Raw genomic sequence first — 50,127 nt, 5'->3', positions numbered from 1 at the left:
CGACCGCCACGACCGCCGCCTCCGGCGCACCGACCCCTCCGCTCGACATCACCGCGGAACCCGTCGCCCCTCCGGTCCCGACGGTGGGTGCGAGCCCCGCGGACGTCGCGGACTGGCAGCACAGGCAGGCCGAGTGGAAGGCCGACCACGCCCGCTGGAAGGCGCGTCTGGCTGCGGACATGCGCGCGGTGAAAGCGCAGCGCTCGGCCGAGATGCGCTCCCAGGCGTCGGCCGCGAACGCCGCGGCGAACGCCCGTCGTGCGGCGTATCGCGCCGCCAACCCGCGGGTGGGCGCCGCCCTCGGCTGGCTGACGGTCGGACTCGCGATCATCGCCGGAGCCGTGGTCTCCGCGCTCTGGATCCCCCTGACCGGCCTGTCCGGTTACGTGCCGACCGCCGCGTTCGCGGCCGCCACCCTGGTGTTCGGCGTCGCCGCCCTCATCGCGGGTCTCGCCCGCCGCCGCAGCGGCTTCCTGATCACCTTCGGCCTCATCCTCGCCGCGCTCACCGCGCTCACGGCCGTGCTTCCGGGCGGGACGCGGGCGAGCTTCTCCGCCACCTCGATCGTCGCCGGCGCGGATCAGACGGTCACGCCGTCCGGCGACGCCGCCTACGTGCAGGGCTGGGGGCGCACGACGATCGACCTGACGGACGCCGTGATCGCGTCGGGAACGCCGGAGATCGATCTCGCCAAGGGCGCCGACCCGACCACCCTGATCGTGCCGGCCGACGCCACCGTCCGGCTGATGGCCGCCACCCCCGCGGGCGTGATCGTCACGGACCCCTCCGGCACCCGCCACGTCCACCAGTGCGAGCCGCGCCCGCTCGGCGGCTGCAGCACGAACATCCTGATCGGCCCGGCCGGTGCGCCGGAGACCGTCGTCCGCATTGCCCAGCTCGACGAGGTGCTCGTCCAGCGCGAGCAGAAGTGAGGAACGCCATGACCACCGACGCGACCCCGAACCCGTCCGAGAGCGCCGAGCCGGCTGCGACAGCGAACGCGGAGACCACCGCAAACACGGAGACCGCCGCAAACACGGAGACCACCGCGAACACGGAGACCACCGCAAACACGGAGACCACCGCGAACACGGAGACCACCGCGAACGCCGAGGAGGCGCACCGCCTCACGGAGGAGCTCCCCGCATCGGCCGCTCCCACGGAGGTGTTCCCCGAGACCGCCTCCCCCTCGGAGGCGCCCGCCGATGCGGCGCCCACGCGCTCGCTCCCCGCCGAGCCCTGGCTCACTCCCCCGCCTCCCGCCGCCTGGACGCCGGCCCCCGCCGCGTCGCGCGCGCCGATCCGCTGGGGCGGCGTCGTGTGGGGGCTGCTGCTGGTGCTCTTCGCCGGTGGGATGCTGTTCGTCCTCTCCGCTCCCGAGCGTCTGGCCGCCGTCGAGGTCTGGCTGGCCGCCCTCACGCCGGGCAGCGCGTGGGCCCTGTGGCTGGCGGCGGCCGGCGTGCTGATCGTGGTGTTCGCCCTGCTCGGCGCGATCCGGTCGGCGCAACGCCGCAGGCACACGGCCTGACCCGCAGACAGGCCAGACCGGGCGGACGGCCGAATCGGGCAGACGGCACGACCCCGCGCGGGGCATGATGGGGGCATGACCCCCGCCCGTTCGGCTGTCTCGGTCCGTGGCCTGCGCAAGACGTACGGCTCGTTCGAGGCGCTGCGCGGTGTGGACTTCGACATCGAGGAGGGCGAGACCTTCGCTCTCCTCGGCCCCAACGGCGCCGGCAAGAGCACCACCATCGAGATCCTCGAGGGCTATCGCGACCGCAGCGGCGGGACGGCGGAGGTGCTGGGCGTCGACCCCCAGCGCGGCGGCACCGCGTGGAAGGCCCGGCTCGGGATCGTGCTCCAATCAGGCATCGAGGCCGCCGATGTGACCGTCCGCGAGCAGCTGGTGCACTTCTCCCGGTTCTACCCGAAGCGGAGAGACGTGGACGAGCTCATCGCGGCCGTGGGGCTGACCGACAAGGCGAAGACCCGCATCCGCAATCTGTCGGGCGGGCAGCGCCGCCGCCTCGACGTCGCCCTCGGGGTCGTCGGTCGCCCGGAACTGCTCTTCCTGGACGAACCGACGACCGGTTTCGACCCGGAGGCACGGCATCAGTTCTGGGATCTCATCCGCGATCTCAAGCGTGAGGGCACGACGATCCTGCTCACGACCCACTACCTCGACGAGGCGGCCCAGCTCAGCGACCGTGTCGCCGTGATCGCCCGCGGGACGCTGATCGATCTGGGGGCCGTGGACGCGATCGGCGGGGCCGACGCGCGCATTCCGATCGTCCGCTGGCGCGACGCGGCCGGGGCGCCCCAGCAGGAGCGCACCGACCGGCCGGGCGCCGTGGTCGCGCGGCTCACCGCGCAGCTCGGCGGCGAACCGCGGGACCTCGAGGTGATCCGCCCGAGCCTGGAGGACATCTACCTCGAACTCGTGCGCGAGACGGGTGCACCCGCCGAGGAGGCGACCGCATGACGACCATCCCGCTGGGGCTCTCCCGGGCGCGGTACGAGACCCTGACCTATTTCCGGCAGGGCGACACGATCTTCTTCACCTTCCTCTTCCCGGTCGTCATGCTGGGGATCTTCTCGGTCGCCTTCCAAGGCCTCGGCAAGGTCGGTGCCGCGCCCGACGGCACGGGCGGCATCACCCAGGCCGCGTACTACCTGCCGGGGATGATCGCGGCCGGCATCCTCCTCAGCGGTGTGCAGAACCTCGCCGTCGACATCGCCGTCGAGAAGAGCAACGGCACGCTGAAGCGCCTGGGCGGAACGCCGCTCCCGGTCGTCTCGTACTTCATCGGCAAGATGGGCCAGGTCATCGTCACGAGTGCTCTGCAGATCGTGCTCCTGCTGCTGATGGCCCGGCTCGCCTTCGGCGTGGAACTGCCGACCGATCCCGAGCTCTGGCTGCGGTTCCTCTGGATCTACCTGCTCGGGATCGTGACCTCGGCGGTGCTCGGGATCGCGTTGTCCGCCGTGCCCCGCACCGGCAAGAGTGCGACGGCGGTGATCATCCCGATCGTCCTGGTGCTGCAGTTCATCTCGGGCGTCTACCTGGCGTTCAACCTGCTGCCGGTCTGGCTGCAGAACATCGCGAGCGTGTTCCCGCTCAAGTGGATCGCGCAGGGCATGCGCAGCGTCTTCCTGCCCGCGTCGTTCGAGTCGCAGGAGCCGAGCGGCAGCTGGCAGCTGGGCTGGATGGCCGTGGTGCTGCTGATCTGGCTGTTCGCCGGGCTCATCGCCTGCCGGCTGACCTTCCGCTGGATCCGCAAGGACGGCTGAGCACAGCCCCGACGTCTCCACAGCCCTGTACGCCTGCGACTTCTCCACGGATCCGCGGCGATCGGCGTCGGGCGTCGGCCCCCTCTGGAACGATGGCAGCATGAGCACCACCAGAGACCTCGCCGTCACGAGCCTGCGCGCCCTCGTCGGCCGGGAGGACGCCGACTTCCACCCGGGTCAGTTCGAGGCGATCGCCGCGCTCGTCGACGAGCAGCGCCGGGCTCTGGTGGTGCAGCGCACGGGCTGGGGCAAGTCGGCCGTGTACTTCGTGGCGACCATGCTGTTGCGGCAGCGCGGCGCCGGACCGACCATCCTGGTCTCGCCCCTGCTCGCCCTCATGCGCGACCAGGTGGCCGCCGCCGAGCGGGCGGGCGTGCGGGCGGTGACCATCAACTCGGCCAACCGGCACGAGTGGGACGACGTCTCCTCCCGCCTCCGCGACGACTCGGTGGATGTGCTGCTCGTCTCCCCGGAGCGGCTCAACAACCCCGATTTCCGCGACCAGCACCTGCCCGACCTCGTCGCCCGCAGTGGCCTGCTGGTGATCGACGAAGCGCACTGCATCTCCGATTGGGGGCATGACTTCCGCCCGGACTACCGGCGGCTGCGCGATCTCATCGCGGCACTCCCCGACGGCGTGCCGGTCCTGGCGACGACCGCGACCGCGAACGAGCGCGTCGTCGCCGACGTCGCGGAGCAGATGGGCGGGGCCGCGGGGCAGAGCGGTGCCGGAGGTCGCACCGACGTACTGACCATCCGGGGGCCTCTCGCCCGCCGTTCGCTCCGGCTGGGCGTGCTGGCCCTGGAGGATGCGACCGCCCGCCTCGCCTGGCTGGCGAGCAACCTCGATGCGCTTCCCGGCAGCGGCATCGTCTACACACTGACCGTCGCCGCGGCGGAGGACACCGCCCGGGTCCTGCGCCGGGCAGGATACGAGGCGTCCGCCTACACGGGTCAGACCGACACCGCCGAGCGGGAAGATCTGGAGGGCCGGCTCAAACGCAACGAGGTGAAGGTGCTCGTCGCCACGAGTGCGCTCGGAATGGGCTTCGACAAACCGGACCTAGGATTCGTCGTTCACCTCGGCGCGCCGTCGTCGCCGGTCGCGTACTACCAGCAGGTCGGCCGTGCCGGCCGTGCGACCGAGAACGCGGACGTCCTGCTCCTCCCCGGTCCGGAGGACCGGGCCATCTGGCAGTACTTCGCGACGGCCTCGATGCCGTCGGAGGAGAAGGCGGCGGCCGTCCTCGACGCGCTCTCGCACGAGACCCAGTCGACCCGCGTGCTCGAGAGCCGGGTCGATCTGAAGGCGTCGACGCTGGAGCTGCTGCTCAAGGTGCTCGACGTCGACGGCGCCGTCCGCCGCGTCTCCGGTGGCTGGGTGTCGACCGGGCAGCCCTGGGTGTACGACCGCGAGCGATACGAGCGGATCGCGGCGGCGCGGGAGGCGGAGCAGCAGTCCATGCTCGAGTACGAGCGCACCGACGTCTGCCGCATGCAGTTCCTCCAGGAGTCCCTCGACGACCCGGCCGCCGCACCCTGCGGCCGGTGCGACAACTGTGCGGGTGCGTGGTACCCGAGCGCGATCGCCGAGGAGGCGTCCGGTTCGGTGGCGGCGATGCTCGACCGGGTGGGCGTCGAGATCGAGCCGCGCAAGCTCTGGCCGACCGGGGCCGACCGGCTCGGCGTCGCCGTGCGCGGCAAGATCCCGCCCGCAGAGCAGCTGCAGCCCGGGCGCGCGCTGGCGCGGCTCACGGATCTCGGCTGGGGCGGACGGCTCCGCGAGGTCCTATCCGCTCAGGCGCCCGACGCGCCCTGCTCGCCCGCACTGATCGCGGCGTGCATCCGCGTGCTCTCCGACTGGGACTGGGCGGAGCGGCCGGCCGCGGTGGTCGCGATGCCGTCACGGCGACGTCCGCTGTTCGTCGAGTCGCTCGCGCGCGGCTTCGCCGATGCCGGTCGGCTCCCGTTCCTCGGCTCGCTCTCCCTGCGGGGCGGCGGACCGACGGGCGACCCGGGCGGCAACAGCGCGTTCCGTCTGGCGGCGGTCTGGGACCGGTTCGGCGTCGACGGGCTCGAGGTTCCGGCGGGCCGACCGGTGCTGCTCGTCGACGACCTGGTCGACAGTCGGTGGACGATCACGGTCGCCGGGAGGGCACTGCTCGCAGCGGGCGCCTCCGCCGTCCTGCCCTTCGCCGCCGCACTGCGAGGCTGAGCGCTCTGCTGCGAGATTGAGCGAGCTGCGAGGCTGGGCGCCCTACGAGGCTGAGCGCCGTGCTGCGCGGGTGGGCACCTCGGCGCCGGCAGAGAGGGCCGCAAGGGGCGACACCTAGAGGAAGTCGCCGCCGCCGAAGTCTCCCCCGCCGAAGTCGCCCCAGCCGCCGCCGTCACCGCCCCAACCGCTGTCGCCGCCCCAGCCGGCGTCGGCACTCGCGGCGTCGGCACTCGTGGCGTCGCCTCCCGAAGCATCGGCTGCCGCAGTGTCTGCTCCCGCGGTGTCTGCCCCGGTGTCGGCGCCCGAGCCGTCATTGGCGTCACCGCCGTCCCCGCCGGCCTGACTGTCCGCGGGGGACGGCAGGAACGCGCCGACGAGAGCCGATCCGATCACGAAGCCCGCCACGCTGCCGAGAAGCGAGCTCGCGAACATCCCGCCGAAGCCCATGCCTCCACCGGGACCTCCGCCCGTTCGACCGCCGAGCGAGCGCTCGAGGGTCCCGGGCTGACGCAGCTCGGATCGTGTCGCCGCCTGCGCCAGCGCGCGCGGATCGTCGCCACGCGGCTGCTCGCCGGCGGGAGCGTTCTCGCTCAGCTGCTGGAACAGCAGCCGGCGCTGCTCGGGCGTCAGCTTCGTGAACGCCTCCTCGTGCACCTGCTCGATCGTCTCGGGCGGTGCCGTGCGCAGGAGGTAGCGGTAGCGCTCGACGGCGATCTCGTCGTCGCTGCGCGCGGCCTGGCCCTGGCCCTGGCCCTGGGTCGTGGCGTACGCAGGTGCGGGCGCGGCGGAGGCCTGCGGCTCTTCGCGTCCCAGGAGGCGGTCGAGGAATCCCATGGTCGTTGCCCCTTCGGTCGACGGCGGTACGGGTGCGCCGTGCTGTCGAAAGCCTAGATTCCGCGCGTGTGAGAACTCTCAGAGACCGCCGAGCGGTCGCCTACAGGACCGTCCCGACGAGCACGGGCTCCGGGCGCAGCAGCACACCGAACTCGGATTGCACGCGGGCCTGGATGAACGAGGCGAGCTGGACGACGTCCTGCGCGGTCGCTCCGCCCCGGTTGACGATGGCGAGGGTGTGCTTCGTGGAGATCCCGGCGCCGGAGCCCGGCAGGGAGTACCCGCGCCGGATGCCCGCGTTCTCGATGAGCCAGGCCGCCGAGAGCTTCACGTCGTACGGCCCGTCGGCGAGCGGCGGGATGTCGGCCGTGTGCACGCCCGTTGGCGTGAGTCCGATCACGGCGGCCGGTTCCGGTGGAGTCACCGGCCAGCGCGGCGCGGTGCGGGGCAGGGAGCGCGCGAAGTCCTCCGAGACGATCGGGTTGGTGAAGAAGCTGCCCGCGCTGACCGAGTCGGGGTCGTCCGGGTCGAGGACCATTCCCTTGGAGGAGCGCAGCGCGATCACCGCGCGACGCAGTTCGGCGACCGGCACGCGGGAGCCGATCGTGACGCCGAGGGCGTCGGCGAGCTGCGCGTAGGCGACGGGTGCGCTGAGCGGCGCGCCGATCCCGCCGGGTACCGCGTTGTCGGCCAGCTCGAGGTCGACGGAGAGGACGATGCCCTGCAGGCCGCCCTTGAGCACCGACATCCGGTAGCCGAGGCCGAGCTGGGTCTTCGAGAGGGTCTGGATCTCGCCGCTCTGGTAGTCGAGGAACTCGACGCCGAGGAGGGCGGATTCGATCTCCTGCCCGTAGGCACCGATGTTCTGCACCGGGGCGGCGCCCGTCGAGCCCGGGATGCCCGACAGCGCTTCGATGCCCGCCCAGCCGTTGCGCACGGTGAGCGCCACCAGGTCGTCCCAGGGTTCGCCCGCCTGGACGCGCAGGCGCACACGGCCCTTGGGGGCGTCGAGCCGCTCGACGCCGCGCGTCACGATCCGGAGGACGGTGCCGTCGAATCCGTCGTCGCCCGCGATCGTGTTGGAGCCGCCGCCGAGCAGCAGCCAGTCGTCTCCGCTCGCCCAGACGTCGAGGGCCGCGGCGACCAGTGCGTCGCGGTCGGCCGGCGCGAGCAGGCGTGCCGGAGCGCCGCCGACTCGCATCGTGGTCAGGGCGGCGAGCGGGGTGGGCGACGATGCGTCGGTCATGCCAGGGTGACCCGCACCTGCGCCTTGCCGAGCACGGTCTCGCCGTTGAAGGTGGTGGTCAGGTCGACGCGGGCGACGCGGGCGTCCGCGTCGAGCTGGCCGACCTTCGCCGTGACGGAGACGGTCGCACCGCTGGCCGGGTCCACCAGGATCGGCCGGGTGAAGCGCACCTGGTAGTCGGCGACGCGCGCCGGGTCGCCGGCCCAGTCGACGACGGGCTGCACGGAGAGCCCCATGGTCAGCATCCCGTGCGCGATGACGCCGGGCAGCCCGACGGAGGTGGCGATGTCGTCCCGGTAGTGGATGGGATTGAAGTCTCCGGAGGCGCCGGCGTAGCGGACGAGCGCGTCGCGGCTCAGCTCGTAGTCGCGTTCGGCGATGACGTCGCCCACTGAGAGGGTGTCGAAGTCGGGTGCGGTCTGCTGGGTCATCATTCGTCCCCTCGAACGACCAGGGTGGAGGTGGAGGTCACGACGTGCTCGCCGGCCGCGTCGACGATCACGGTCTCGGCGGTCACCATCGAGTGGGCGCCGAGCGACTTGACCGCGGTGACGGTGAGCGTCCCGGTGAGTTCGTCGCCGGCGACGACGGGACGGGTGAAGGTGAAGCGCTGATCGCCGTGGACCACGCGGCTGAAGTCGATGTCGGCCTCCGGGTCGGCGAGCAGCTGGTCGAGCGAGAGCTGCTGCACGACGATCGAGAACGTCGGAGGGGCCACGAGGTCGTCATGGCCGGCCGCTCGGGCCGCCTCGACGTCGTACGAGGCGGGGTCGGTCGCGAACACGGCGCGGGCGAACTCGCGCACCTTCTCCCGGCCGACGAGGTAGGGGGCGGTCGGCGGGAACGCGCGGCCTTGCAGAGCTGGATTCACTGGCACCCGACGATTCTACGGGGCCACGAAAAAAGAACCCCGGCCGCCTGGCCGGGGTTCTCTTCACGTATGGTCAGCGCCTACTGGCAGCTGTCGCACTGCAGCAGGTCCATCGGGTCCACAGGAACCGCGTAGCCGCCGACGCTGTCGTTTTCGTAGTCCATGATGGCCTCCCCTGAAGTCTCGTTTTTCACCGCTTCTCGCGGTGTTCACCCACTATATAACCCTAATGACACGATTGTCATTCCACTAGATGTAGTGTTTTGCGACTTTTTTGCCTCGGCCCCCTTTATAGGGCCGACCACCGACATCGGGACGCGGGTGCGGCCTGGACCGGCCGTCGGGAAGATCCCCGGATTGTCGCGGATCGGGCGTGATCCCCGCACCCGGAGCGGCCGAATCGTAGGCCGTCGGCTCCTTCCATCGAGGCATCGGCTCGCGCGCCCTTCACCGGCGTGTCGTGCGAACACCGGCGTGTCGTGCGAACACCGGCGTGGCGCGCGAACGTTGCCGTGTCGCCCGGAGCGCGGCCACCTTCGGCCGGCTCGAGCACCCGTCACAGCCAGAACCGCCGTCGCTCGGCGTCGCTCCGGACGGCGTCGGCGGCGTCCAGGCGCTCGCGCAGCAGCCGGGCGTGGGCGGTGCGTCGCGACCGGCGCTCCGCTCGACGGAGTTCTCGTCGGAGTGGAGCGGCGGCGGCGCGGTGCAGGGCGGGCGGGAGGTTCACGTCGGACGGCATCAGGATCATGCCGCAACAGTGCGCGACGGCCGGCCGCCTCCGCGCGTCGATTGACGCACTCCGTCAATCGTCGTGGCGCCGCGGCCGCCGCGGGGTCAGACTCGGGGCATGAGCGTCACGATCGAACTCCCGCGGACGGCGGCGGAGCCGCTCTCGTTCGCGCCCTCCCCTCTCGCCGAGCTGAGCGCGGCCATGCATCTGCTGGTCGAGCCGACGCACCATCCGACGCAGAACGGCTGGGTCACCGCGACGACCGCGGCGACGGAGCCGCAGCTGCTCGACCGGCTGATCGACGCCGACTTCCTGTGGCGCACGTCGCGCGCCGACATGCTGCTGCCGGCGGATCCCGGGCCGACCCTCGCCGACGAGTTGGATGCGATGGACCGGCTGGACGATGAGACGTGGGTGTCGGCCGCGCTGCTCACGAGCAGCTGCGGGACGATTCCCCTGTTCCGTGAGCTGGGGTCTCCGCTGGTGGATCCAGCCGCGCGGAGGCTGGCGCGCGAGCGCGCGCAGGCGCGCGGACCCCGCCAGCTCGGGTTCGTCGACGTCGTGCTCGACGATCCCGGCCGCGCCCGCTCCCGCGTGCGCCGCCTGCTGGAGGACTGCGACGCCGCCTTCTTCTCCGACGTGTGGGCCGGGGTGAAGCCGCAGCTCGTCGACGACGCCCGCCGGATGTCCGACCTGCTCGCCACCGCGGGAGTCGCCCGGGTGCTCGAAGCCGTCTCCCCCGCGATCACGGTGGACGCCGAGCGGCACTGCCTCGTGGTGGACAAGCTGCAGGACAGCGCGACGACCGCCGACGATCGCGGCGTGGTCTTCCTGCCGAGCGTGTTCGGGCACCCGCACGTACTGGTCGTGCACGCCCCGGGCTGGCGTCCCGTCATCCAGTACCCGTCGACCGGCGGCCGCACGCCGCAGCTGGTCCCGGTGGAGGTGGTGCAGCAGCGGTTGCACGCGCTGGACCATCCCGTCCGACTGCGCCTCGCCCGCAGCCTCCTGCGCGGGCCGCACACCACCGCCGATCTCGCCGAGGCCTGGGGCCTGACCGCGCCCGAGGTCTCCCGCCATCTCGCGGCCCTCCGGGACGCGGGGATCGTCACGGCGACCCGGCGCGGACGCTACGTGGAGTACGAGCTCGAGGTGGCGACCACCACCCGGCTCGGCCGCGACCTGGTCGAGAGCCTGCTGCGCTGACCCCCCGAACGCACCCGCGGCCGACCGGCCGAGCCCGCAGCAATGCCGGCGGCCGGCCGCCGTGCTCAGCCGGCCGCGAGCTCCGACCGCGGGGCGTCGATGAGCGCCCGGATCGGCATGAGCGCGGAGCCGAGGGCGACGGTGTCGCCGCCGAAGGTGGCGGGGACGAGCTCGAACTGCGCGCCCAGCCGGTCGAGGCAGTTGCGTCGGACGGCCGCCGCGATCTGCTCGGAGTGCTGCTCCATCAGGCGCATCCCCACCCAGCCGCCCACGACGATGCGCTCCGGGTTGGTCAGGTTGACGACGCTTCCGAGCGCCGCGCCGAGCGCGTCGATCACCTCGTCGACCACGCTGGCGGCCTCCGCATCGGTCTGCGCCGCGGTGAGGAGGGCGCCGATCGCCTGCCATCCGCTGCCGTCGAACGACCCGCCCCGCTCCTGCCATGCGGCCAGGATCGCGTCCGCACCCAGGTAGGCCTCGACGCAGCCGCGCTGCCCGCACCGGCAGAGGGCGCCGCCGAAGCGGATCTTGGTGTGCCCCCACTCGCCGGCGCTGCTGAACGCACCGTGCTCGAGTTCCCCGTCGCTGATGACGCCGAGGCCGACGCCGCGGCCGAGCAGGGCTACGACGGCGTGGTCGATGCCCCGGGCGGCTCCGTACCAGAGCTCCGCCCGCGCCTGGGTCTTGGCGCCGTTCTCCGCGAAGACCGGCAGGTCCGGGTCCAGGTCGAGCGGGATCGGCCGGGGCGCCCACCCGAGGCTCTGCGCGTAGAGGACCTGCGAGCCGTCCGCCTCCGTCTCCACGACGCCGGGGAGGCCGAGGCCGATCCCCAGCACCCGGGGCCAGCGCTCACGGTTCCGGTCGCGCAGCTCGGCGACCGCCTCCTGGAGGTCGCGGTGGATGTCGTCGGGGGACTCCTCCTGCCGGCCGCCCCGGAACTCCCGGTCCACCATCGCGAGCGAGAGGTCGAAGAGTTCGACGGCGACGCCCCGCTCCCCCACGTCCACGCCGATGGCGTAGGCGCCGTCGGCCCGCGGGGCGATGAGCGAGATGGGCCGGCCGCCCCGGGAGGCGACGGAGCCGACCTCGGCGATCAGGCCGTCCTCGATGAGCTCGGCGGTGATGTTCGCCGCCGACGCGGAGGAGAACCCGCAACGCTGGGCGAGCTCCGCACGGGTGGTCTCCCCCGCCTGCAGCACGAACTGCAGCGCGGCGGCGCGGTTCTGCTGGCGCAGGGTCGTCACGGTCGCCGACTCCCGGGTTCCGGAGACGGCCGGCCGGGTTGGAGCAGTCATGGCTCGACGATATCCCGTCACACGCCGACCTCGAGTCTGCGGATCAGGACGTGCTCGTCGGCGGCGAGGGTGAGCCTGCCGTCGCCCCAGCTGGTCGTGAGCGCGTGCGGGCGGTCGGCGTCGATGCTCCAGGAGGCCGGGCGCGCCGAGAAGTCGAACTCCAGCCGGGATCCGGGGGCGAGGGCCACGGGAACGAACTCGTCGTGCGCGTAGGGGCGCCCGGCCGTGTGGTGCCAGATCCCCTCGGGAACGGCATCCGGTGTGAGCTCGACGATCGGCGTCTCGGCCGCGTCACGCACCCCCGTCCACGCCGGCAGGTGCAGCTCGGGCCGCGCGAAGAGGGCGTCGAGCACTCCGCCGCGTACGTCGCACCGGTCGGCGGGGATCGCCTCCAGGTAGGCGTCGAGGATCCGCTCGGCGTCCTCGGCGGTCGGTCGCGACAGGGGGTCGGCGATCACGTCCCAGCCGTCCGGGCGGCGCACGGAGAGCGGGGAGGTCAGCGTGTCGAGCTTCTTCCACGGCCAGAAGTTCCAGCCGATGCCGTGCCGCTCGTAGAGCCGGGTGGCCGCGTAGATCCAGCCCGGTGTGTTCTCGCCTCCCTCGCCCATGTAGACGGGGACGCCGAGGTCGTTCCGCACCTGGAGGAACTCGGCGATGCTGGTCTCGTCCGGCGGGCACCAGTAGCGGTGGAACTGGACGGCCTGGTTGTCGTCGTACCGCACGCTCACCGGCTCCGGGTTGGTCGCCCAGTGGCTGCCCTCGTACATCAGGAGGTGGCGGTCGTCGATCTCGCGCACCGCCGCCGTCAGCTCGCGATACACCTCCATCAGCTCGTCGTTGTAGCGGTGCTGCCACTCGTTCGGCAGCGGCTCGTTGAGCAGGTCGTAGCCGAGGACGGCCTCGCGGTCGCGGTAGCGCCGGGCGAGCTCCCGCCACAGCTCGACGGTCTGCGCCCGGTAGAGCGGAGACATGAACAGCTCGGGGATGCGGTTGGGCGAATCGTCGATGTTGGTGCCGGTCTGCCCGCCCGGGGCGCCGTGCAGGTCGAGCAGGATGCGCAGCCCGGAGCGCTCGCTCCAACGGACCGCGCGCTCGATGAGCTCGAAGCCCTCCTCGATCAGCCCGCCGTCCGGGTCCATCACCCCGCGCGCGTTGATCGGCAGCCGCACGTGGTCGAAGCCGTGGGCAGCGATCAGCTCGATGTCCCGCTCGGTGATGAACGTGTCCCGGAACCGCCGCCAGAAGTGCGCGGCGCGCTCGGGGCCGATCAGCTCGGCGAACCGGTGCTCGATCTGCCGCGGGGAGGCCATCTCGTCGCCGAAGGCCCACATGTACCCCTCGGCGAGCAGCCAGTTGCCGAGTCCGACACCGCGCAGGAGCAGGGGGCCGTCGTCGTCCACCAGGCGGGTGCCGTCGGCACGCACGAAACCGGCGGGCCGCGCTCGGGGGACGGTGTTCATCGGGTTGCTCATTTCTCGGTTCCTCACTTCAGACCGGACAGCGCGAAGCCTTGGACGACGTAGCGCTGGAATACGACGAAGACGATCAGGATGGGGACGACCATCAGGGTGGAGGCGGCCATCTGCAGCGACGGGTTGGTCGCGATCTGCTGGTTGAGCAGGGAGAGGCCGACGGACAGCGTGTAGAGGCTCTGGTCGTTGGCGATGATGAGCGGCCAGAGGAAGCTGTTCCATCCCGCGATGAACGTGAGCACCACCTGCACGGCGAGGATCGGTCCCGACATCGGCAGGATGATGCGGAAGAAGATCCGCCACTCGCCGGCGCCGTCCATCCGCGCCGCCTCGACGATCTCGGTGGGGATTGTCGCCATGAACTGCCGGAACAGGAACACCGCGAACCCGGAGACGAGCATGGGCAGAGCGATGCCGATGAGCGTGTTCGTCAGCTTCATCCCGTTCAGGATGAGGTAGCTGGGGATCATGGTGACCTGGCCCGGGATCATCATGGTGACGAGCACCAGGAAGAACAGGGCGTCCCGGCCGCGGAAGGTGAACTTCGCGAAGCCGTACCCGGCCGCGGCCATTAGCAGCAGGCCCAGCATGCAGATCACCACGATGATGAGGGTGTTCAGCAGGTAGCGGCCGAAGTCGAGCTCGGTGAACAGCTGGACGAAGTACTCGAGCGTCGGCTTCTGCGGCAGCAGCTGCGGCGGGTAGGCCACCGACTCGCTGCGCGGCTTGACGGACGCGAACACCATCCACAGGAAGGGGAACGCGGTGATCAGGGCGCCCGCGCCCAGCACGGCGCCGATGACGATCGTGCCGGCTCGGCCGCGCCTGTTCCTGCGGCCCCGTCTCTCCGGCGCCCCGAGGCCGCCGTCCTCGTCCGCGGCCGGCGCACGGCTCCCGCGTGCGAGCAGTTCAGTAGTCGACATCGGACCTCCTCAGCCGCAGCTGGACGACGGTGATGATCGCGATGATCGCGACCAGGACGACCGAGCCGGCGCTGGCGTAGCCGAACTGGCTCGACGAGAACCCCTTCTGATAGAGGAAGAGCGCGATCGAGGTGGAGGCCCCGAGCGGGCCGCCCTTGGTGAGCACGAAGGGTTCGTCGAAGAACTGCAGCCAGGCGATCACCGTCGTGATGGTGACGAAGAAGATCGCGAAGCGCAGCAGGGGGATGACGATCGACACGGTGCGCCGGAAGCCGGACGCCCCATCGATCGCGGCGGCCTCGAGGTACTCCTTGGGCACGCCTTGCAGAGCCGCCAGGAAGATGATCACGTTCAGGCCCAGGCCGCGCCATACGGCGACGAGCACCACCGAGAACTTCACGACGGTGGGGTCGGACAGCCACGGCACCGGCGGCAGCCCGACGGTCGAGAGCAGATAGTTGAAGAGGCCGAACTGCGTGTTGTACAGGTAGCCCCAGACCAGCGCGACCGCGACGATCGCCGTGATCGCCGGGACGAAGTAGAAGGAACGGAGCGCCCGGAAGAAGCGCCCCTGCGAGCGGTTGAGGGCGAGGGCGATCACCAGGGAGAGCACGATCACGCTCGGGACGCCGATCAGCGCGAACAGGGCGGTGTTTCCGAGCGCCTGCCAGAACGCCGGGTCGGCGAACAGCGCGGAGTAGTTGTCTCCGCCGACGAACTGGATGCGCGACCAGTCGCCGAGACCGGCCAGGTTCATGTCGGTGAAGCTGACCAGGAGGGCGACGGCGATCGGCAGGATGCCGAAGGCGATCAGCAGCAGCATCGCCGGAGCGACGAAGGTGTAGGGGACGAGTCGGGTCTTCATGGCCTCATGGCCGGCGATGCGCGGCGGCCGATGCCACCGCGCACCGCCGGAGCTCATTTCGCGGAGGTTCCGCTGGTGGAGGTGAACAGGGTCTTCAACGCGTCGTCCCGGTTCGCGCCGGTGAGCACGATCGAGTTGAGCGAGTCGAGCAGCGCCTTGCCGGTCTCCCCGTCCCAGTTGGGCACGAGGGGCAGGAGCCGGGAGGAGGCGAGCTGCTTGGTGTAGACCGCGACCATCGGGTCGGCCGTGAGCGTCGGGTCCTCGAGCGCCTTCTTCACGGTGGGGAGCTGGCCGTCGGACTCGTACCACTTCACCTGCACGTCGGGCTGCGAGAGGTAGTCGAGCAGCTCCAGCGCGCCGGCCTTGTTCTTCGTCGATCCCCAGACGCCGAGGTTCGAGCCGGCGAGGAGGGAGGTGTCCTTGTCGGCCGCGGGAACGGTGGTCACGTTCCATTTGCCGGCCAGGTCCGGGGCGGACTGGGTGATGGCGGCGGCGAGGTAGGGGCCGCTGACCAGCATCGGCGTGGAGCCGGTGATGAAGCCCTGGGTCTGGTCGAAGTCGCTGTTCGTGGGGACGCTCTTGTCGGCGTACAGCCCGGTGTAGAGGTCGACCGCCTTGTCGAAGGCCGGGGTGTCGAAGTCGATCTTCCCCTTCGAGTCCACGATCTCCCCGCCCTGATCCCACGTCATGACGACGGGGAGGGCGCTGTCCCACTGCGGGATGTAGTAGCCGTACGATCCGTCGCCGCGCGCCGCCAGGGTCTTGGCGTCGGCGCGGAGCTCGTCCCACGTGGCGGGAGGGGCGTCGATGCCCGAGGCCTGGAGGATGTCGGTGCGGTAGAAGAGCACCCGGGTGTCGGACACCCACGGCATCGAGACGACCTTGCCGCCGATGGCCGTGGCATCGCCCGCGACCCCGTCGACGAAGTTCGACGCGGCGAGGTGGGGGTGATCGGCGAGGGCGGCATCGTCGAGCGTGAGCAGGGCGCCGCTGTCGGCGTAGGTCCGCAGCTTCGAGAGCCCGATCTGCAGCACGTCGGGTCCGCCGCCGGAGGCGACGGCGGTGGTGAACTTCTGGTCGACGTTGTCCCAGGGGATGGCGACCGTCTTGACGTCGATGCCGGTCTTCTCCTCGAACGGCTTGACCAGGGCGTCGAAGTGGGCGGAGCTGTCGCCCATGACCCAGACCGTGAGGTTCTTGCCCGCGGTCTGTTCTCCGCCGGATCCGGAGGACGAGCATCCGGCGAGGGTGGCGGCGACCAGGGCGGCGGTGCCCAGGGCGAGCCAGCGCATTCTCTTCATCGAGATTTCCTTTCGGGTGTGCAGGTGGTGCTGGGGGTTGTGCGAGGGGTGGTGCGGGAACGTCTGCGTTCTTTGTCTATGTCTTAGATTAAGGTATGGATAAGCGGCGGGCAAGAGGATTCTCCCCCTGCCGGAGGGGGCGCCGGCGTGACACCCCTCCGGCATCCGTTCGTCCTAGTAGGACGAGTAGACCGTCACCTCATCGATGGTCCACCACTGCGGCGCGACACCGGTCTGGGTGATCCGCACGTAGCGCGCGGTCGTCGGGGAGATCGAGATCGGCCGCTTCCAGCCGTAGGCGATCCCGGTCGCCGCCGTGGTCCACGTCGAGCCGTCGAGCGACGTCTCTACCCTGAACCCGCGCGGGTAGTCCCACTTCGATCCGGTGGCGGTCTGCACCGTCACCATCGCGACAGTGCGGTTCGCCCCCATGTCGATGCGGTACCACTCGCCTCCGGCCATCGCCTGCCCGCTCTGCCACGACGTCCCGTTCGCGCCGTCGATCCCTGCCGCTGCGGACGATCCGGCGGCCGTGCTGGAGGCGGTCGCCGTCCAGCCGGTGTGGCTGATGGCGACGGGCGAGAAGGTGGAGAGGCCGCCCGCGTACTTCGCGATGGTCGCGACGAACCGGGTGTTCTGGGTGAAGTTCGCCGTGCCGAACTGCGCCAGCTTCGACTGGAACGTCGCGGCGTCGTCGCTGTTGATCACCGGCACCGGCTTGCGGTCGTCGTAGTACATGCCCCAGTAGGCGAAGCCGTCCTCGGCAGTTCCCTTGACCTTGTACGACCAGTTCGACCACGACACCTGCGACGCGTTGAGCCCGGCCATGAACCGTGCCCAGACATCGTCGTTGTAGTAGAGCGAGTACTCGCCATAGAGGATGGGCACGCCGGGGTTCGACAGCTTCGCCGGCAGAGCGCCGAGCTCGTTCGTCACCAGCTGGTTCTGCGCCGTCCAGTCCTTGGAGTTCGGCATGTCGTACGGGTGGTATTCGTAGACGACGTTGGTCCAGCCGTAGGTCGACGGCGGCGCGAGCTTGTCGAGACCGAAGAACGCCCCCAGGAAGATCGTGTGATCGCCGTCGATCGCACGGACGGCCGTGTAGAGCCGGTTGTAGTAGTCGCTCTTCTGGGCGACGTCGGCGGCGTCCTCGTCGTAGTCGATGAGCGGTTCGTTGATGAGGTCGTAGCCGGCCACGGCGGGGTTCCCGTTGTAGCGGGTGGCGATCTTCTTCCAGATGTCCTCGACCCAGTTCTGGTAGGTCGCACTCCCCCAGAAGCCGTTCGGGTTCGGTCCGATCCGGCCGCAGGAGCCCCACGGGCACCCGCCACCGGGGACGGTGTGCAGGTCGATGAGCACGTAGATCCCGCGCGCTGCCGCCTGGTTCACGACCCAGTCGATCTTGGTCCACGGGTTCGACTTCCAGCTGCCGTCGAGGTTGAGGAAGACGTTCCAGCCGATCGGCACCCGGATGAAGTTCATGCCGGAGGCCTGGATGGCGTCGAGGTCGCTGCCGGTGAACCAGGTGTCCTGGTGGGTGGCCACGACCGACGCCGTCGTCGTCGCGCCGAAGCGGGAGGTCATCGTGTTGGTCAGCGAGTAGTCGTCGTTGTACAGCCCCGCGGTGAGCTCGCCGATGGACCACCAGTTGCCGGCGGAACCGGTCTGGGTGAGCCGGACGTAGCGTGCCGCCTGGGCGGTGAAGCCGATCGTGCTGGCCTTCCGGGTGCCGACGCCGGTGGCGACCGTGCTCCAGGCGGTGCCGTCACGGGAGAGCTGGAGGCTGTAGCCGCGCGCCCAGTCATCCTCATCGGTGGTGTTCTTGGCCGTGTCGGTGGTCACGTTGTTCAGAGTGACCAGGGCTCCCATGTCGACCGTCACCGCCTGGCCGGGGGTCTGGGCGGCGCCGGTCGTCCACCTCGTGGCGGTGTTGCCGTCGAGCAGGTTCGCCGGCGTCGCGCCCACCGTCGAGGTCGCCGTCCAGCCGCCGCGGTCGAGGGAGGTCCCGCTCGAGATGGCGAGTTCGGCGACGGACCACCACTGCGCGGAGGTGCCGTTGGAGACGATCCGCAGGTACCGGCCGTTCTTGGTGCCCTGGAAGTCCGCTTGCACGACCCGGTTCGAGCCGTACCCGCTCGCCACCTGGGTCCAGTTCGTGTTGTCGTACGAGGTGAAGACGTCGTAGATCCGCGGGTAGTCGTTGGCCGTGGCGGCGCCCGCGTCGAACAGGACCTTGTCCATGTCGACGTTTCGCCCGAGATCCACGGTGAGGCTCTGGCCGGGCACCTGCGTCGCCCCGGTCTGCCACACCGTGGAGACATTGCCGTCGAGGACCATCTGGGCGGTGGTGCCCGGCGCACTGACGGAGGCGATGGCCGTGTGGGTGCCGTTGAAGAGCACCGGGTCGCTGTAGAGGTTGATCTCGCCGACCGACCAGGGTGCGGAGGCGGTGGCGGTCTGGGTGGCCCGGACATAACGCGCCACCTGGGGGCTGAACTTCACGGTCGTGAGGCCGTCCGAGCCCGCCTGCGTCGCGACGCTCGTCCAGGTCGTCCCGTTGGTCGAGGTCTCGATGTTGAGCATCCGGGGCCACTGCCCGGCGTTTGCGGTGTTGTCGACCGTCAGGCGGTTGAACAGGGTGTTGGCGCCGAGGTCGAGCCGGATCCATTCCCCACCGGCCTGGTTGGCGCCCGTGGTCCAGCGGCTGGTGCCCGAGCCGTCGAGCGCACTGCCCGCGGTCCCGGCGGACGCGGTAGCCGTCCAGCCCGTGCGATCGGCGGCGAACTCGCCGAGCGGGGACATCCAGTCCTCCTGCGTGAGCCATCCGCCGATGTTCGTTCCGCGGAGGTTGAGCGCGGCGCCGGTGCCGGAGGCCTTCTTCAGGACGTTGCCGCTGGCTTTGAGGAAGTCGGCCGCGGTGAGGGCCGCGGCGTTCGCCGCGGTGACGGGCAGGACGGCTGTCGCCGCCACGGCCGCGGCTGTCACCAGCGCGGCCAGAACGTGTCGTTTCACGATCCTCCTTGATCAGTGCGGAACGTCTGGCCGTTCCGTCGCACGTAGCATCGCGGGCGACCGCCTGCTTTGTCAAGAACTTAAATTAAGTCCAACGCTAAGTCGCTCCCACCGTCCGACGCCCCGCTCGCACCCAGACGGGGCCTGGTTCGCACGGGGATCGGACGGCCGGCCCGCCGTGCCGGCGGCGGGCCCGATACCGTTCGAGCGACGTCGCGCGCAGGGGACCACCACGTGACGCCACGAGGAGAGTGACGGCGCATGCGCCGTCCGACCCGCCAGGGCGCTCGGCACGGGCAGCCGGCGCCCTGGTACCTCCCGTGGAGGCGCGGCCATACGGAACCTCGGATTCCCGCCTACTGAGCAGCATTCGCCAGTACGGATGCGGGCGTCGGCGACACTCAGACTGGTATTCGATCCAACCCGATCAAGGATCTCTCACCCGAACCAGCTCCCGTCGCGGAAGCCGAGTGTCCTAGCACTCATCCCTCCGCACGTCACGCGAGGTCGGCGCTCGAGAGAAACTCCGACGCGACCGACGCGAGACGAAGCGAGGAATTCATGTACCAATCAGGACCCATAGGCGGGGGGCTCACCGTCGGCGGCATCCTCGCCGCGACGGGCAGCAACTCGGTGATGACGGTCATCGGAGTCACGCTCGTCTCCCTGTTCGCCCTCCTGGGCGGACTGCTGCTCCTCCGCTCGTCCGCGCGACGCCGTCGCGACAAGGACGCCGCCCTGGCCCTGGCCGAGGCGCAGGCCACCGCGAGCGGCAGCCGCGCCGGCTGAGCCACGCCTCACCCATCCGGCACCCGCTGCGTACCGACTCCCTCGCCGCACCCATTGCGCGTCCTCCCACCACGGATCCGGGCGGACGTCGCACCCAGTGATCCCTCGGCCGCGGTTAGTTTTCACCCCGTCGCCCGCATCGGACGCGCAGGCCGTGAACGGCCCGACGAACGTCCCGGTGCGTGGAGTTCCGCGGCCCGTCCGGCCACTCGGAACAACGGGTCGCGCCTGAAATCTCACCTTCTGTTCGTTTCACATGCACACATGAAACACCTAGCAGATCAGCCCTAGACATGCGTACATCTCGGGTTCTAGCTTGAGCGCATGACCAGTCACACTCCCTCAGCACCGCGCCTCGTCATCCGCAACGTGCGGGTGTTCGACGGCCTCGGCGGCGGTGTCGTCGACGGCGCCGACGTCGTGATCGACGGCGCCACGATCACCGGGGTCTCCACCTCGCCCGTCGCCACGGATACGGGCGTCCCCACCACCCAGATCGACGGCGCCGGACGCTTCCTCATGCCCGGGATGAGCGATGTCCACGTGCACCTGATGGGCAACGCGAACGGATACCTAGACTTCGTGACCGGCCCCACCGGGGTGCTGTACGGCAACACCATCGCCGAAGCGAAGCGGATGTTGCTGCGCGGCTTCACCTCCGTGCGGGACATGGGAGGCGACACCGCCCCCGTGAAGGAGCTGGTCGACCGCGGCGTCTTCGACGGGCCGCGCATCTTCCCGAGCCAGGCGATGATCTCGCAGACCTCCGGACACGGCGACTTCGCGTTCGTGTACGAGACGCCGGAAGTATTCGGGGGCAGCCCGAGCCGGACGGAGGACATCGGCTTCACCCGCACCGCCGACGGCGTCGAACGCGTACTGGCCGCGGTGCGCGAGCAGCTGCGCTCCGGCGCCACCCAGATCAAGCTCACGCTGGGCGGGGGCGCCGCCTCCATGTACGACCCGCTCTACACGCTGCAGTTCACCCCGGACGAGATCCGCGCGGCGGTCCAGGCAGCGGAGGACTACGGCACCTACGTGGCGACCCACGTCTACTCCGTCGCCGGCATCCGCCGGGCGATCGACGCCGGTGTGCGCTCGATCGAGCACGGCCACCTCGCGGACGAGGACACCGTGGCGCTGATCGGTGAGAAGGACGTGTGGCTCTCCATGCAGCCGTTCGCGGAGGACGACCACCACTATCCCGACCCCGTCCGCACCGCGAAGAACCGCGAGATCTGCGACGGCACCGCCGAGGTCTACGGCTGGGCCAAGAAGCACGGCGTGAAGGTGGCGTTCGGAACCGACCTGCTGCTGGAGCCCCAGGCCGCTGCACGCCAGAGCGTAATGGCCGCCCGCCTCGGCGAGTTCTACAGCAACGTCGAGGCGCTCACCATGCTGACCTCGGGCAATGCCGGCCTGCTCGAACTCGCCGGCCAGCGCAACCCGTACGGGACGGCCCGGCTGGGCGTCGTCGCAGCGGGCGCCTGGGCCGACGTACTGCTGTTCGACGGCGATCCGACGACCGATCTGTCGGTCATCGCCGACCCGGAGCAGAACCTCAAGCTCATCGTCACGGGCGGCCGGATCGTCAAGAACGACCTCTGAGCCGACCCGACCGGTTCCCTACCCGAGGAGTGAAGATGTCCCACCCACCACTCGACGGCCCCTCGCCGACCGCCACCGCTCAAACCGCCCACCACGACGCGGACAGCCCGCTCATCGAGGCCGACGCCATCGGCGTGGACGCGTCCTGGGGCCGCATCTACGGCCCGTCCGACGTCACCGTGCGCCGAGGCGGCGTGACGGTGATCCGGGGGGCCGGCGGACGCGGGCGCACCGCACTGCTCCTCACCCTGGCCGGACGCATGAAGCCGACCCGCGGGACCATCACCGCTTTCGGACGCACCGACGACCCGAGACACCTGTTCGAGAACGCGACGATCGCGAACATCGACGAAGTCGACGGCATCGGCCAGACGATCCGGGTGCACGATGTGCTCACCGAGCAACTGCGCTGGCGCGCCCCGTGGTACCGCTGGGTGCCGCAGTCCACCGAGGAGGACCTCGAACGCATCTGCCGTCCGGTCTTCGGGGACTTCTCGCTCCCGTCGCTCAACGCGATGGTCGAAGAACTTCCCGAGCTCACCGCCGCGCTGCTGCGCATCGCGCTCGCCAACATCGAACGGCCTCCCCTGCTGGTGGTCGGCGGCGTCGACGAGCTCGCGAGCATCCCGGCCGCCCACCACCTCCTCGAACGACTCGTCGTCCTGGGGCGGGATCAGACGGTGGTCACCGCGGACGTCAACGGAGTGCACCCGGACACGGGGGTCCGGGACGTCATCGACGTGGAGAACCTCACCGACCAGGAATTCGCCGTTCTCGAGCAGGAGGCAGTGGAACGATGATCGCAGCATTCTCACCGGGCAGCGATTTCAAGCGCTACTACCGCGGCCGGATGCCACGGCTGGCCCTGATCGTCATCATCCTGATGCCGCTGATGTACGGGGCCCTCTACCTCTGGGCGTTCTACAACCCGTTCGGACACGTCGACAAGATCCCCGTCGCCATCATCAATCTCGACGCCGGAGCCACCGTGAAGGGCGAGAAGCTCGAGGCAGGCGCGTCGGTCGTGTCCGGGCTGATCGCGTCCAAGCAGCTCGATCTGCACGAGACGAGCGAGAAGGACGGGGTCGCCGGGCTCGCCCACGGCAAGTACTACTTCACCATCACCCTGCCGAAGGATTTCAGCGAGTCCATCGCCTCGTCGGCGACGGACGACCCGCGCTCGGCGGGCCTGCTGTTCACCTACAACGACTCGAACAACTACCTGTCGACGGTCATCGGGCAGGACGCCGCGGAGCAGGTCATCAACCAGGTCGAGCAGCAGGTGAGCCAGCAGACGTTCGAGACGGTGCTGACCGGCGTGAAGGGGGCGATCCCCAAGATCAAGACCGCCGTGGCCAGCGTGGACGAGCTCAACTCCGGCATGCAGACCGCGAACAGCGGCGCGCAGGAGCTCGCGACCAACCTCGTGACCGCCAAGGAGGGGTCCTCGCAGCTCGCCGGAGCGATCGACGAACTCGACAATGCCGTCCAGAGCGCCGTCTCCAAGGCCAACTCGGTGGTGGCGACCTCCGGGCTGACCGGCGACGAGATCCGCCAGATCGTCGCCAGGCTCGACTCGAACACGAACGCCATCGCGAAGGCCATCGACAACGCCGCGGCCGGTCAGGCCGCCGCCGCGAGCCAGCTCCAGAGCATCATCGACGACGCGAACGGCAGCGACGATCCTGCGGTGCAGGCGATCGGCGCCCGGCTGACGTCGGTGCAGCAGAGTTTCGCGAAGGCGCAGCTGACGCAGGAGGTCAGCACGCTCTTCGACGCCATCCACACCGACGTCGATCGGCTGGCCGGCGAGTTCAACAACCCGCAGAGCCGCGTCAACGTCGTCCTGCGGGCGGTCGAGGGAGGGGCCGTGCAACGCGACCTGTCGAGCGTCTCCTCGGCGGCGACGCAGCTGCGCAGCGGCGCCGATCAGCTGAACAGCGGCATCGGGCAGCTCTCCGACGGAGCGAACCAGCTCGCGACGGGCACGACCCAGCTGGCCGCGGGCACCAGCGAGCTCTCCGGGGCTGCCGGCCTCGGGCTGAAACTGCTGCCGACGTGGAACGACTCTCAGCAGTCGAACTTCATCAAGGCGCTCGCGAACCCGGTCGAACTCCACGAGAAGACGAACAACGAGGCCAAGACCTTCGCCTACGGATTCGCACCGTTCTTCCTCGGGCTCGCCCTCTTCGTCGGCGGGATCATCGCATGGATGCTGTTCAGCCCGATCCTGGCCCGACCGCTCGCGCAGGGTCTGACGTCGTTCCGGGTGGTGCTCGCCTCCTATGCCCCCACGGTCTTCGTGGGGATCCTGCAGGCGACGATCCTGTTCCTGGTGGTGCGCTTCGCGATCGGGTTGGAACCGCACGACCCCTGGGGGACCTACGGGTTCATGCTCCTCATGGTCGCGATGTTCATGGCGATGATCCAGATGTTCAACGCCTTGCTCGGGCCCGCCGTCGGGCGCGTGCTCACGCTGGCGTTCCTGATGATCCAGCTGACCTCGGCCGGAGGGATCTATCCGGTCCCGACGACCTCCGTCCCCTTCCAGTACATCAACGTGGTCGACCCGATGACGTACACCAACAACGCGCTCCGGCAGCTGATCCTCGGCGGAGCCGACTACCGGCTCTGGGTCGCGATCGGCGTGACGGTCGGACTGACGGTGATCTTCGTCGCCGTCTCGACCTGGGCCGCTCGACGCAACCGCCAATACAACATGGACCGCCTCTACCCACCGGTCGAGGTCTGAGACCCGGCCCGACGCCCGTCGAAGAAATCACAAGGAGCGAAAGTGACCATCAACACCAGCAGTGCCCGCCAGTCCACCAACGTGGACTCCACCCTCAGCGTGAACCCCGTCTTCGTGCGTCCCGGCGAAGCGACCTCGTTCGAGAAATTCCGGATGCCGGACGGCCCCAGCCTCCCATCGACCGCCTATCAGATCGTCCACGATGAGGCCATCCTCGACGGGAACTCCCGCCTCAACCTCGCGACGTTCGTCTCCACCTGGATGGATGACGAGGCGAAGAAGCTGTACACCGAGGCCGCCGACAAGAACATGATCGACAAGGACGAGTACCCGGCCACCGCGGCGATCGAGGACCGCTGCTGGCGCATCCTCGCCGACCTGTGGCACGTCCCGGACACGACGGACACGATCGGCACCTCCACCATCGGGTCGTCGGAGGCCTGCATGCTCGGCGGCCTCGCCCTGAAGCGGCTCTGGCAGGAGAAGCGCGCAGCCGAGGGCAAGCCCGCCGACAAGCCCAACCTCATCATGTCGGCCGCCGTGCAGGTGGTCTGGGAGAAGTTCTGCAACTACTGGGACATCGAGGCGCGGTACGTTCCGGTGAGCCCGGACCACATCATCCTCGACGGCTACAAGCTGGAGGACTACGTCGACGAGAACACGATCGGCGTGGTGGCCATCCTCGGGCAGACGTTCACCGGGCTCTACGACGACGTCGTGGCGATCGCCGCGAAGCTCGACGAGATCCAGGAGAGCACGGGCCTCGACGTCAAGATCCACATCGACGGGGCCTCCGGGGCGATGGTGGCTCCGTTCTGCCAGCCGGAGCTGGAGTGGGACTTCCTGGTGCCGCGCGTGAACTCGATCAGCACCTCGGGCCACAAGTACGGCCTGGTCTACCCGGGTGTCGGCTGGGTGGTCTGGCGGAACACCGCGGTGCTGCCCGAGAGCATGATCTTCCACGTCAGCTACCTCGGCGGCGACATGCCGACTCTCGCGCTCAACTTCTCGCGACCCGGCGCGCAGGTGCTGCTGCAGTACTACCAATTCCTCCGCCTCGGTCGCGACGGGTACCGGCAGGTGCAGCAGAACTCCATCGACGTGGCCACCTACCTGTCGAGCGAGATCGCCGAGATCGGTCCGTTCGAGCTGGTGAGCCGCGGCGACACCATCCCCGTCTTCGCTTGGGTGCTCAAGGACGGGTACACCGACAAGTGGAGCCTCTACGACCTGGCCGACCGCCTCCGGATGAAGGGCTGGCTCGTGCCCGCATACCCGATGGCGGACGACATGGCCGACGTCGTCCTCCAGCGCATCGTCGTCAAGGTGGGACTCAGCCGCGACCTCGCGACGGCCCTGCTCTCCGACATCAAGGGTGAGGTCGCCTACCTCGACGCCCTCGAGGTACCCCTGCCCCGCATGGCCGAGGGAACGCACTTCCACCACTGATGCCGACCCGAGGAGGGCGGGACACCGCCCTCCTCGGAACACGGCCGACGACGGACCAGGAGGATACGGACGTGTCACAGCTGGAATTCGACGACCGCGAACGCAAACCGCTCGCGATCCTCGTCCCGACCCTCACCAAGCAGTGCTGGGGGTTCATGATCGGCTCCGCGCTCTTCGCGCTGGGTTCGGCGCCCGGCTTCGGACAGTGGGCCGGCGCGTCCACCTCGAACCTCTGCTACTTCTTCGGCGCGTGGTTCTTCACCTTCGCCGCCCTCCTCCAGCTGCTCATGAGCGGCAGGGCGACCGTCCCCGTCTCGTACGGATCGGGGACGATGGTGCGCGCCGCCTGGCTCGCCGCGGCGACCCAGTTCTTCGGCACCCTGCTGTTCAACGTGAGCACCTCGGCGGCCGTGGGAGCGAAGGCCCTCGCCACGGAGAAGCACTTCGTGTGGACGCCGGATGCCGCGGGCTCCGTCGCGTTCCTCATCAGCGGGGTCTTCGTGATCGTGGCGTTCACGCGGTCCGACCGCTTCTGGAACCCCCGCTCCGTGGGCTGGTGGTCGGGGCAGATCAACTTCCTCGGCTGCGTCGCGTTCGGCGTCTCCGCCGTCGGCGCATACATCCTGGCGAACGGCGACTCTGCGAACGACGCCCTCGCCAACGGCGGCACCTTCGTCGGAGCCCTCTGCTTCCTCGTCGCCTCGTTGATCGTCCTGCCGCAATGGTCACGCACTTCTGCCCCGCGGGGTTGAGGCATACGTTGCACACAAGAGTCCGAACGGAGCAGTCGTGATCTTCCACTTCACGGAGACGGCGCGAGCCATCGCCTCCCACGTCGCAGAGGGCCGCAGCGTCCGACTCGTCGGCGGCGCCGGTAGCGGACGCTCGGCGACGTTGCGTCACGCCGCCCGTCTCATCGAGGCCCGCGGCCTGGAGGTGCTCCGCACGCCGGACGTCGCACGATCGCCCCAGCTGCCCGGCTTCGCGGTCGCCAGCCTGCAGCTCGGGTCGAAGGAGGAGCGCCGCAACCCGCTCGATCTGGCCATATCCTCCCGGCGCGCACTGCTCGACAACCCGGACCTCATCCTGCTGATCGACAACGCGGATCTGCTCGACACGGTCTCCCTCGAGATCCTCGACTCGGTTTCACCACCGCTGGCGAGCGTGCGCGTGGTGCGCACGGGGGATCTGCGCAGCAAGCCGATCTGGCCGGAGGTGACGATCGCGATGCCCGAGCTGGGTTTCGAAGAGGTCGCCGAACTCCTCCGTGAACGGCTGGACGGAGGCGACCCCGCTGCCTCCCTCACGGCCCGGATCCTCTCGAAGTCGGGCGGCAACCCCGCCCTGGTGATCGCGATCGCCGAGTCCGCCCTGATGTCCGGGCTGCTCCGACGCCAGGACGGTCTGTGGCGCCTCGCTTCGCGCTCCCTCTGGAACGAGCAGCTGGTGCCGTTGGTCCGGTGGCGGATCCGCGATCTGAACCCGGAGGCGCTCCGGCTGCTCCACTCGGTCTCGGTCCACGGCCCGATCCAGTTCGCCGGCCACGAGTTCGACGGCCAGGACGAGCCCGCCGCGTCCCTCATCTCGAAGGGCGTCCTCCGGGTCGTCGACGTCACGGGCAGCGAGCGTCTGGTCCAGGTCTGGCCTCCGCTGATCGCCGACCTCTTCAAGTACGAGCAGACCATCACCGGCGACGGAGCCTCGGGGCAGGTCCGCTCCACCTCCTGGCCGCCGACCGCATCGGCCACGGCCCGCATCTTCCAGCTGGCGGCCGACGTGGACGCGACCGATCGCTTCCGGCAATGGCAGCAGACCCCGACGACGGCTGCAGCGAACCAGTACATCGCGCGCGCGACCAACAGCGCCTTCGACCAGGCGAACGCCGACGAAGTATTCGCCAAGACCTCCCACGCCGGTGCGACCCGCGACGAGCTGTTCCGCTTCGAGTTCCAGCGCGCGCAGTGGCTCGCCCTGGAGCTCGGTGATCTGGAGGCGGGCCTCGCCGTCCTGGACGACATCGCTCGCAGCAACCCCGCCGAACGGTCGCGCGCCCGAGCAGCATCCCGACTCCTGCAGGCGTTCTTGGACTCGATCCCCGCCGATGCCATCGACGAGCTCGAGGAGCTCAGGGCCAAGGACCACTCCGGGTTCTCGGAGATGGTCCTCGCCATCCTGCACTTCTTCCGCGGCGACATGGACCGCGCCCGAGCGGCCCTCCCTGACGAGATGTTCCACGCCGGCCGCCGGTCGGCGACGAACACGCTCGCCTCGCTGATCGACGTGTACACCGGGGATCTCCGCGGCGCCTACACGGAGGCTCTGGCGCAGCGCAACAACACCCTCCTCGACACCGACCGCACGGGCTTCGTCGCCGCCTCGTACGTCGCCATGCTCGCCAGCCTGTTCGCCGGGCGCTTCGCCCAGGCCGAGAGCGTGATCAGCTCGGCGCTGGGCCTCGCCCCGGTCACCATGTTCGCGCGTCCGATCTTCGGCGCCCTCCTGAACATCTCGGCGGGCGTCGCGCGCGTGATCCGGCGGGAGTCGTCGGTGGCGCAGTCGCTCGCGCTCGACGTGCCGAACTACACGCCCTACGAGGGCCCGCTGTACGGGATGGGCGCCGACCTCTCCCCGCACATCACGATGAACCCCAGCGATCGCGGATCGTTCGACCGCTTGATCGCCGCGGGCGTGCGCCTGCGCCGCTCGCGGGGGTACATCACCTCGGCCTGGACATCGGCTGTGGCGGCAGCGTGCGTCGACACCGGCGACGAGGTCGTCACGCAGATCGAAGAACTGTCGCACACCGCCCCGATCGCGTTGTTCGCCAACTCCGCCCGCGCGGCCAGCGCGGTGCGACACCGGCGCGTGGACGATCTCGAAGCGCTCGTGCGCGGCGGGACCATCGACCAGGACGCCCAGCTCATCGCACAGATCGTGCGGGCGGGCCAGCGCCGGGCGACCGCGGACTCCCATCCGCGGATCGCCGAGAGCCTCGAGCCGATCGCCCGGCGACTGGACGACCTCTCGGACAACCCGATCGGCTCGATGGCCGAACGGTTCGACGCCGGCGAACGGTTGAGCCCGCGCGAGCGCGAGATCGCCCTCCTCGCCGGTGGGATGACGAACGCACAGATCGCGGCGCGGCTGAACATCAGCGTGCGGACGGTCGAGCACCACATTTCCAACGGCCTGCACAAGGTCGGCCGTCAGTCCCGGGCGGAACTCGCGTCGGCCGCCTCCGAGGACGAGACCTGAGAGTTCACGATCCCCGGCGCGTGCGCGCGGGCGCCTCGTGCTGACGTGACAGGGCGAGCACACCGGAGAAGGCAACGGCACCGCTCACCGCGAAGGCGGCGTACGTCCAGACCGGCGCCCCCGCCGTCTCGTGCAGCACCGTGATGCCGAGGAGGATGCCGACCGCAGGGTCGATGACGGTCAGACCGGCCAGGACGACGGTCGGCGGATTCGTGGCGTGGGCCCGCTGCACGAAGTAGACGGACAGGCCTCCCGCCACGGCGATCCCCACGACGCAGAGCAGGGTCAGCGCATCTTCCGGACCGAGCCGGCCATGATCGGCGAAGATCGCCTGCACCCGCAGGATGACGGTCTTGCCGAGCGTCGCCACGAATCCCGAGAACACGCCGCCCAGCGCGACGAAGACGATCGGTGCAGGCCGCACGCGATGCAGCAGCAGCAGCGCGAGGGCGAGCAGCAGCACCGCCAGCAGGATGACGAGCACGGCCACCAGCTGGCCGCTGGTGATCGGATGCTGGTGGCTGACGCCCGACGCCACTCCGACGAAGGAGCCGACACCCACCACCGCGGTGAGGATGGCGACGACCTCTCGACGTTCGGGCGCCCGCCTCGTCACCAGCGCCGTGAGCAGGGAGCTGAAGACCAACGCGGCGATCCCGAGCGGCTGCACGACGATCAGGGGCGCGAATGCGAGGCTGCCGGTCTGGAGTGCGATGGCGAGCCCGGAGAGCGCGGTGCCGGCGAGCCACGGCCCGGAAGACAGCAACCGGGCGACGGAGTGGCCGAGTGATGCAGGGCCGGCGTGCCCGCGCCCCCGATTGACGCCCCGCGATTGGAGGTGCCCCCCGACGGCGAGCACGAGGGCGGAAAGCAGCGCGAGCACGATTCCGATCGTGGTCGACGCCCCCGATCCCACCATCGGCCTCCCCTCTCCTCGCCGATCGGTGCGTGCGGTGCGGCCGGAGTCGGTATGGGGAGGCCAGCTCCGGCCGCACGGGGCGGAGCTGCTCGTCGCCGAAGGTGGCTGCCCCGCGCCCCGAGGATTGCACCTGATTGCGTCGGCTCCGAAACCGCGGGCCCGAGTTAGGTGGTGGATCGCCGAGGTCACGGGATTGGGACGCCGTCGATGGGTGATCGGGTGAGAGCGCACGCGCATGAGCGGGGGAGCCGGGCGCGGACTCGCCGTATCGCGGTACCCATATCACCGCACTTCGCCACCCTCCCGACGGCTCGATGCCACTGCCCCGGCCCCACCAGGGCGGAGATTCTCTACGTAAGTACGACATGGGGAGGCGACATCATGACGACGATCGATGGGTACACCGGACTGTTGCCCAGCAAGAACAGCGAGATCCACCTGGTCCGTTGGGTACGGAAGCCGGATGGTTGGGCTGCGGAGACACTGTTCGTGACATACCTGGGCTTCACGGGCGACCACTGGTCGGTCCGGAGCGGGCGGACGGAGGCGCTGCTGCCATGCGACGAGTGGCAGATCTTCGCCCTCTGAGGAGGCCGCAGAAGGCGCTACTGCTGAGGCACGACCCTCAGGTTGCGCAACGGCTCCCACAACAGAAGCAGACACCCCCGAAAGGGCACCGTGTTGAGAGCTTCGACTACTCGAATTCCTCGCGAGGCACTACCGAGCGGGAAGTCTGCACCTACGGTGTTGGTGTAACGGCTCCCGGGCCCTCGATGACCCCGCCGATAGGTTGTCGCCAGCCGCTCGGCGCCGCGAGCGGAGAACGCGTTCCGATTGATGAGGGACTGAAGTGACCACCCGTGAACAGCTCCTGAGCCAAGCCGTCGAGATCATCGAGGCCGGATCCTCGATCGGCATCGTCGGCGAACGCGGGAGCGGCCGCACGACCTTCGTCCGTCGACTCGTGGACAACCTGGCCGCCCGCGGCTGGAAGGTCCTCGAGGTGAAGGGCGTCGCCTCGTTCAGTGAGTTCCCGCTGCTGGCCCTCTCGCTCGCCGGAGTCGATTCCGCCCGCGAGGCCCGGGTCTCCGCGATGCCGAACGTCGTCGACGACCTCGCCCACCTGCTCCCCCAGCCCACCTCCCTTCTCGTCGTCGACGATTGGGACGACCTCGACGAGGTGAGCTGGGGCGCGATCAGCTACCTCCAATCGGTCGCCCCCATCCCCCTGGTCATCACCCGGCTCGCCGACCGGGTCGCCCGGGACACCCCGACCGGCTTGAAGTCGTCGACCCTCGACCGCCTGTTCGAGATCCGGCTCCCCGCGATGCGATACGACGAGTTGGAGAACGTGCTGCAGCACACCCTCGGCCGCGTCCCCGACCCGGCCACCCTGTCCCGGCTCTACACCAAGTCGGGCGGCATCTCCGGCATCGCGATCTCGCTCGCCGAGGCGGCCAGACGCGAGGGCAAGCTGGAGCTGAAGGACGGCATGTGGACGGCGCACGGCGACCTGTGGTCACCCTCCCTCAACGCCCAGATGGAGTCGCTGCTCTCCGTGCTCGGCGCGGACCAGCGCGAGCTCCTGGAGGCGCTCGCCCTGGGCGCGATCAACGACCTGGAGTCCGTCGCCGAGGCCGTGGCCGCACTGGAATTGGAACAGCTGGAGCAGCTCGGCCTGATCGAGCTCTATCCATCCGGCGACCGCGTGCTCATCGGCGTCCGCCCACCCATCCTGGCGGAGTACTTCCGGCACACCCCCAGTGCGGCCCGCAATCGACGGCTCCTCGAGCACTATGGCGCGCTCCTCGATCCGCAGGACGCCTTCGGCTACGACGGGTCCGGCGGCGACGCGAACCTCACACCGCAGTTCGTCCGCCTGATCAACGAGCAGCTCCGGGCGCGGACGGCCGACGCCCGGAGCGTGTGGGAGCAATCCGGCACTCTCGCCGCCTTCGTCGCCTACATCGAATGCCTCATGACCTCGACCGCGGAGGCGGCGGAGATCGACGACGCCTTCGCGGCCGCCGAGAATCTCGTGGGCGACGAGGAGGTCGAGGTGACCCGGCACGTCCTGTACGCCGAGCACCTCGCCTACACGCGCGGCGAGCCTCAGGTCGCCGTCGAGCACCTCGAGGGCACGGCGCCCGGCTACCGGGCGTTCGGCCTGATCCTGGTGGCGCGTGCCGCCGAGATCGCGGCCGACCTCCTCACCGTTCCCGACCCCCTGGGCCTCCCCGATCCCAGCACGCCCGGCCTGCACCCCTCCGTGCAGTCGGCGCTCCACCGCGCGCGAGCTCACCTGCATCTGGTACGGGGGGACGTCGCGCAGGCCTTCTGGCACGTGCACGCGTTCGAGTACCGCTCCGACCCCCTCTCCGACGTGCGGGCCGCGACCATCGCCGGCATGTGCCTGATCATGAAGGGCGACACCGCAGCCGTTCACGTTCTCGCGGCCAAGGGGCTGGACGAGGCGCGTCGCGAACTCGATCCGATCGCCATGCGCGCGTACGGCGCGCTCAGCGCGTTCGCCTCGATGCTCGACGGCCGGTACGACCATGTGCAGCAGGTGCTCGAGTCCGTGCTCCCGCTCGGGGAGCCGTTCCAGTGGCCGCCGTCCGCCCAGCTCTCCGTGATGATCATGGCGAGCATCGCCGCCAGCCGGCAGGGCCGGCGCAAGGTCGCCCTGCTCCGCCTGGCGGACGCCGAGTCGCTTCCCATGCCGGACGGGACCATCCCCGGCAGCGCTCGCGGCTGGGCGCGCACCCAGGCCGCGGCAGCAGAGTCGCGACTCGACGATGCCGTCGCCATCTCGCTCGAGACCGGAGACGCGCTCTGGGAGCGCGGCGGGAGGCTCGCGGCGGCGACCGCCTATCTTGCCGCGCTGGAGCTCGATCCGGATGCCGAACTCCTGGAGCGGCTGCGTCCACGGCTGGAGCCCGTCGAGGCCCCTCTGCTCCGTCTCGAACTGCGGTACCTCGAGGCTCTGATCGGCGACGACGCCGCCGTGCTCCAGGAGGTGGCGGCGCAGTTCGAGGAGAGCGGGCGTTTCGGGCTCGCGCTCAACGCGTACGAACGCGCGGCGTCCGCCGCCGACCGCGGCGGGTCGAAGGCCGATGCCCATGCGATCCGCGCGCGCCGGACGCGCCTGCTGAACGCGCTTCCCGCCGAGGGTTACGACGCCGTCCGCTGGGGACCGCGGTACGTCGACCTCACCGCTCGTGAGGAGGAGATCGCGCTGCTCGCTTCGGACGGCCTGACCAATCAGCAGATCGCCAACGAGCTGGTGCTGTCGGTCCGGACCGTCGAGAGCCACCTCCTGCGCGCCATGAAGAAGATCGGCGTGGACCGTCGGACCATGCTTCGCGATTACTTCGAGAACGAGGTCTCGGAGTGAGAACCGAACGCCGCCCGGCTCACTGCTGATCGGGATGGGCGCCGCTACCTGACGTGACCGGGCCCGGTACCGAGATCGCCTCCGCACCACCCAGATCGTGCGAAAGGGGCGGGAGAGTGGAGTCACGTCAGTCGCGATACGGAGTTCGGGTACCACTCCGCGGCGACGTTGCGTATTCGGACTAACGGGTGGTCCGTGCGCTCAGAGGTCGGCCGCCCCTCCCTTGGGCGGCCGGCCTCTCCACCCGCCGATACCCGCACGTTCCACCCGAACCCGACCCGAACCCGCCGCCGTGAACCTGCGTCACGGCGGTTTTTGCGCGTACCCTCCCGCGCCCCGACCGAGAGGAAATCATGTCCGCCTCCCCCCGTGGCATCGCCGTCGTGCTCGGCACCCGACCCGAGATGGTCAAGCTCGCCGGCATCATCCATTCCCTCGGCTCCTCGAGCCGGGTCTTCCACACCGGCCAGCACTACGATCCCGCCCTCTCCGGCTCGGTCTGGGAGGCTCTCGGCCTCCCCCGGCCCGAGGCCACCCTGACCGTCGGCGGTTCCGGCCGTGCCGCGCAGGTCGCCTCCACGCTCACGCAGCTGGACGCGATCTTCACCGCCCGTCCACCGAGAGCCGTCGTCGTCCAAGGCGACACCAACGCGACTCTCGCCGGCGCTCTCGCCGCGAACGCACTGGGCATCCCCCTCGTGCACGTGGAGGCGGGGCTCCGCAGCTTCGACCGCGCCATGCCCGAGGAGCACAACCGGGTGATGGTGGATCACATCGCCGACCTGCTCTGCGCCCCCACCGACGTGAACGTGGAGAACCTCCGCGCGGAGCGCATTCCGGCAGAGCGCATCGTGCTGACCGGCAACACCGTCGTGGAAGCAGTGAACGCGCAGCGGCTGCCCACCGCCGAGGTCGCCGCGATCCTCTCCGATCGCGGTCTGGTCGCCGACGGCTACGTGCTGGGGACGTTCCACCGCCCGGAGAATACGGACTCCGTCGAAGCGCTCACCGCGATCCTCTCGGAGCTCGCCCGCCTGAGTCTGCCGGTCGTGCTGCCGCTGCACCCGCGCACCCGTGCGCGCATCCGCGAGTTCGGGCTCGAGCCCCTGCTCGACGGGATCACGGTGATCGACCCCGTGACCCCGCCCGAGTTCCTCGCCCTCGCCTCCTCCGCCGCCGTGCTGGTCTCCGACTCCGGCGGCGTGCAGGAGGAGTGCAGCGTGATCAAGCGCCCCCTCCTGGTCGTGCGCGCCTCCACCGAGCGCCCTGAGGTCATGGGCTCCTTCGCCGAGCGCGTGCTGCCCGGTCCTCAGATCTCTGCGATCGTCGAGAGTTGGATCGGCGAGCTCGACGAGCGTCACCGGGCGCTGGCCGCCGTACCGAGCCCGTACGGCGATGGGACCGCCTCCGAGCGGATCGCCGACGAGATCCGCAGCCTGGTCGGGTTGCGGACGGGGTCGATGCTCGCGGCGTGACCGCACTCGACGGCTCTCTGCCGCCCTCAGCCGCGTCGTCTCGTCGGCCGTCACCGTGGACGTGCCGACGACCGACGGGCTGACGCCCTGCGCTGCCCTCGGACGTCCACCGTTGTCCTCGGGACCGCCAGCTCGGCCGAACGGCTCAGCCGACCGCGGAGGGCCGCCCTGCGCCGCGCTCAGGCCCCCTGCGTGTGCCGGCCGCCGCCGGGGAGCATTCCGACGAAGGACCGACGTCGCGGGGGCGGCGTGCGACGCACCCGGAGCGCGGAGGCGCACCAGACCAGCCCGGCCGCGGCCGCGAGCGTGGCCGCCGCCGTGCCGAACACACCCCCGACCGTCGCGACGACGTCGGGGACGAGGGCCGCACCGACCACCATCAGGTTGAGCACGCCCAGGCAGAACAGCCCGATGGAGCCGAAGACCACGGCGATGCCTCCTACAGTGAGCCGCTGCCACCCGGTCACGACTCTGCCCTGCGCCGGGTGTCGGGGTGCGTGGTGTCGCGCGAGAGCGTCGTCTCCACGGGGCGGTCGACCAGGCGACGGGCGGTGCCCGGCAGGGGTTCGTGGTCGCCCGGGAGGCCGCACAGACAGCCGACCCGGATCGGCGTTCCGGACTGCTGGCTGACGAAGATCTCTGCATGCATCGTCGTCATCTCCTCGAGGTTCGTGAGTCCGCGCGCGCCCGCGCGATGGTCCGCTGAGCGTACGGCGGGAGGAACGGCGGAAGCGTGCCGCGGACCGTTATCTCCGTAGGCCGGAATGCCCGAGTGGGTAGTCGCGACGGCAGGATGACGTGTCTCGGCGCTGCCTGCAGAGACGACGGTGCCCCGCCGGTGGAGTTCACCGACGGGGCACCGTCGTGGGGTGTCTGCCGCGGGCCGCAGCCGCGCCAGACGCTGGTTACTGCTGGGTGGCGACCCGGCGGCGGCGGAGGCCGGCGAAGGCGCCCGCGGCGGCGAGGAGGATCATGCCGAACCCACCGGCGAGGGCGGGGTCCATGACCGGGATACCGGCGTCGTCGGTGACGACGACGATCGGTCCGAGATCCATGACGACCGGGTCCTCACCAGGAACGATGTAGGTCAGCTTCAGGCTGTTGTCGCCCTCTTCCAGACCGGTGATCGTCGCCGACCAATTGCCTTCGCTGTCGACGGTGGCGTCGCCGACGGCGTTGCCGTCCTTGTCCGTGATGATCACGGCCGTCCCAGGCTCGCCCTTGCCGGTGAACACGGTCCCGTTCGGGATGTTGTTCGTGTCCTCCAGGTTCGGGGTCAGGACCTCGAACTTCGTGGTCGAGTCGGTCATCTCGTAGGAACCGTTGGCGAGCTCCTCGGTCGTGCCGTCCTTGCCGGTGACCTCGATCACCAGGTTCGTGTCACCGTTCGCCGGGGCCGGGTTCAGGGTCGTGGACCACTTTCCGTCATTGCCGACCTCCGCGGTGCCGAGAACGTTGCCGTCCTTGTCCTTGATCTTCACCACGTCACCGATGTTGCCGGTGCCGGAGAACTCCGTGTCCGGAGTGATCGGGCTGCCCGCCTCAGGCGAGATCAGCGCACGCGGCTCATCCGAACCCGTCATCGTGACATTCACATCGGCGACCTTCTGGCCACCGATGGAGACGGTGAGGTCGGTGCTGCCGTTCATCGGGGCCGGGTCCAGGGTCAACGACCACTTTCCGTCGTCACCGACTACGGTCTCGCCGAGGACGTTGCCGGCCTTGTCGGTGATCGTGACGGTCTCACCCTTGGCACCGGTACCGGTGTACTGGGTGTCGGGCGTCACGTTGCCGCTGGTGGGGCCGGTGTACGAGGGAGCCTCGTCGGAACCGGTCATGGCGACGGTGACATCCGCGACCTTCTGGTCGCCGATGGTGACCGTCAGGTCCAGGGAGCCGTTGATCGGAGCCGGGTCGAGTTTCAGCGACCACTTTCCGTCCTCACCGATGGTGGTGGTGCCGAGGACGGTGCCGGCCTTGTCGGTGATGGTGACGGTCTCACCCTTGGCACCGGTGCCGGTGTACACGGTGTCGGGGGTGACGTTGCCGCTGGTCGGGCCGGTGTACGAAGAGGGCTCCGTCGAGCCGCTCATCGTGTACGAACCGGTCGCGACCGTCTCCAGCGCGGTACCGTCACCGGACATGACGACAGTCAGGTCGACCGCGCCGTTGGCCGGCGGGTTGGACAACGTCAGCGACCACTTGCCGGTGCTGTCCACGACGGCCGTGCCGACGGTCGTGCCCGCGCCATCCTGGATCACGACGACGTCACCGACCGGGCCGGTGCCCGAGAACACGGTCGCTGGGGTGATGGTGCCGGAGAGAGGCGACGTCAGGGCCCGGGGCACAACCATCAGATCCGTGCGCCATCCAAAGCTCATGTACGCGATGGTGGGTGCTACAACCGTCATTCCCGACGGGGAGGTTGGTCCCGCGATCAGGAAGCCCGGGGTAGAGACGTTGTTGTCGATGTTGGGGTACTGCACGTTCTGGAATGTGGTCACTGACGTCCCGTCCCTGACGCCCGCCCCCGCGGTCCACTGCTGGTTCTTGGCGCCGGTGCAGGAGAGCATCGCCGCGTTACCGGTCTTGCTCGATTGCATAGTGACGCAGAGGCCGTTCGAAGCGACGATCGGGCCGATGTTCCCTGCAGAGGGGTACTGGAACTTCGGCGCGGCGGCCATCGCTGCCAGAATCTGGGTCTCGTTGCCCGTGTCGTATCTCTTATAGGCCGGGTTGTTCGGGTACAGCACGAGATCCTGGGTCATGGCACCTCGAAAGTTGAGGAGCGGGCCGGTCACCTGGCCGGTCGGCTCGGCGGCGCTGGCGGGCGCGGCGAAGGCGAGGCCACCGGCGGTGAGGCCGAGCAGGGTGGCGCCCGCCAGGGCGGCGCGGCCGGCTCTCTTCTTAAATGAGTTCTTCAACGTGTGACTTTCTGTCGGGTTGCTAGGAATGGGCAGTAGCGTGCGTCTGCCGAGATCATGCGGTTAGGTGATCCCCTCCCGCGGTGCAGCTGCGGGAGGAATGCGACAGAGCGGTTCGCGCGCCATCAACGACGGTACGAACGCGAACCCTCGGGATCCGCGACCGAGCGCCGCACCTCAGTGATCGGCGCCCGGCTCTCGCGGGAAACCCGGCGACGATCTCCGTATCCGGGACAGGGCGTGCCCGCGGACCGGAGGCCCCGTGCAGCTGCGTCCCGCTACCGACATCCAGGGAGCCGTTTCGCAGATCCGCGACCCCGCTACTGAAGCGGAAAGCGGCCGCTCGTAGCCTCGATATCGAGCGCGCCTGCCGATGCCCGACGGCCCTGTCACAGTTCGGCCATCACGAGCCGCAGCGCCTGGTCCGTCCGCGCGTCCCGCCGGACGGCCAACCCGCATCGCCCGATCATCCCGCCGCCCGATCCCGGGGCGGCACCCCCGACCCGAACGTGGAGAGTACCCATGACGACCGAACCCACCGCCCCGCAGACCCGCCGATCCGCGGAGGCCGCCCCCGCCCGCACGCCGTCGACGCATCTCGTCTTCGCGATCGTCTCCACCGTGCTGTTCTGGCCGGTGGGTCTTTTCGCGATCCTCAAGTCGGTCGCCACCCGCAAGGCCATCGAGGCGCACGACCTCCCCGCCGCCGCCGCCGCGAGCCGGACCGCCAAGACGCTCTCCATCGTCGCGACCTGCGTCGGCGTCGCGGGCTGGGCCCTCTCGGTGCTCCTCGTCGTCCTGACACTCGGACTCGCCGGCTCCACCGTCGCCGAAGACCCCTACAAGGGACCCGGTGTGGCGACCTATGACCTCCAGGCGGGCGACTGCTTCACCGCTCCGACGAGCTCCATGACCCCGGGCGTCCCGCCCATCGACTGCGCGCAGCCGCACACCGGTGAGGTCTACAACACGGCCGAGCTGAAGGGCCGCGACTACCCCGGCAAGAGCGCGATCGTCGAAGCCGCCGTCGAGAACTGCGTAGGAGCGCCGCTCACCGACTACGTGGGCGCGGAGGCGGCCGGCACCTACACCGAGCACTACCTCGCCCCCTCCGAAGAGTTCTGGAGCGCGGGCAAGCGCACCCTGGTCTGCTTCCTCACCCCGGGCGACGACTCCGAGCTGACCGGCTCCGTCCGGGCGGCGAAGTAGCCTTCCGCATCGCCTCACCACCGCGGCCCGCCTCGATCGAGGCGGGCCGCGGTGCGTTCACCCGACCCATCCGCACGACGGCCGGCTCCCGTCGTCCTGCTACCGTCGAGCCGTGACATCGCCCGACTCCCCCGCTTCCCCTGGTTCCCCTGCCGCGGCCGCGGCCGCGGCCGCCTCGCCGGCCCTCGCCGCCTCCATCGCCGACTACGAGGCCGGCGGCTATGCGGTCGACGACGTGGTCGCCGCGGTCTGCGAGTGCGGATCGACCCGGTTCGGCCTCGGGATCGACGACACGGAGGGCGCGGCGATCCGGCTCTGCCTCGCGTGCGACACCGAGGTCGCGATGCTCGAGTGCGCGTCGATCGCCGACGAGGCCGACCTCGTCGAGGCGACCTGCACCTGCGGCGGCACCGCGTTCGCCGTGGCCGCAGGATTCGCCGTCACCGGCGACGGAGAGGTGCGCTGGGTGAGCGTCGGGCTCGAGTGCGACCGGTGCGGGCTCGCGGGAGTGTACGTCGACTGGAAGATCGACTACGCGCCCAGCCGGCAGCTCCTCTCGGCGGTCTGACCGCTAGCCTGCAGGAATGACCGCATCCCTCACCTCGCTGTCCGACGAGCTCCAGCGGCGCGGGCTCCTCGCCTCGCCCGCGATCGAGGACTCGTTCGTCTACGGCCCCGCCCGCTTCGAACCGATCGGCGGCGATGTCATGGTCAACGTCGATCCGGAGGTGGAAGACCGCGGCACCCTCGACGTGTCCGCGCTCACCGACCGGGTCGAGCGGTTCCTGGCGCTCACCCCTCCGGCCTGGCAGACGGTCATCAAGCGGACGGCGTCCGAGATCGAGGACGCGGTCGGCGACGAACCGGGCGCGGAGCAGATCGATCTGCGGGACGACCTGGCGCTGAAGTCGGTCGTCGTCTTCGTGGACGTCGTGCTGCTCTCCTTCGACGCACCCCGGCAGTTCCCCGACAGCGTGATCCGGGTGCTGCTCGACGAAGACCTCGCGTTCGACGACGTCGAGATCGACGAGCGCGACAACGACGACGAGACGATGACGTTCGGCAGCCTCGACGAGCTGCTCGATCACCTCTCGGCGGCCGGTCCCGAGGGTGTGAACGCGACCGAGGGCCAGGCGTCCCCCGACGCGGCGAAGCACGACCACTCGGCCGGCGACGGCCACGATCCGTCGGCGTAGTCCGGGCGACCGAGACGATACGCGGTACCACGGGCCTGCGGATCGTCGGAAAGAGTACATCCTTCCAGGCCCCGGAGAGGTGCCCTGCCAGTACCCGTCCCGGCAGACACTCCCACGCGCGCGACGCGCAGGGTGGACTGGGGGCATCCCCATCCCGGAAGAAGGAGTCCCCCCATGCGCGGAGTGATCATGCACGGCCCCGGCGACGTCCGCGTCGACGAGCGCGAGGACCCGACGATCATCGAGCCGACCGACGCGATCATCCGTGTGTCGGCCACCTGCATCTGCGGGTCCGACCTGTGGCCGTATCGCGGCGTGGATCATCCCGACCACGCGCCCATGGGGCACGAGTACGTCGGCGTGGTGGAGGAGGTCGGAGCTGCGGTGCGCACGGTGAAGCCGGGCGACTTCGTAGTCGGCTCGTTCGTCGCCTCCGACGGCACCTGCGAGATCTGTCGCGCCGGCTACGAGTCGCGCTGCGTGCACGCCGTCATGATGGGCGGGATCGGCACTCAGGCCGAGAAGGCACGCATCCCGATGGCGGACGGCACCCTGGTGGCGACTCCCGGGCGGCCCGACGCCGACCTCATCCCGTCCCTCCTCGCGGCCTCCGACGTGCTCGGAACGGGATGGTTCGCCGCCGTCGCCGCTGAAGCGGGCCCGGGCAAGACCGTCGCCGTCGTCGGGGACGGCGCGGTCGGCCTGATGGGGGTGCTGGCCGCCGCGCAGCTCGGCGCCGAGCGCATCATCGCGATGTCGCGCCACGCCGATCGCCAGGAGCTCGCGCGCGCGTTCGGCGCGACGGACATCGTGGAGGAGCGGGGCGACGCCGGGGTGGCGAAGGTCCGCGAGCTCACCGGCGGACTGGGGGCGCACTCGGTCATCGAGGCCGTCGGCACGCAGGAGTCGATGATGCAGGCCATCCGTGCCGCCCGGCCCGGCGGCCACGTCGGCTTCGTCGGCGTCTCGCACGGCGTCGACCTCCCTGGAGCCGAACTGTTCTTCTCCGCGGTGCACCTGCACGGCGGCCCGGCCCCGGTGCGACGCTTCCTCCCCGACCTCATCCAGCGCATCTGGAACCGCGAGATCGACCCGGGTCGCGTCTTCGACCTGGCCCTCCCCCTCGACCGCGCGGCCGAAGGGTACGACGCTATGGATCGACGCACGGCGACCAAGGTGCTGCTCACCCTCTGAGCCCGCCGACGTGCCGATCCGCCGACGTCTCGATCCGCCGACGCAGACCACCCGCGAAAGGAACCACCATGAACATCGAACCCACTGCACCCACCGTGAAGAACGCGCCGGAGCACTTCAGCGGCGACGTCTGGGTCGACCCGATCGTCGCACCCCACGAGGCCGACCAGCGCACCACCGCGGCGATCGTCCGCTTCGCCCCGGGTGCGCGCACCGCCTGGCACAGCCATGCGCGGGGCCAGTACCTGCGCGTGACCCAGGGGGTCGCCCGGTTCGGCGCCCGCGACGGCAGCATCATCGAGGTGCATCCCGGCGAGACCCTCTACACGCCTCCCGGCGAGGACCACTGGCACGCGGCCGCGCCCGGCTGCTTCATGGAGCACCTCGCCGTCCTCGAGTCCGCCGACGATCCGGCGGCGACCACCACCTGGAAAGAGCACGTCACCGACGACGAGTACGAAGGGAAGCGCGCATGACCGACGAGACGACCGGATGGACCGGCGGCCGGAACACGTTCGGCGACTTCGCGCCGGGGCTGGTCCACTACACCGACCGAGTGCTCTTCGACGAGGTGTGGGAGCGACCGGAGCTCTCCAAGCGTGACCGCAGCCTGGTCACCGTCGCCGCCCTCCTCGCCGGCGGGAACGTCGAGCAGCTCCGCTTCCACCTCGCCTTCGCGCGCGACAACGGGGCGACGGAAGGCGAACTGATCGAGGCGATCACGCACCTCGCGTTCTACGCGGGATGGCCGAAGGCGATGTCCGCCATGGCCATGGCGAAGGAGGTGTTCGGGGCGGGTTGAGCGGCCGGGATCGCCGGCCCGACGGCAGTCGAGGGACGCACATCCGACTACGGAGAGGGGGCTCCCACCACCGAGAATCACCGCGTGTATACGGGGATGCCGATGCCGGTTACGCCATAGCGGCTGCACACCGCTGAATCGGCGGCATTTGCACGATTCGATGGACCTCTTCGTTGTTGCTGATCGGCTCGCGCGCATACCCGTGCATCCCGAGCCGATCCGAGTTGTTCTGGACGGTGTTGATCGAGGAGCGACTTCCGGCGCGGCCGACCCGCGGCCGCCGCCTGCCGACGAGGCACCTCACAGAAAGGGACGGATGGTGCAGCCGATTTCCCCGATTGATCTCGCCGAGCCCCACGCGACACCCCTCACGACCGACCCGTTCGATTCTCGCGGCATGACGGACAGCGGCATCGGCGACGATGCGGAGACCATGCCCACCGCGGCCGTGCCCCCACGCAGCACCCGGCGCCGCCGGGCCGTCCGCCCGCACGCCGGCAGTCGATCCCGCTCCGCCCGCTTCCCCCTCGCCCTGGTCGAGACTCCGCTGCGCGCGGTCACCGGCCTCCGCGGGGCGGTCATCCTCCTCATCCTCCTCATCGACTCCGGCATCGGCGGCTCCAGCGTCCTGAGCATCGACCTGTTGCTGCTCCTGCTCGGCTTCTCCGTCACGCACGGGATGCTGAAGGAGCACCACGGCACCGGCACACTCCGGCTCATCCGCTTCTACCTGGGCCGGCTGAAGCCGCTCGTCCCCGTGCTGGCCCTCACGATCGGGATCTCCCTGGTCGCGATCCTCCAGTTGGGCACCTACGACGAGGTGGAACGGTTCTCCAAGCAATCCCTCGCGTCCCTGCTGCTGATCAACAACTGGGAGGAGATCGGCGCGGACGCCCTCTACTCCGACGGCTTCGACCGGCTCAGCCCGCTCAGTCATCTCTGGGTGGTCGCCGTCATCGAGCAGTTCTTCCGCGTGTGGCCCCTGCTGATCTTCGCCGTGCTGGCGCTCGGACGCGCACTCAGCCGCCGGTTCGGTCGCCGATCCGGGCCCACGGGCTGGCAGTGGTCGCCGATCACCGCGATCCTGGTGCTCGGCCTCTCGATCACCGGCGCCGTGGTGAGCGCGCTCCTGGCCCGCACCGGCGTCGCGGCTGCCGGTGCGGAACGGACCTACCTCGGCACCGACACGCATGCCCTCGCACTGTTCGCCGGCGCCGCCGCGGCGGCGATCAGCTATCTCGTCGTGCAGCGCCGCAGCCGACTGGGTGCCAAGCGCCGGGTGCCGCGGCGACCGGCCGTCGCCCGCCTCACGCGAGTCGGCCGCAGCACCGCCGTCTCCCTGCTCTCCGTCGCCAGCATCGTGTCGCTCGTCGTGCTGTCGATGCAGATCACCTCCTACACTGACCCGTGGCTCTACACCTACGGGTTCGCCCTCGCGGCCGCGCTCGGAGCGATCCTGGTGCTGACACTCACGAGCCCGGTCAACCAGGTGAACCGGTTCTTCCACTTCACACCCTTCGTGGGAATGGGGTCGGCGGCGTACACGCTCTTCATCGTCCACCTGCCGATCTTCTGGATCGTCCACCGGCTCGCCCCGACCGATTCGCCGCTGGACGTCCTCGTCCTCGGCGTCCCCGCGACGCTGCTCGTCGGCACGCTCCTGCACCACATGGCCATGGAGCCCCTCGGCCGGCTGCGATGGAACAAGCAGGCCATCATCGCCATCGCTGCCGCCGTCGTCGCCACGACGACGGCCCTCTGGTACCTGCCCGCTGCGAAACTGGCCGCTCCGCTCGGCACCGGCGACATCACCGTCCTCGCCCTCGGCGACACCCGTGCCAACAACCTCGGCACCGCCCTCGACTACACCGAGAACGATGACGAGGAGGCGACCAGCCCTGACGTCTTCACGATCATCCCGGCCGGAATGGCGGGATGCGGCATCACCGGCGCCGCGGAGCAGCGCACCGCGGACGGTCGCGTCTCCACGAGGCCCGCGAGCTGCGCCGGCTGGGAGGACCGGTGGGCGAACGCGATCGCGACCGCGCAGCCCGACATCGTGATCGTCGACGTGAGCGGCGACGCCCGCTCGCAGCGGGTGGACGGCGCCTGGACCGACCTGACGGACGCAGCGACGGCCGAGCGCTACCGCGCCGAGCTCGAGAAGGTGGCCACGATGGCCGGTCCGCACTCGAAGCTGCTCCTGGCGAATGCCCGGCTCCACAGCGGGGACGCCACGACGGAGCAGGCCGCGGCCTTCAACGCGGTGCTCGAGGAGGTCGTCGCAGAGAGCCCCCGGCTCGGCCTGCTGGATCTGCAGAGCCAGGTCTGCACGGACGCCGCGTGCACGACGAAGACCCTGATGGGCGACGACCTCTACACCGACGGCCGCGTGCTCTTCAGCGATGCGGGCAAGCAGCAGATCGCCCCGTGGCTGTCCGCCGAAGTCCTGACCGCCTACCGCGGCGCGACCAATGCCGAGGCGACAGCACGATGACCGAAGACCGCCCGCTGAACGACCGCCGCCCCCGGAAAGGCGACCGCACGATGACCCGAGATCGGACGACCGTACCCATGACCGCCGCACCCCAGAGCATCGATGAGGGCATCCGACCGTTCTCGGCCGCCACCCGGATCTACGTCGGAGCGGTGATCCTCGGGCTCCTCGGCGCGATGTTCTTCTTCATCACCCGCTGGATCGACAGCAACTTCGGGGTGATCACGGTCGACCAGATGATCCTCAACCTGGCCGGCGGCGCCGAGGGGGTCAACACCGGCGACACCTCGCTGGTCGACAGCTTCCTGGTCGACGGGCTCCTCACCCCGATCCTGCTCGTCGCCGTCACCGCGGTGGTCGTCGCGGTCGTGCTCCGAGTCGTCTCCCGCCTGCGCCGTCGCCGACGCGCGAAGACCGCCCGTCCCGAGCAGGCGGAGGGGCCGCTGCGCCCGGGAGAGGCCCGGCCTCCCCGCAAGCCTGGGCGCGCCTGGCGTGCGATCGCCCTGACGCTGTCCATCGGCCTGGTCGCCGGTACCGCCCCCGCGCTGGCCGACCAGATGTCGTTGCGGCAGTCGCTCGCCGCCCAGACGTCCACGGACTCGCTCAGCGACGTCTATCGCGACCCGGGAGCGGCGACCGCTCCGGAGACGAAGCGGAACCTCGTCACCATCTACCTCGAGTCGATGGAGCCGACCTTCGCGGACGAGACCCTCTTCGTCCGCAACCTCCTGGAGCCGCTGCAGGCGGTCACCGGAGACGGGTGGCACCAGATCGACTCCCTCGCGCAGGGCGACGGCCTCGGCTGGACGATGGCCGGCATCGTGGCGACCCAGTGCGGGATCCCGATCAAGAGTGCCGGCGGCGGCGCGGCGACCGCGGGCGAGGACGAAGGGGGCGAGGAGACCTTCAACGAGATCGGCGCCCACGCCGAGCACTACCTACCCGGCATCACCTGCCTCGGCGATGTGCTCGAGGACGCCGGCTACACCAACCACTTCATGGGCGGCGCCGATGGCACCTTCGCCAACAAGAAGCTGTTCATGACGGACCACGGCTACGCGGACTTCATGGACAGGACCACCTGGAAGGCCGCCGGCGAGACCCGGATGAACACGTGGGGTCTGGAGGACGAGCGCCTCTTCGCGCACGCGGCCGACAAGGTCGACGAGCTCCGGGCGACCGGCGAGCCGTTCAACCTCACCCTGCTCAGCGTGGACTCGCACCGGCCCGGACTTCCTGGCAGCACCTGCACAGGGCCCGGGAACGACCTGGAGCGCGCGATCCACTGCTCGATGGAGTACGTCGCCGGGTTCGTGCAGCACCTCGAGGCGACGGGTGCGCTCGAGGACACCGTCGTGGTGATCATGGGCGACCACAAGTACATGATGCCGGACGAGCAGCTCTTCGCCGGGAAGTCCGCGGTCGGGGTCAACCGGACGGTGTTCAACCGGTTCTGGAGCCCGGACGACGTGAAGGTGCACCGCACGTCCACGGATCAGTACGCCATGCTCCCGTCGATCCTCGACCTGCTGGGCTTCACGCTACCCGAGGGTCGTGCGGGGATCGGGGTGTCGGCGCTCGGCGCGTACCCGTTGACGGGCACGCTGTACGACCTCGATCCGGCGGCGCGCAAGCAGCTCGTACTGGCCCCGTCGAAGGACCTCTACGCGCGGTTCTGGGGCGGCTCGTAGCCGCCCCAGACACTCACGTGTCCGCTCAGGACTTGGTGTTGCGCCGAAGGAATCCGACGATCGCGGTGATCACGAAGAACACCAGCCCGAGGATGGCCAGCCAGAGCAGACCCTTGACGGCGAAGCCGAGGACGGCGAGGACGGCCCAGATGATGAGCAGGACGATGATGAGTGCGAGCATGGCTCGGCCTTCTTTCTTCGGTACGGGAGCGCTGCCCCCGGTTCGGGTGCGCGCCGGAGGGTTCCGGGGCCTCAGCTGAGGGCGGCTTCGGGCTTCGTCTCGGTGGACGCGGTTGTCGTCGTGGACGCGGTGGGCTCGGCGGCGCGGAACCAGCGCGCGTACACCGCGAGCTGTGCGCGCTGCAGGGTCGGGAACACGCCCAGCTCCTGGCCGGTGGCGCCCGTGCCCACGAAGCCGTCCGTGCCGAGGTCGACCATTCCGAGGTAGTCGTCGGGGGTCTCGGCGACCCAGAGTCCGTCCACGGGGGTGTGCCATTCGACGCGGGACGTCTCCTCGACTGCACGGCTCATGCGAACTCCTTCTCGGTGGTGGACACCTCCGATCATCGGGACAAAGCGCCGGGGCGGCAACTTTCGGACGAGGGGTTGATCGGCCGTCCGGCGGATGGTATTCGCACGCGCCCAAAGGCCATCATCGGGCCGGCCGACGAGCCGCTCCGCTCCGGTCGCCCCTCCCCCGCGCTGCCATCGGCCGCTATCCTGACCGCATCGCAACCAGGTCACGGGGAGGCCGGAGCATGCGCACTCGCAGCAGGATGTGGCGGATCGGCGGCCTCGCGGCCGTCATCATCGGGCTGAGCACCGCGGTCGGCTCCGCCGCAGCGGCGCAGGCGCAGGCGAGCGGGCCGGTGCTGATCGACGAGGATTTCCGGGGCACGAGCGTCGCCGCCGAGTTCCAGGGCTACGGCTCCGCGTGCCTGACCGGTGCGGCACCCGTGGTCGCCGCCGCACCGGGAGAGCATCCGCTCTCCGGGTGCCCGGCCTCCGGTGTCGGGCCGGTTCCGCCGTCGGGCGGCGCACCGGACGGCTACCTCCAGTTGACGGACGCCGCGAACGACCGGGCCGGCGCCCTGCTCTACGAGAAGCCCATCCCGTCGACGACCGGGGTCGAGATCAGCTTCGAGCAGTGGCAGTACGGCGGCACCCAGGTTCCCTCCCCCGCCGACGGGATCGCGTTCTTCCTGGTCGACGGATCCGCCGCGCTCGACGCTCCCGGGGCATTCGGCGGCAGTCTCGGCTACGCGCAGAAGCTGCCCGACGACGACCCGGCGGGCACCACCATCCCCGGGGTGAACGGCGGCTACCTCGGAGTCGGCCTGGACGTGCTCGGCAACTACTTCGGCGACTGGGAGCACCGCGGCGACGGCTGCGCGCAACGCTCCCCCTCCGGCACCGCGTTCTACGTTCCGGCCCCCGGAGCGAACATGGTCACCGTCCGCGGCCCCGGCGACGGCGTGACGGGATACTGCTTCCTCACGGCGACCACCCCCAACCTCACGACCACCGGACCGTGGCCGTCCTCGCTGCCCGGGCAACTGCAGGGGCCGCTCACGAGCCTCCCACCCGGCACCGACGCCGCGACGGCCGCCGCACTGCTGGAACCGTCGAAGCGGACGGTGACGATCGACATCACTCCCGCGCCGGACCCGACGGTGACCGTGACCATCGACTTCCACGACGGTGCAGGCACCCAACAGGTTCTCTCCTTCCCCGCGCCGCAGCCGGTCCCGACGACCTACAAGCTCGGATTCGCCGCCTCCACCGGTCTCTTCACCGACGTCCACCTCATCCGGACGCTCCGGGTCCAGGCGCTCGCGCCGCTGCCGGCGCTCGCGTTGAAGAAGTCCGTCGAGACGACAGGGCCGATCCCCGCCGTGGCGGGCACGGTCGTCCGCTACCTCTTCACGGTCACGAACACAGGAGGGACCACGGTCGACGCCCTCGCGATCGACGACCCGCTGGTGCGGGACGCGACCTGCGCCCAGACCTCCCTCGCCCCGGCTGCGTCGACCACCTGCTCCGGCAGCTACACGACCACGGCGGCCGATGCGGCAGCGGGGCGCATCGTCAACACCGCGACGGCCGGCGGCACCGCACCGGACGGCTCCCCCGTGACCTCGGATCCGGCCTCCGCGACGGTCGACCTGGTGCCGCCGGCCGGCCCCGCGGGCACCACGCCGGGTGGCGCCGTCGCGCTGGCGGACAGTGGGTCGGGACCGGTCGGCCGGGTGATCGGCGCGGGGGTCGCTATGGCGTTGCTCGGGGCGATTCTGCTGGCCACGGCGCGCGCGAAGCGGCCCGGGCGCACGACGGCGGACTGAGCAGAGAGCGCGTTTGCGACTCCCCGGTCCGAGGACTCCGCCCGACGGTGCGGCCGAGTGCTGAGTTCGTGCGCGCTCGCCTACTGGGGGCGCCGGGAGGCTGCGTAAGTCGCGGACCCGCACTGCGGAATGCGGGTTGGAATGCTGAAATGTTGGCTTGCTGCGATGGTTAGCTTTTCTCGGCACTGCGACCGATCCGTCGATGACCGAGATCGCCGATGGTGCCGCGCACGCGAGCGCGCAGTCCTAGAGCTCGCGATCCCGATGCCCGGCGTGAGTCGGCACCAACCCGAGTAAGAGAGTCACACTGTGAAGAACTCATTCAAGAAGAGAGCAAGCCGCGCCGCGATCGCCGGCGCGGCGCTCCTCGGCCTCGCGGCCGGCGGTCTCGCCGTCGCCGCCCCGGCCAGCGCCGCCGGCACCGACATGCTCACCGGCCCCATCCTCACCTTCGCCTTCGGCGGGTCCCGGTACCTGGACACCGATCTGGTGGGAAAGACGTACTCGGGCGCTGTCCCGGCGAGCGCTCCGATCTGGACGTTCCCCGCCAGTGGGAGTTCCGGTCCGATCTCGACGGGCGGGATGTGCCTGTACCTGCCGAACACGCAATCGCAGAACTCTGCCGCCCTGGAGACCTGCAACGACACGGCCCTCCGCCAGGTCTGGACCGGTGTGACCTCGGGAACGGCGTACGGCTTCCGGAGCACCGGCGCCTACCCGTTCCTGGCGCTCCTCTCCTCCAGTGGGTACAAGGCCGCAAGCGCGAACGGGATCAGCGCGGGCTACTACAGCGACTGGTCCGGCACGCTCACGCGGGCCGTTCCCGTTCCGACCGCCCCGACCCTGACCACCCCGCTGCCTGGCTCGGACATCACCCCGGAGACGGTGTTCACGGGCACCGGGGAGCCGAACACCGTCATCACGGTGGTCGACCCGAACGGCGTCGTCATCGGCACCGGAACGGTGGGTGCGGACAAGAAGTGGTCCCTGACCCTCGACCCGGCCCCGCTCAACGGCGACATCTACCTCAAGGTCGTCGCGAACGTGTCCGGCTCGCCCGTCACGATCGCGGAGGGCGTCTACACCATGACCGAGTCCTCGGACCCGCTGGTGGTGACCACCCCGCAGGGCGGTGACACGATCGTCGGCCCGGACGTCACCTTCGACGGCACCGGCAATCCCGGCGACACCGTCGTGATCAAGGACAAGGATGGCACGCCGATCGGCGAGACCACGGTCAACCCCGACGGCAGCTGGAACACCACGGTCCCGCTCCCCGGAGGCGGCACCGTCACCGTCGAGTCCGGCGACCAGACCGTCACCATCGAGGACCTGAACGTCATCGCCAAGCTCGAGGTCACCACCCC

42 protein-coding genes and 1 pseudogene are annotated in these 50,127 nt (G+C 70.1%); 26 read left to right on the top strand and 17 right to left on the bottom strand.

From position 1 onward, the window contains the following. From U870_RS23210 to U870_RS0114205, 5 genes and pseudogenes are all read left to right on the top strand, one after another. Positions 1 to 932, top strand: a pseudogene (locus U870_RS23210) (LiaF domain-containing protein); the annotation flags it as partial. Positions 933 to 940: 8 nt separating this feature from the next. Beyond that, positions 941 to 1,528: a hypothetical protein gene (locus U870_RS24040; RefSeq protein ID WP_025158051.1), complete on the top strand. Its 588-nt coding sequence runs from the start codon at positions 941 to 943 to the stop codon at positions 1,526 to 1,528. A 75-nt stretch (positions 1,529 to 1,603) separates the two neighbouring features. Further along, complete coding sequence (locus U870_RS0114215; protein ID WP_025158050.1) at positions 1,604 to 2,482, top strand: ABC transporter ATP-binding protein; 879 nt, start codon at positions 1,604 to 1,606, stop codon at positions 2,480 to 2,482. Then, complete coding sequence (locus U870_RS0114210) at positions 2,479 to 3,291, top strand: ABC transporter permease (RefSeq protein ID WP_025158049.1); 813 nt, start codon at positions 2,479 to 2,481, stop codon at positions 3,289 to 3,291. Before U870_RS0114215 ends, U870_RS0114210 begins: the two co-directional genes overlap by 4 nt. 100 nt (positions 3,292 to 3,391) lie before the next feature. Beyond that, positions 3,392 to 5,506: a RecQ family ATP-dependent DNA helicase gene (locus tag U870_RS0114205; RefSeq protein ID WP_025158048.1), complete on the top strand. Its 2,115-nt coding sequence runs from the start codon at positions 3,392 to 3,394 to the stop codon at positions 5,504 to 5,506. 114 nt (positions 5,507 to 5,620) lie between these two features. On the opposite strand, the gene U870_RS0114200 is transcribed toward U870_RS0114205, so the two are convergent. From U870_RS0114200 to U870_RS0114175, 5 genes are all read right to left on the bottom strand, one after another. Next, on the bottom strand, positions 5,621 to 6,340 hold the full coding sequence (locus U870_RS0114200; RefSeq protein ID WP_025158047.1) for a hypothetical protein: 720 nt from the start codon (positions 6,338 to 6,340) through the stop codon (positions 5,621 to 5,623). A gap of 100 nt (positions 6,341 to 6,440) precedes the next feature. Then, on the bottom strand, positions 6,441 to 7,586 hold the full coding sequence (locus U870_RS0114195) for a UDP-N-acetylmuramate dehydrogenase (RefSeq protein ID WP_025158046.1): 1,146 nt from the start codon (positions 7,584 to 7,586) through the stop codon (positions 6,441 to 6,443). Beyond that, positions 7,583 to 8,017 (bottom strand): MaoC family dehydratase, encoded by a 435-nt coding sequence (locus tag U870_RS0114190; RefSeq protein WP_025158045.1) that lies wholly within the window; start codon positions 8,015 to 8,017, stop codon positions 7,583 to 7,585. The genes U870_RS0114195 and U870_RS0114190 overlap by 4 nt, the downstream gene beginning before the upstream one ends. Continuing rightward, a complete protein-coding gene (locus U870_RS0114185) occupies positions 8,017 to 8,463 on the bottom strand; it encodes a MaoC family dehydratase N-terminal domain-containing protein (RefSeq protein WP_081815305.1) in 447 nt (148 codons plus the stop codon). The genes U870_RS0114190 and U870_RS0114185 overlap by 1 nt, the downstream gene beginning before the upstream one ends. A 550-nt stretch (positions 8,464 to 9,013) precedes the next feature. After that, positions 9,014 to 9,205 (bottom strand): hypothetical protein, encoded by a 192-nt coding sequence (locus U870_RS0114175; RefSeq protein WP_025158043.1) that lies wholly within the window; start codon positions 9,203 to 9,205, stop codon positions 9,014 to 9,016. A gap of 99 nt (positions 9,206 to 9,304) precedes the next feature. Between U870_RS0114175 and U870_RS0114170 the strand changes: the two genes are divergently transcribed. After that, positions 9,305 to 10,393, top strand: a complete 1,089-nt coding sequence (locus U870_RS0114170; protein WP_025158042.1) for a helix-turn-helix domain-containing protein — start codon at positions 9,305 to 9,307, stop codon at positions 10,391 to 10,393. Positions 10,394 to 10,458: 65 nt separating this feature from the next. On the opposite strand, the gene U870_RS0114165 is transcribed toward U870_RS0114170, so the two are convergent. The 6 genes from U870_RS0114165 to U870_RS0114140 all read right to left on the bottom strand — a co-directional run bounded on the left by U870_RS0114165 (position 10,459) and on the right by U870_RS0114140 (position 19,261). Continuing rightward, the gene (locus tag U870_RS0114165) at positions 10,459 to 11,688 is read right to left on the bottom strand and encodes an ROK family transcriptional regulator (RefSeq protein WP_025158041.1); all 1,230 of its coding nucleotides are present in this window, start codon (positions 11,686 to 11,688) and stop codon (positions 10,459 to 10,461) included. Positions 11,689 to 11,705: 17 nt separating this feature from the next. Continuing rightward, positions 11,706 to 13,160 carry a glycoside hydrolase family 5 protein gene (locus U870_RS0114160; protein WP_240183707.1) on the bottom strand — a complete coding sequence of 485 codons (1,455 nt, stop codon included), beginning with the start codon at positions 13,158 to 13,160 and terminating at the stop codon, positions 11,706 to 11,708. 11 nt (positions 13,161 to 13,171) lie between these two features. Further along, positions 13,172 to 14,083 carry a carbohydrate ABC transporter permease gene (locus U870_RS0114155; RefSeq protein WP_025158039.1) on the bottom strand — a complete coding sequence of 304 codons (912 nt, stop codon included), beginning with the start codon at positions 14,081 to 14,083 and terminating at the stop codon, positions 13,172 to 13,174. Next, positions 14,070 to 14,948, bottom strand: a complete 879-nt coding sequence (locus U870_RS0114150; protein ID WP_025158038.1) for a carbohydrate ABC transporter permease — start codon at positions 14,946 to 14,948, stop codon at positions 14,070 to 14,072. Before U870_RS0114150 ends, U870_RS0114155 begins: the two co-directional genes overlap by 14 nt. A gap of 53 nt (positions 14,949 to 15,001) precedes the next feature. Continuing rightward, positions 15,002 to 16,249 (bottom strand): extracellular solute-binding protein, encoded by a 1,248-nt coding sequence (locus tag U870_RS0114145; RefSeq protein WP_240183706.1) that lies wholly within the window; start codon positions 16,247 to 16,249, stop codon positions 15,002 to 15,004. Positions 16,250 to 16,423: 174 nt separating this feature from the next. Then, complete coding sequence (locus U870_RS0114140) at positions 16,424 to 19,261, bottom strand: discoidin domain-containing protein (protein WP_240183705.1); 2,838 nt, start codon at positions 19,259 to 19,261, stop codon at positions 16,424 to 16,426. A gap of 561 nt (positions 19,262 to 19,822) precedes the next feature. Between U870_RS0114140 and U870_RS0114135 the strand changes: the two genes are divergently transcribed. The 7 genes from U870_RS0114135 (at position 19,823) to U870_RS22630 (ending at position 29,114) form a co-directional block, all read left to right on the top strand. Continuing rightward, positions 19,823 to 20,050 carry a hypothetical protein gene (locus U870_RS0114135; RefSeq protein ID WP_025158035.1) on the top strand — a complete coding sequence of 76 codons (228 nt, stop codon included), beginning with the start codon at positions 19,823 to 19,825 and terminating at the stop codon, positions 20,048 to 20,050. A 324-nt stretch (positions 20,051 to 20,374) separates the two neighbouring features. Continuing rightward, positions 20,375 to 21,658: a metal-dependent hydrolase family protein gene (locus U870_RS0114130; RefSeq protein ID WP_025158034.1), complete on the top strand. Its 1,284-nt coding sequence runs from the start codon at positions 20,375 to 20,377 to the stop codon at positions 21,656 to 21,658. 35 nt (positions 21,659 to 21,693) lie between these two features. Then, positions 21,694 to 22,458 (top strand): ATP-binding cassette domain-containing protein, encoded by a 765-nt coding sequence (locus U870_RS0114125; RefSeq protein WP_025158033.1) that lies wholly within the window; start codon positions 21,694 to 21,696, stop codon positions 22,456 to 22,458. Further along, complete coding sequence (locus U870_RS0114120; protein ID WP_025158032.1) at positions 22,455 to 24,410, top strand: YhgE/Pip domain-containing protein; 1,956 nt, start codon at positions 22,455 to 22,457, stop codon at positions 24,408 to 24,410. The genes U870_RS0114125 and U870_RS0114120 overlap by 4 nt, the downstream gene beginning before the upstream one ends. Before the next feature lie 48 nt (positions 24,411 to 24,458). Further along, positions 24,459 to 25,859 (top strand): glutamate decarboxylase, encoded by a 1,401-nt coding sequence (locus tag U870_RS0114115; RefSeq protein ID WP_240183709.1) that lies wholly within the window; start codon positions 24,459 to 24,461, stop codon positions 25,857 to 25,859. Positions 25,860 to 25,930: 71 nt separating this feature from the next. Further along, a complete protein-coding gene (locus U870_RS0114110; protein ID WP_205288767.1) occupies positions 25,931 to 26,611 on the top strand; it encodes a hypothetical protein in 681 nt (226 codons plus the stop codon). A 37-nt stretch (positions 26,612 to 26,648) separates the two neighbouring features. Further along, positions 26,649 to 29,114, top strand: coding sequence for a helix-turn-helix transcriptional regulator (locus U870_RS22630; protein WP_025158029.1), 2,466 nt, complete (start codon positions 26,649 to 26,651; stop codon positions 29,112 to 29,114). 4 nt (positions 29,115 to 29,118) lie between these two features. Here the strand turns inward: U870_RS22630 and U870_RS0114100 are convergent, their stop codons facing one another. Then, positions 29,119 to 30,033, bottom strand: a complete 915-nt coding sequence (locus tag U870_RS0114100; protein ID WP_025158028.1) for a DMT family transporter — start codon at positions 30,031 to 30,033, stop codon at positions 29,119 to 29,121. Between the two features lie 381 nt (positions 30,034 to 30,414). Here U870_RS0114100 and U870_RS0114095 point away from each other — a divergent pair, with 381 nt between their 5' ends. The 3 genes from U870_RS0114095 (at position 30,415) to wecB (ending at position 34,905) form a co-directional block, all read left to right on the top strand. After that, positions 30,415 to 30,621, top strand: coding sequence for a hypothetical protein (locus tag U870_RS0114095; protein ID WP_025158027.1), 207 nt, complete (start codon positions 30,415 to 30,417; stop codon positions 30,619 to 30,621). Between the two features lie 262 nt (positions 30,622 to 30,883). Further along, positions 30,884 to 33,430: a helix-turn-helix domain-containing protein gene (locus U870_RS0114090; RefSeq protein ID WP_025158026.1), complete on the top strand. Its 2,547-nt coding sequence runs from the start codon at positions 30,884 to 30,886 to the stop codon at positions 33,428 to 33,430. A 353-nt stretch (positions 33,431 to 33,783) separates the two neighbouring features. Next, entirely contained in the window at positions 33,784 to 34,905 is a 1,122-nt protein-coding gene (gene wecB, locus U870_RS0114085; protein WP_115644447.1) for a non-hydrolyzing UDP-N-acetylglucosamine 2-epimerase, read from the top strand. A 179-nt stretch (positions 34,906 to 35,084) separates the two neighbouring features. Here wecB and U870_RS0114080 read toward each other — a convergent pair whose 3' ends face one another. The 3 genes from U870_RS0114080 to U870_RS0114070 all read right to left on the bottom strand — a co-directional run bounded on the left by U870_RS0114080 (position 35,085) and on the right by U870_RS0114070 (position 37,829). After that, on the bottom strand, positions 35,085 to 35,372 hold the full coding sequence (locus tag U870_RS0114080; RefSeq protein ID WP_162819161.1) for a hypothetical protein: 288 nt from the start codon (positions 35,370 to 35,372) through the stop codon (positions 35,085 to 35,087). After that, positions 35,369 to 35,563, bottom strand: a complete 195-nt coding sequence (locus U870_RS0114075) for a hypothetical protein (protein WP_025158023.1) — start codon at positions 35,561 to 35,563, stop codon at positions 35,369 to 35,371. The genes U870_RS0114080 and U870_RS0114075 overlap by 4 nt, the downstream gene beginning before the upstream one ends. A gap of 247 nt (positions 35,564 to 35,810) precedes the next feature. Further along, positions 35,811 to 37,829, bottom strand: a complete 2,019-nt coding sequence (locus U870_RS0114070) for an Ig-like domain-containing protein (RefSeq protein WP_115644446.1) — start codon at positions 37,827 to 37,829, stop codon at positions 35,811 to 35,813. A 522-nt stretch (positions 37,830 to 38,351) separates the two neighbouring features. Between U870_RS0114070 and U870_RS0114055 the strand changes: the two genes are divergently transcribed. From U870_RS0114055 to U870_RS0114020, 8 genes are all read left to right on the top strand, one after another. Beyond that, positions 38,352 to 39,038 carry a CD225/dispanin family protein gene (locus tag U870_RS0114055; protein ID WP_025158020.1) on the top strand — a complete coding sequence of 229 codons (687 nt, stop codon included), beginning with the start codon at positions 38,352 to 38,354 and terminating at the stop codon, positions 39,036 to 39,038. Between the two features lie 112 nt (positions 39,039 to 39,150). Beyond that, entirely contained in the window at positions 39,151 to 39,606 is a 456-nt protein-coding gene (locus tag U870_RS0114050) for a hypothetical protein (RefSeq protein WP_025158019.1), read from the top strand. Positions 39,607 to 39,622: 16 nt separating this feature from the next. Beyond that, positions 39,623 to 40,234, top strand: coding sequence for a hypothetical protein (locus U870_RS0114045; protein ID WP_025158018.1), 612 nt, complete (start codon positions 39,623 to 39,625; stop codon positions 40,232 to 40,234). 174 nt (positions 40,235 to 40,408) lie between these two features. Then, positions 40,409 to 41,428, top strand: coding sequence for a zinc-dependent alcohol dehydrogenase family protein (locus U870_RS0114040; protein WP_025158017.1), 1,020 nt, complete (start codon positions 40,409 to 40,411; stop codon positions 41,426 to 41,428). Positions 41,429 to 41,496: 68 nt separating this feature from the next. Continuing rightward, complete coding sequence (locus U870_RS0114035) at positions 41,497 to 41,904, top strand: (R)-mandelonitrile lyase (RefSeq protein WP_025158016.1); 408 nt, start codon at positions 41,497 to 41,499, stop codon at positions 41,902 to 41,904. Next, a complete protein-coding gene (locus tag U870_RS0114030) occupies positions 41,901 to 42,230 on the top strand; it encodes a carboxymuconolactone decarboxylase family protein (RefSeq protein ID WP_025158015.1) in 330 nt (109 codons plus the stop codon). The genes U870_RS0114035 and U870_RS0114030 overlap by 4 nt, the downstream gene beginning before the upstream one ends. 397 nt (positions 42,231 to 42,627) lie before the next feature. Beyond that, positions 42,628 to 44,727 (top strand): acyltransferase family protein, encoded by a 2,100-nt coding sequence (locus tag U870_RS24415; RefSeq protein ID WP_162819159.1) that lies wholly within the window; start codon positions 42,628 to 42,630, stop codon positions 44,725 to 44,727. Between the two features lie 77 nt (positions 44,728 to 44,804). Then, on the top strand, positions 44,805 to 46,418 hold the full coding sequence (locus U870_RS0114020) for a sulfatase-like hydrolase/transferase (RefSeq protein ID WP_025158013.1): 1,614 nt from the start codon (positions 44,805 to 44,807) through the stop codon (positions 46,416 to 46,418). 25 nt (positions 46,419 to 46,443) lie between these two features. Here U870_RS0114020 and U870_RS24665 read toward each other — a convergent pair whose 3' ends face one another. Next, on the bottom strand, positions 46,444 to 46,599 hold the full coding sequence (locus U870_RS24665) for a hypothetical protein (protein WP_025158012.1): 156 nt from the start codon (positions 46,597 to 46,599) through the stop codon (positions 46,444 to 46,446). Positions 46,600 to 46,670: 71 nt separating this feature from the next. Next, a complete protein-coding gene (locus U870_RS0114010) occupies positions 46,671 to 46,949 on the bottom strand; it encodes a hypothetical protein (protein ID WP_025158011.1) in 279 nt (92 codons plus the stop codon). Positions 46,950 to 47,176: 227 nt separating this feature from the next. Here U870_RS0114010 and U870_RS22625 point away from each other — a divergent pair, with 227 nt between their 5' ends. Then, positions 47,177 to 48,760: a DUF7507 domain-containing protein gene (locus U870_RS22625; protein WP_162819158.1), complete on the top strand. Its 1,584-nt coding sequence runs from the start codon at positions 47,177 to 47,179 to the stop codon at positions 48,758 to 48,760. A gap of 309 nt (positions 48,761 to 49,069) precedes the next feature. Beyond that, positions 49,070 to 50,127, top strand: a 1,058-nt coding sequence (locus U870_RS0114000) for an Ig-like domain-containing protein (RefSeq protein WP_029947628.1), incomplete at its 3' end; no start/stop codon positions are given.

Source organism: Leifsonia aquatica H1aii, from assembly GCF_000633535.1.
GTDB lineage: Bacteria > Actinomycetota > Actinomycetes > Actinomycetales > Microbacteriaceae > Leifsonia > Leifsonia aquatica_A.
The sequence above is the reverse complement of the archived record's forward strand: the minus strand, read 5'-3'. Positions and strand labels throughout refer to the sequence as shown.

What these genes read in the sequence shown, in the direction of transcription:
- U870_RS0114175 (WP_025158043.1), bottom strand. Translation starts at nt 9,205, where the DNA reads ATGATCCTGATGCCGTCCGACGTGAACCTCCCGCCCGCCCTGCACCGC.
- U870_RS0114205 (WP_025158048.1), top strand. Translation starts at nt 3,392, where the DNA reads ATGAGCACCACCAGAGACCTCGCCGTCACGAGCCTGCGCGCCCTCGTC.
- U870_RS0114125 (WP_025158033.1), top strand. Translation starts at nt 21,694, where the DNA reads ATGTCCCACCCACCACTCGACGGCCCCTCGCCGACCGCCACCGCTCAA.
- U870_RS0114170 (WP_025158042.1), top strand. Translation starts at nt 9,305, where the DNA reads ATGAGCGTCACGATCGAACTCCCGCGGACGGCGGCGGAGCCGCTCTCG.
- U870_RS0114135 (WP_025158035.1), top strand. Translation starts at nt 19,823, where the DNA reads ATGTACCAATCAGGACCCATAGGCGGGGGGCTCACCGTCGGCGGCATC.
- U870_RS0114215 (WP_025158050.1), top strand. Translation starts at nt 1,604, where the DNA reads ATGACCCCCGCCCGTTCGGCTGTCTCGGTCCGTGGCCTGCGCAAGACG.
- U870_RS0114130 (WP_025158034.1), top strand. Translation starts at nt 20,375, where the DNA reads ATGACCAGTCACACTCCCTCAGCACCGCGCCTCGTCATCCGCAACGTG.
- U870_RS0114045 (WP_025158018.1), top strand. Translation starts at nt 39,623, where the DNA reads ATGACCGCATCCCTCACCTCGCTGTCCGACGAGCTCCAGCGGCGCGGG.
- U870_RS0114040 (WP_025158017.1), top strand. Translation starts at nt 40,409, where the DNA reads ATGCGCGGAGTGATCATGCACGGCCCCGGCGACGTCCGCGTCGACGAG.
- U870_RS0114030 (WP_025158015.1), top strand. Translation starts at nt 41,901, where the DNA reads ATGACCGACGAGACGACCGGATGGACCGGCGGCCGGAACACGTTCGGC.
- U870_RS0114075 (WP_025158023.1), bottom strand. Translation starts at nt 35,563, where the DNA reads ATGACGACGATGCATGCAGAGATCTTCGTCAGCCAGCAGTCCGGAACG.
- U870_RS0114210 (WP_025158049.1), top strand. Translation starts at nt 2,479, where the DNA reads ATGACGACCATCCCGCTGGGGCTCTCCCGGGCGCGGTACGAGACCCTG.
- U870_RS0114055 (WP_025158020.1), top strand. Translation starts at nt 38,352, where the DNA reads ATGACGACCGAACCCACCGCCCCGCAGACCCGCCGATCCGCGGAGGCC.
- U870_RS24415 (WP_162819159.1), top strand. Translation starts at nt 42,628, where the DNA reads ATGACGGACAGCGGCATCGGCGACGATGCGGAGACCATGCCCACCGCG.
- U870_RS0114195 (WP_025158046.1), bottom strand. Translation starts at nt 7,586, where the DNA reads ATGACCGACGCATCGTCGCCCACCCCGCTCGCCGCCCTGACCACGATG.
- U870_RS0114100 (WP_025158028.1), bottom strand. Translation starts at nt 30,033, where the DNA reads ATGGTGGGATCGGGGGCGTCGACCACGATCGGAATCGTGCTCGCGCTG.
- U870_RS0114165 (WP_025158041.1), bottom strand. Translation starts at nt 11,688, where the DNA reads ATGACTGCTCCAACCCGGCCGGCCGTCTCCGGAACCCGGGAGTCGGCG.
- U870_RS0114035 (WP_025158016.1), top strand. Translation starts at nt 41,497, where the DNA reads ATGAACATCGAACCCACTGCACCCACCGTGAAGAACGCGCCGGAGCAC.
- U870_RS0114120 (WP_025158032.1), top strand. Translation starts at nt 22,455, where the DNA reads ATGATCGCAGCATTCTCACCGGGCAGCGATTTCAAGCGCTACTACCGC.
- wecB (WP_115644447.1), top strand. Translation starts at nt 33,784, where the DNA reads ATGTCCGCCTCCCCCCGTGGCATCGCCGTCGTGCTCGGCACCCGACCC.
- U870_RS0114145 (WP_240183706.1), bottom strand. Translation starts at nt 16,249, where the DNA reads ATGAAGAGAATGCGCTGGCTCGCCCTGGGCACCGCCGCCCTGGTCGCC.
- U870_RS0114190 (WP_025158045.1), bottom strand. Translation starts at nt 8,017, where the DNA reads ATGACCCAGCAGACCGCACCCGACTTCGACACCCTCTCAGTGGGCGAC.
- U870_RS0114155 (WP_025158039.1), bottom strand. Translation starts at nt 14,083, where the DNA reads ATGTCGACTACTGAACTGCTCGCACGCGGGAGCCGTGCGCCGGCCGCG.
- U870_RS0114200 (WP_025158047.1), bottom strand. Translation starts at nt 6,340, where the DNA reads ATGGGATTCCTCGACCGCCTCCTGGGACGCGAAGAGCCGCAGGCCTCC.
- U870_RS24040 (WP_025158051.1), top strand. Translation starts at nt 941, where the DNA reads ATGACCACCGACGCGACCCCGAACCCGTCCGAGAGCGCCGAGCCGGCT.
- U870_RS0114010 (WP_025158011.1), bottom strand. Translation starts at nt 46,949, where the DNA reads ATGAGCCGTGCAGTCGAGGAGACGTCCCGCGTCGAATGGCACACCCCC.
- U870_RS22625 (WP_162819158.1), top strand. Translation starts at nt 47,177, where the DNA reads ATGCGCACTCGCAGCAGGATGTGGCGGATCGGCGGCCTCGCGGCCGTC.
- U870_RS0114095 (WP_025158027.1), top strand. Translation starts at nt 30,415, where the DNA reads ATGACGACGATCGATGGGTACACCGGACTGTTGCCCAGCAAGAACAGC.
- U870_RS0114020 (WP_025158013.1), top strand. Translation starts at nt 44,805, where the DNA reads ATGACCGCCGCACCCCAGAGCATCGATGAGGGCATCCGACCGTTCTCG.
- U870_RS0114160 (WP_240183707.1), bottom strand. Translation starts at nt 13,160, where the DNA reads ATGAGCAACCCGATGAACACCGTCCCCCGAGCGCGGCCCGCCGGTTTC.
- U870_RS0114150 (WP_025158038.1), bottom strand. Translation starts at nt 14,948, where the DNA reads ATGAAGACCCGACTCGTCCCCTACACCTTCGTCGCTCCGGCGATGCTG.
- U870_RS24665 (WP_025158012.1), bottom strand. Translation starts at nt 46,599, where the DNA reads ATGCTCGCACTCATCATCGTCCTGCTCATCATCTGGGCCGTCCTCGCC.